Below are 57,671 nucleotides of genomic sequence, written 5' to 3'. Positions count from 1 at the left end.
GGCAACACCGCCAACGGCACCCCGGTCATCATCTACGACTGCTGGGGCGGACCGCCGCAGCAGTGGACCATCGGCTCCGACGGCACCATTCGGGCGTTCGGCAAATGCCTGGAAGTCGGCGGCGGCGTGAACGCCAGGGGCAACGGCGCCCATGTCAACCTCTGGGACTGCTGGGGCGGCGCCAACCAGAAATGGACCGTCAACGCCGACGGCACCATCCGCAACCCCAACTCCGGCCGCTGCCTGGAAGTGGCGGGCCAGGGGACCGCGAACGACACCCGCACCCAGATCTGGGACTGCTGGGGCGGCGAGAACATGAAGTGGAACATCCGGTGAGCCGGGCATCGCACGGGGCGGGCCGTGTCATGGCGGCCCGCCCCGCCCTGGCAGCCATCCTGGCGGGCGGGCTGCTCGCCACGGTCCTGGCCGGGACCGGACAGGCCGGGGACGCGGGAGACCGCAAGGCCGCACACACTGCCGCCGCCGCGCCGGAAGTCATCACCGTGGACACCGGCCGCCCGTCGGGGCCGCTGAAGAAGGCGGGTCTGGGCACCCTGTTCGGCGTGACGACGACTCCCGCGACCCCTGCCGCGCTCGCCGCCGGTTCGCAACTCCTGCTCTCCCAGCACCAGAGCATGGACGGCGACGTCTCCTATCCGAGCTCCACCGAGTCCGTGGCGGCGAAGCTGCGGGGCACCGGCGTGAAGATGGTCGGCCGGTACAACGACCTGATGGGCGGTTGGCCGTACGTCTGGAAGGGGTACGACGACTGGATGCGCAAGGTCGACAGCGCGACGCGGTCCATCCAGAAGTACAAGGACGTTCTGGATTCTGTGGCCCCGCTGAACGAGCCCGACAACAAGCTCGGACCGCACGCCGACAGCCCGTTCATGACGGATCCGCGCGTCCAGGGGGCCACCTACGACGCCAAGGTCAACTGGCTGTGGACGGAGACCGTCCGGCGGATCCGCACCATCGACCGCGATGTGCGGATCATGGGGCCCAACTACGAGCACTACAACCCCTGGGAAGCCCCGGACCGGCAGCCTCGGATGCGCGACTTCCTGGTCAACGCCAAGAACACAGGCACTCTGCCCGACATCATCGGATGGCACAGTCTCGGGCCGAGCCCCGGTGACGTACCCGAGACGCTGACCCGCTACTACCGGCCGCTGGAGCAGGAGCTCGGTATTTCCCCGCGTCCCGTGATGATCGAGGAGTACGGGCCGGGCAACGGCGAGTTCGAGGGCGTGCCCGGGACCATGATCAAACACTGGGCGGAGTTCGCCCGCTACGGGGTCGACTCGGCGGCGATGGGCATCTACACCAACCCCGGGCTGCTCGGGAACACGCTGCGCCGCACCTCCGAGGGGCTGAAGCCCAACGGCGGCTGGCATTTCATGAATTGGTTCAAGGAGATGCGCGGCAACCAGCTCTTCGTCAGCCGCTGGGACACCCGCCACTACCAGGCTTCGGACGGGGTGGCCTCCTGGGACCCCGCAGCGCGCACGGTCACCGTGCTGGCAGGAGGGGACGACGGCGACATCGACGTCCGGCTGCTGGGGCTGGCGGCCCGTGGCCTGGGCCCACAGGTCCGGGTCAGGGTCGAGTACACCCACTGGTCCACCGATCCCCTGGCCACCGACCGCCGGGCCGACCGGGCGGGCGACCCGCAGACCGGGGCGTACAACGTCTACGACAAGGTCCTCGGCCTCGACCAGGGCGGGAACCTGACCGTACCGATCCGGCAGATGGAACGGCTCAACGGCTACCGCATCACCGTCCAGCCGGCCGCCCCGCCCGCCGCGTATCCCAGCAAGTACGAGGCGGAGGACGGCCGGCAGTCCGGCACCGTCCCGCACACGGGCAGCGACACGGCACTCGCCTCCGGGCGCGGCTACATCGGCGGCATCGACCGGGCGGACAGCTCGGTCGCCTTCACGGTCCGGGCGGAGCGGGCAGGTATCCACCTGATGACGGTGCGGTACGCCAACGGCACCGCGGCCGGGGCGAGTCACGGCGTCCGGGTGGGTAGTGGGGCACAGGGTTCGGTGACCTACCCGCCCACCGGCGGCTGGGCGAACACGACGATGGGTACGGCGGTGAAGCGCGTGGTGCTGGCGGCGGGGGCGAACACCATCACCCTCGCCAGGGGAGCCGGCCACGCGGAGCTGGACTACATCGACGTGCGGCCGGACACTCATCGCTACGAAGCTGAGCTGGCCGAGATCAGTGACGCGGGCATTCGGCACTACCAGTGGAACGAGTTCCCCGACTACGTGGGCGGCATCGACAAGCCGACGAGCTCGGTGGAGTTCGCCGTGGACGCGCCGCGCGCCGGCGCGTACCTGGTCGACGTCGGATACGCCAACGGGATCGCGGGAAGCGCCGATCACGGGGTCAGTGTCAACGGCACGGCCACCGGGACCATCACCTACCCCTCCACCGGCGCCTGGCTGAGCGGGCCGCGACAGGACGCCGTGGTGGGGACGGCGACGGTCCGCGTCACGCTGCGCGAGGGCGTCAACCGGGTCCGGCTCACGAAGGGGCAGGGCTACGCCGAAGTCGACTGGCTGAGCCTGCGCCCCGACACGGCGGTGACTGCTGAGTGACGTGCCTGGGGGAGGCGGGTTGATGCGCACGCACACGACGCGGGCATCCTCCGTGGCGGCCTCGTCCGAGGTCGCGACGGAGGACGGACGGTCACCGAGTCCATCGCGCAGTGTCTCCCGGCCGGCTCGCTCACGTCATCGACCCTCGCCCGAGCTCACCCGTCATCGTTCCACCGTCAGGGACGAGGGTCGTTCCCACAACTCTCCGCGGCCCGCTCGGGCAGGGAAGTGTCGTAGCACCCGGTCGTGCCGGGCCCCCTGCCTCAGGCCCGCCCACGGACCCGCAGCGTCAGCGTCGCGAAGGGAGTGAGGGACCAGGTGCTTTTCGTCGTGCCCTGCCGCACCGCCTCCTGCCCGGTGGGTTCCTCGTCCAGCCGGACGGGGGTGAGGACAGTACCGGCGGGCGCGTGCACCCGGGCCTCGCACGCTTCGGACGTCGGGTTGGCCACGCGGAGGATCAGGCCGTCGCCGTCCTCGGCGGGTTTGAGCGCCGCCAGGAGTGCGCCGTCGACGCGTATCGTGCCGGGTGCCGGTCGGGCCGTGGTCCCCGGCCGGAGCTGGAAGGCGCGCAGGGGTGTGCGGAAGGCCGCCGCCCGGCGGGAGAGTCCGGTGTCGGTCGCGACGGGCTCGCCGAGTGCGAGCGCGAGATCGAAGGTCTGCGGACCCTGGCACTGCGCCTCCGGGGTTTCGAGCATCGGACCGGCGCCGGTGGTGCGGCTGCGCAGGTCGAAGCGGGAGAGCCAGCCGACGGACCGCAGCAGGGTCAGCACGATCTCCTGGTCGGCGCCGGTCGCCGTCTCCGGGCCGGCGAGCGCGCGCATCTCGGGCAGCCCGGGCGCGATGATCGCCGTACGGTCCTCTCCGCGCCCGACCGCGCCGATGCCCTGGACGGGGGCGGAGCCGCAGACGGCCTCGTGGCCGCGCTCGGTGGGCAGCGGACCGAGGTCGGGGCGTACGGGGCGCTCGATCAGGCTCCACTGTCCGTCGCCGGTCCAGGTGGCCGCACCGCGGGCGGTGGGGGCGTGGAAGCGCAGCCGGTGGTCGCGAGCGGTGTTGTCGAGGGCGATGTGCCAGCGCAGCAGTGAGTCACCGTGCCAGTGGGCGACCTCGATGCGGACCGGGACCGCCCTGATCCGCTCGCCGCGGCTCTTGCGGTCGGGAGTGATCTCGACCGGCAGGTCGAGTACGGCGTCGAGTTCCAGGATGGTGCGCACCGCCGACGTTCGGCTGCGGGAGGCGATCAGCCGGGGGATGATCACGGTGTCGGTCAGTGGCGCGTCGTAGTTGTAGGTGTCGCCGCTGTCGCCGCCGTCGGTGAGCAGGCCCAGGCCCGGCAGGACGGTGCCGTCGCCGCGGGTCAGGGTCAGTGAGGCGTCGTCGGCCGCGCTGAGGTGGCCGCCGCCGGGCGCGGGGATCGTGGCCGCGCCGTCCTCGGTACGGGCCGTGGTGTCGTGGGCCGGGGTGTCGCCGAGCCGCACGCGCAGGACGGTCCGGCCGAGGCCGGGCACGGTGGGGGCGTTCAGGAACAGGCGGTGGCGCAGGGCCGGACGTGAGTCGGGCAGGAGGTCGAGGTCGGCCTCGAAGGCGGTCTCGGTGCCGAGCGTCTCGGTCTCGAAGGGGACGGGTGTGCCGTCCGGGGCCGTGATCGCGACCGGGTGGCGGCCGGGTGCGGTGAGGATCTCGGCCGTGACGGGACCGGCGGCGTCGTCCGGGTGGGGATTGAGGACGGCGAGGTCGGTGTGGTCGCGGGCCGGGTCGCCGTAGACGCGGACGTCGAGTCCGCCGGCGAGGAGCGCTCGGCTGACGACATGTTCGCCGAGTTGGTGGACTCGCTCGAAGCGGACCGCGTTCTCGCGGTGCACCTCGTCCACGCTGCATCCGCACAGGGAGTCGTGCGGGGCGTTGCGTAGGAGCAGTTCCCAGGCGTGGTCGAGGTCGGCGCGCAGGGTGGGATCGTGCGGGGCGTGGAGGGCGAGTGCGGGCTCGGCCCAGCGCTCCAGGAGGTTCTGGGCCGAGGCGTTGGCCTGCTTGAGGTAGGTGCGGGCGGAGAGGGTGCCGGGGAGGATGAACGTCAGGTACCCCGCGGGTTCGCGGAGTTCGCCCTCGACGACCGGCAGGGGCTCACCGTGTGCCGCGCGGGCGTCCGCCGCCGCGCGAGCCACGCCGAAGAATTCCTCCAGGGTGCTCTCCCGAAGCGCGGCGCCGGTGGCCGCCGCCCCGTCCGCCGCCGCGCGGATGCGTTCCCTCGGTCCGGTGGGTGCGAGGTGGTCGCCCCCGTTCATCAGCAGCCACGGGCCCTCGGGCAGACGGGCGTGCTCGGCGGCGAGGAAGTCCTTGAGGCGCTCGGCCGCGGTCGAGGTGGCGGGGCCGTCGGCCCAGAGGACCTCCGCTCCGTGATAGCCCTGGTTGACGGCGAAGACCTCGGAGCCGTCGGGGGAACGCCAGCGGAAGCGCGCGACGCCGTCAGGGGCACCGCGCCAGACCAGGGCGGTGTCCATGCCGAAACCGCGCAGCAGCCGGGGCAGATCGGCGGGGTGCCCGAAGGCGTCCGGGGAGTAGCCGACGCCTGCCAGGGTGCCGGCACCGGGGGCCCAGCGCCGGGCCGTCAGCAGGTTGCGGATCAGGCTCTCGCCCGACACGAGTTGGTTGTCGGCCAGTACGTGCCAGGGGCCGAGGGTCAGCCGTCCGGCGCGCGCGTGGTCGCGCAGCCGCTCGGCCAGGTCGGGGCGGAGAGCTTCGACGTCGGCGAGGACGATCGTCTGACCGTCGAGGTGGAAGGACGTCATCCGGCCGTCGTCGAGCTCGGCGCAGACACGGCTCGCGAGCTCGACGAGACGGGCGCGGAAGGCTTCGAAGGGGCGGTACCACTCGCGGTCCCAGTGGACGTGGGTGACGACGTGACACGCGGGCGACGAGGCGGGCCTCGGCGCGGGGGCTTCCGGGGCGTTCGTGGGTGCGGGAGTGCCGGAGGTCGCGGTGCTCATACGGTGGGCTCCTCTGCGGTCCGGCGGGTGACCGGGGACGGTACGGATGGTGTGGGCGCGGTGGGACCGGACCCGGCTGACGGTTCCGGTGCGGCCGTCGCCCGAGGGCCTGCCACGCGAGGCAGCGCGGCGGCGAAGCGTTCGGTGATGGCCGTCGGGCGCGTGATCGCCCCGCCGACCACCACGGCGTGCGCGCCGAGCGCCAAGGCGCGGGCGGCTTCCGCCGGGGTGGCGATACGGCCCTCCGCGATGAGCGGTACGTCGAGAGCGGCGGCGAGCGAGGCGACGAGCGCGAAGTCGGGGCCGTCGGGCTGGGTGCTGCCCGCGGTGTACCCGGAGAGGGTGGTGGCGACGGCATCGGCGCCGGCCGCCGCGGCGGCCAGACCCTCCTCGTGCGTCGAGACGTCGGCGAGCACGCCGATCCCGAGCCGGTGCAGCGCCTCGATCGTGGTCGCCAGGCTCAGACCGTCCCGGCGGGGCCGCCCGGTGGCGTCGAGCGCCACGAGGTCCGCACCCGCGTCCGCGACGCGCTGGGCGTGGCCGAGCGTCGGGGTGATGTAGACGCCCTCGTCGCCGTCCTTCCAGAGCCCGATCAACGGCACGGTGACGGCCTGCCGCACGGCGGCGATGTCGTCGGGGCCGTTGATCCGGACGGCGGCCGCCCCGCCGGCCACCGCGGCCCGGGCCATCCGGGCCATGATGTCCGCACCGTGCAGGGGCTCGCCGGGCAGTGCCTGGCAGGAGACGATCAGCGATCCGGCCAGGCCGCGCAGAGCTGCGGCGGCCCCGGCGGGGCGGGGGGCGCGGGAGGTACGGGTGGGGGGCACCAGGTCCCTTTCGGTGGTATCGGTGGTCGCGGGTCCGGCGGCGGTCCCGGTCGTCGTCCCGCTCGCGGTGTCAGGCACGCGACGGGGGAGTGACGGGGTCGAGCGGATGAAGCGCGTCCTGGACCCGGCCGACCAGGCGGACGGCCAGGTCGCCCCAGCCGGGCGCCGGATCCGCCGGGTCGGGGTCGGGGAGCACGGTGCCGTCCGGGTCGCCGAGCAGGCGGACGGCGGCGCTGTGCAGCGCGTCCCGTTCCGCCTCGTCCGCCGGGTCCTGGGGCCGGACCTCCAGTTCGGCGTTCCTGCGCCCGGTGAGTGCCCCGGCCGCGGCGAGCAGCTGTACCGCCACGAATCCCGGATCGCCGGGCGTGACGTCGAGGGTCCAGGCGAGCGGAACACCATCGGAGGCCAACCGGGTCTGGAGCAGGGTGAGTTCTCGGCGATCGTCCACGACCCGGGCCGGGGTGAGGGAGCGCAGACAGGACTGGGCGGCCAGCGCGCCGGCCGCCTCGCCCACGGCCCATTCGCCGTGGTGCACGCGGTAGGCGGAGGCGGCGACCTGGGTGGCCGCCAGGTTCTTCGCGGCGGCCAGGAGGTTGTCGGGTTCGGCGGCGACCAGCGACGAGAGCGGCACCTGGAAGGGCGCTGTCGGTGCGTAGGCACTGGCGGGGTGACCGACCCTGCTGTGGAGGTCCATGTGGTACAGCGCGAGGCCGCCGGAGTCGGTGCGGTTGTCGGCGCGCGCCTGGCCGGGGACCGGTTCCAGGTCCTGTTGGCGGACAGGGGCCGCGGTCCGCAGCCGGCGTGACTCCCGGAGGTAGGGCTCCTCCGCGTAGCCGTCGGGAGTGCCCGCAATGCCGGGCGCGAGGGTCAGGCCGGGGTAGCCGTGGCCGCCGTCGTCGCGGGGGCACTCGGTGCGCAGCCAGTGCAGGAAGGCGGCGGAGAGGCGCTTGGCCTCCGCGTAGGCCGCTTCGGGGTGGTCGATGGAGGAGCGGTCGGCGTAGTCGTTGCCGGCCCAGTTGATGAGGGCCGCGTCCGGGCCGCCCAGAGCCGCGCCGTCGCGCAGCCGCCGGTAGGTCCAGAACGGCGGGTGGCCGTCGGGCCCGTCCTCGAACATCCGGTAGCGGTGGGTGCGGTCGTCCCAGCCGGCGATCTCCAGGGTGAACGGCTGGCGCTCACGCCACCGCTCGTACCCGTGAGGTGCGGGCTCTGCCCGCGGGGATGCCCCCGGGGTGTGCTCGACGACGAAGCCGACGGTGCAGGACTGCACCGCGCCGGGGTGCGGGCCGCCGGGCAGGGCCAGCGATTCGCCGTGAGCGTCGCGGCCCTCGGAGCCGGCCACCCACGGGGTGCCGGTCAGGGGAAGCAGGTCGCCGGCCTCGGTGGCGTCGCAGAACACCTCCGCGAACAGCTCCGTGGCGTGCGCTTCGTCGTCGGCGCTGAAGCGCACGGAGGTCAGCCGCGCGCCCTCGCGCCGTGCCGAGCGCGGGGTGAGGCCGGTGAGGATCGTCAGACGGCCGGACGCGACGTGCGGTGCGAGGAGTGTGCGCAGGGCGTGCTCGGCGGCGGCCGGTTCGAAGCACAGTCTGCTGACCCAGCCGCCGCCGGGGTTGGCCACGCCGTCGTAGTGGGCGCGCACCAGGTCGCGGAATGCGCGATAGGAGGCGGAGACGCCGCCGGTCTCGACGTGGGGGTGCTCGTCGAGGGCGGGGACGAGCTGGGTGGTTGCCTGGCCGCCGAGGCGGCGGTGGCGGGCCGCGAGGACGACACGGCGGCCGGAGCGGGCGGCGGCGAGGGCCGCGGCGACGGCGCCGAGGCCGGATCCGACGACGGCGACGTCGGTGTGGAGCGCGCGGGCGGCGGGGGCGGGATGGGTCACCGGGTCTCCTCGGCGGTCGGGTGGGGAGGGGCGGCGTCCGCCGGGGCGGGTCCGGTGCTGACGTCGAAGTCCGCCTCGAAGGTGCGCCGCCACGGCAGGCGCACCGAACCGGGGGTGATCCGGGCGTGGAAGCCGGGCAGTTCCTCGGCGCACCGCGTCAGGCCGGCGGCGAGCCGGTCCAGGAGCGGGTGGCCGTCAGGCACGTGGTCGTGCCGCCCGGGGACGCTGCCGAGCTCGGCGCGGATCTCGGCGCGAACGCGCGTCATGTACCCGAGGTCCTCGATGAACCGGTGGGCGAGCAGGTCGAGATGGGCGCTCTCGTCGAGGCGGTCCGCCCGGCGCGCGGCGACAGCGGTTACCGCGTGGGCGACGGCGGTGCCGAGGGTGTTCCCGGCGGTGTTCCAGCCGGCGTAGGACGTCAGCAGGTGGGCCAGGCCGGTGCCGAGCAGGGCGTCCGCCAGGAGCGGGTCGGCCCCGTTGGGCTGCGCGCAGTCGGCGACCGCGACGGCCCGCCCGGCGCGCAGGAGCGCCGCCGCGCGGTCGGCCAGTGACCCGGCGGTGCGCGCGGCCCTTTCGGAGCGATGGGTGAGCGGGCCGACCGCCCAGTCGCCGTCCCCGTCCGGGGTGTGCACCAGCAGGTACAGGTCGGGGTCGGGGCCCTCGTGGACGGTGGCCCCGCACGCCATGATCTGACCGGCGGCGGTCCGGCCGACGGGGATGTTCTCGTACGGGGCGGTTCGGGCGAGGCCGTCCGGGTCGACGGCTTCGATCCGCACGGTGACGGGCCCGCTGCCCAGCAGGCCCAGCAGCGTGCGGGCCACCAGCGTGGCGGTGGCCTCGTCGGCGCCGGGGCGCACGGACACCCGGTCCTCGACTTCGAGGCGGGTGCGCCAGAGCTGGAGCTGCTGGAGTTCGGCGGTGGAGACGGCCCGGGGGGCGGTGTCGTCGGCGCCGACGACCAGGCTGTCCAGGACGCCGGAGGCCGCGAGTTCCAGTGCGGTGAGGTTGAGGGCGTGGTTGCGCACCCGCCGACGGAGGAAGTCGGAGCGGACGGCCGGGGGCACGGCCTCGCGGGCGGCCGCCAGGTGCTCCGCGCGTCGCGCCCGCGGCTGTTCGCCGTGGTGCAACTCGGCGGAGAGGTGGTGGAGCGCGGGGCCGTGGGGGTCCCAGTACTCCGGCTCCTCCATCGCGTCGTCGGAGTCGGGGGTGCGGGTGATGAGGGTGACGGCGTGCACGGGAGTGCCCGAAGCGGCGATCCGGGCCAGGACCTGCCAGCGGGCGGCGACCTCCGCGACCGGGGACGGCTGGGTGCGCGACGCGATGAGACCGCCGTGGCCCAGCGTCTCCAGGCTGACCACGGCGGCGTCGGCGTCCCGCGCCGCGCCCGCCAGCCAGGTGCCGAGCGCGTCGGCGTCGCCCGGCTCGCGCAGCCGCGGCATGAGCTCGTCGGGCGGCAGCAGTGTCCCGGCCCCGGCCACGGCGGCGATCTGGTCGGGCAGCCGGGAGCAGGCGGGCCTCTCGTCGAGCGGCAGCAGGGCGATGCGCAGGGGCAGGCGCGCGGGGGCGGCGCTCACGGTTGTTCCCTCATCTTTCAGGTCGTACGGAGTGTCTGTCGGGTCGTACGGGTTCTTCTCGGGTCGTACGTCAGGTCGTGCGGGCCCGGCGCGCGGCGGGCCCGGCCGGGGGAGCGGGTCACCCGGCGGCCGCCCGGCTCACCGCGCCGAGGAGCACCGCGTCCGCGCCGAGGGCGGCTCGTACGACACGGGTCCCGCGCAGCAGCGGGAGGGCCCGGGCCGCGAGTTCGGCGCGCAGGGCGTCCTCGTACCACGGACCGGCGTCCAGGACGCCTCCGGAGAGCACCACCACGTCCGGGTCGAGGGTGTTCACCACCCCGGCCAGCGCTGCTCCCAGTGCCCCGCCTCCGCGTCGCAGGGCCGAGCGGGCCGACGCGTCCCCGTCGGCCGCGGCGGCGGCGACCGCGCGCAGGTCGCGGACGCCGGCGTGGGCGGGTTCGCGGCGGAGCAGTGCGGTCATGGCCGGACCGGAGGCGACGGCTTCCACGTGGCCCCATGCTCCGCACGGGCACCGGTGGCCCTCGGCCGCGGCGACCGGGACATGACCGACGTGCCCGGCCGCTCCGCGACTGCCGCGCACCACGGCCCCCTCGACCGCGATCGCGCCCCCGATGCCGGTTCCGGCCATCACCGCGACGGCACCCCGTGCGCCGAGGGCGGCACCGGCCGTCAACTCCCCGGCCAGGAAGGCCTGTACGTCACCCAGAAGCGACGCGGGAGCGCCGAGCGTGTCCTCCAGGAGCGCCGCCAGCGGGGTTCCGGCCCAGCCGGGCAGCGCCTCCGTGGCGGCGGCGATCGTACGGCCGTCCGGTGCCACGACTCCGGCCGTGCCGACGCCGATCGCGGTCAGCACGGTCCCGGCGGCAGCCGGCTCCGCCAGGACCCGCGCGGCCAGGTCCAGGACTCCGGCGACGACGGCCGCCGCGCCCGCCGCGGCCGGGGTGGCGGCCGTGGCGCGGGCGAGGATGGTGTCCCGCTCGTCGAAGACCGCGGCGGCGGTCTTGGTGCCGCCGATGTCGATCCCCAGCCGGACCGCGGGGCCGGGCGTCGTGGCCCCGGGCGAGGTGGTCGTGCGAGGCGTGCGGGTCGTCATCTCCGGCGCTCCCGGCTGATCGTGAGGCGGTAGTCGTAGCGGTCCGCGCGGTAGAGGCTGACGGCCCGCTCGACGGCCCGGCCCCGGATGTCCCGGGTGACCCGTTCCACCAGCAGGGCGGGGAACTGCGGCGGAACGTCGAGCAGCGCCGCCTCGCGCGGGCCCACCACGGTGGCCCGGATGGTCTGGTCGGCGGTCTCGGGCGCCGCGCCGGCCCGCTCCAGCCAGCCGTACAGGCTGTGGGGTTCCCCCTGGTCGACCAGGCCGGGGACCAGCGCCTCGGGCAGCCAGACGTTCTCCAGGCACATCGGCTCGCCGTCCGCCGTGCGCAGCCGCTCCAGGTGGACCACCGGCGAGCCGGGGGCCAGGAAGAGGTCGCGGGCGCAGTCGAGGTCCGCTTCGGTGCGCTCCAGGAGCAGCAGCCTGCTGTCGGGGACCATCCGCCGGCTGCGGATGTCCTCGGAGAACGAGGTGAGGTGGAGCGACTTGCTGATGGTGGCGGGGTCCGCGACGAACGTGCCCGCACCCTGCACGCGATAGACCCGGCCCTCCTGGGTGAGCCGCTCGACCGCGCGCCGCACCGTCATCCGGCTGACCGAGTAGCGCTGCATGAGATCGCGTTCACTGGGCAGCGCCTCGTGCGGGGCGAGACCGTCGTCGATCAGAGCCGTCAGGGCCGTGCGCAGCGCCTCGTGCTTCGGCTCACGCTCGACGGGTGCGCCGCTGTCCGGACCGCCGCTGCCGGCCTCGGTCCCGTTGCTCGTCTCCGTACCGCTGTTCATCCCTTGACCGCCCCTTCGCCCACGCCTCGGAAGAAGTACCGCTGCAGGGTGAAGAAGAGAACCAGCAGCGGGACCACCGCAATCATGGTGCCCGCGGCGACGACCCGCTGGTCGTTGGTGAACGTGCCGGACAGGTACTGGATGCCCACGGTCAGCGTGTAGTTGGCCGGGTCGGAGAGCACGATCAGCGGCCACAGGAAGTCGTCCCAGGCGAAAACGAAGCTGAAGATGGCGACGACGGCGATGGTGCCGCGTACGGAGGGCAGGGCGATGCGCGCGTAACGCTGCCACTCTCCCGCGCCGTCCAGGACGGCCGCCTCCTCGATCTCCCGCGGAAGGCCGAGGAAGGCGTTGCGGAAGAGGAGGATCGACAGGCCGGTGACGGCCAGCGGCAGCATCACGCCGAGGAGGGTGTCGTTGAGACGCAGCGAGCGCATCATCAGGAACTCGGAGACCATGATGCTCTCGAAGGGGATGATCATCGTCGCGAGGAAGATCCCGAAGGCGATCCGGCGGCCCCGGAACTCCATGCGGGCCAGGGCGTACCCGGCCAGCGATCCGAACAGGCAGTTCGTGGTGGCGCAGCCGACCGCCACCAGAAGGGAGTTGACGGCGTAACGGAAGACCGGGACCGTCTCCGCCGCGGAGACGTAGTGGTCCACGGTGGGGTCGCTCGGCAGCAGTTGGGGCGGGTAGCCGAAGACGCTCTCGCCGGCCCCCTTGAGCGAGGTGGACAACTGCCAGAGGAAGGGGCCGACCGTGATGACCAGGACCACGAGGAGCAGCAGATAGCGGACGCCGGTGCCGGACGCGGCCCGCAGGCGCAGCGAGCGCGGCCTCGGGGTGACCGGGGCGGGCGCGCGCCGCGGGGCCGGTGCGGCCGGGCGGGCGGTGTCCTTCGGCGGTGTCGTGGTGGGGGCGCTCATGCCTGGTGCTCCCGGGAGTTGAGGCGGGTGACGAAGGCGGACAGGCCGAGGGTGCCGAGGAACAGCGCCAGGCTCATGGCGGAGGCGTATCCGGCCTCGCCGCTCAGGCCGAGCCCCGCCTCCCGGATGGTGTAGACGAGGGTCCGGGCCTCGCCGCCGGGGCCGGCGCTGCCGTCGCTGAGGGTGTAGACCTCCGCGAAGACCTTGGCGGAGGCGATCGCGGAGAGGGTCGCGACGAGGACCATGGTCGGGCGCAGCAGCGGCACGGTGACGCTCATGAACCGCCGTACGGGGCCGGCTCCGTCGACCTCCGCCGCCTCCAGGAGGGAGCGCGGCACATTGGCCAGGGCGGCGAGGTAGACCACCATGTAGTAGCCCAGGCCCTTCCACACCGTCATGGCCATGGCGCTGAACAGCAGTAGCGTGGAGTCGGTGAGAAACGGCAGCGGCTCGGCGACCAGGTGCAGTCCGCGCAGGAGTGAGTTGACCAGGCCGTCGCTGGACAGCAGCCAGGACCAGATGAGTCCCGCCACCACCATCGAGGCGACGACTGGCGAGTAGAACACCGCGCGGAAGAAGCCGACGCCGGCGATCCTGCGCTGCACCAGAACGGCCACCAGGAGCGGCAGCACCACCATCAGCGGCACCACGACCACCACGTACAGGGCGGTGTTGCGCAGCGAGAGCCAGAACTCGGCGTCGCCGAGCAGCCGTTGGTAATTGGCCAGACCGGTGAAGTGCCCGCCGCCGAGCGTGCTGGCGTCGGTGAAGGACAGGACGACGGTGTTACCGAAGGGGATGATGAAGAACGTCACCGCGACGGTGAGCGCGGGGGCGAGGAACAGCCAGGGGGCGTACCAGCGTCGGCCGGTCACAGGTCCTCCACGAAGTGCGGGTGGTGCGGTGGCCGGCGGCAGGGGGTTGCTGCCCTGCCGCCGGAGCGGGCTCAACGGCGTCGGGCGGATCGGTGGGCGTCGGTCCAGGTCGGCCGGCCCGCGATCCGGTGTCGGTCCGCCTCGGTCAGCCGGTGATGGCGTTCGCAGCGTCGACGGCCTCGTCCAGCGCCTTCTGCGGGCTGAGCTTGCCCTGGAGGGCGAGCTGGACCTTGCCGATGACGGCCTTGGTGACGCGCTCGTCGTACTGGACGGGCACCAGGTTCTGGCCCTTGGCGATCTGCTCGGCGGAGATCTTCCGTGCCTGTGCCTCGGCGGACCCGTCGCCGGCTTCGGTGAAGTAGGGGTCCTTCAGCGCCTCGGAGACGCTCGGCAGCACAGTGACGATCTTGCTGAACGCGAGCTGGTTCTCGGCGTTGGCCATGTAGGAGGCGAAGGAGATCGCGGCGGCCTGGTTCTTGCTGGACTTGGGCACGAGCAGGCCCATGACCGACATGTTCGTCGCCCCGGACGCCCCGGTGATCTGCGGTCCTACGCCGGTCTGCTCGGCGACCTTCGGCGCGTTCTCCTTGATGATGGTCAGGAAGTTCGGGCCCGACGGCAGGACGCCGATGCGGCCGGCCTGGTACGCCTCGGTCGACTTGGTGTGATCCTGGGTGATCGAGTCCTTGGGGAAGACGCCCTTCTTGTAGGCGTCGGCCAGCTCGCCGAGGTAGGCGGCCGCCTCGGGGGTGTTGAAGGTCCACTTCTTGCCCGACTCGTCGAGCAGCGGCACCCCCTGCTTGGCGAGGTCCGTGATGAAGCGGTTCTCCAACGCGGGGTGCAGGCCGTAGGAAGCGCCCTTGCCCTTGGCGGACAGCTCGGCTCCGGACGCGAGAAGCTCCTCGAAGGTGGCGGGCGGCTTCGCCGGGTCGAGCCCGGCCTTCTCGAAGAGGCCCTTGTTGTACATGGTGACCTCGGAGGTGAGGTACCAGGGGATCCCGAAGGAGCCCTTCATACCCGGGACGGTGAAGGCGTCCCACGCGCCGGGCACGTAGTCGCCCTTGATGTCCTTCGCCGCGCTGTCCATGTCGACGAACATGCCCTTGGCCTCAAGTGCCTGGGCGAACTGCGGGTTGAGGTTGACCACGTCGGGGAGGGTGCCGGCGACCGCGTTGGCCGTCATCTTCTCCTGCGCCCCCGCGAAGGGGACGTCGACCCACTTGACGTCGACGTCCGGGTGCTTCTTCTCGTACGAGGCGATGACGCCCTCGATGTACTTCGTGAAGGTCGGCTTGAGCTGGAGCGTCTCGAAGGACACGGTCCCCTTGAGGGGGCCGTCCGCACCGTTCGCCTGCTGGGCGCCGGAGTTGCTGTCCGTGGAGCCGCCCAGGCCGCAGGCGGTGGTGAGGACTCCGAGGGCGATGGCGACGGATGCGAGACGGGTGCCTCTGCTGGAGGGCATGACGCTCCTAGGGACGATCCGGACACCGGCCGGAAGGGGAGGGGGCGTACGACGTGGGTCGCAGCTCGGTCAAGTGGTCCGTACCACTTGCGAGCTAGAGTTTGCTGAGCCTTCGCCGTCACGTCAACAGGTGTGCCGCATCTTTCTTCACGGGCTTGTGCGGACCCGCCCGTGCCGGCGCGCCCTCATCCAACGGGAATCGACGCCGCGGGTCTTGCCCTTTCCCTGTTGTGCGTGGGTTGATGTGCGCCGTCACCCAACGAAGGGACCACTGTGCGATGACTCTTCCTCCTGGCCGACGAAGCCTGTTGCTCGCTGTGCCCGCGGCTCTCGCCGCCACGCTCACGGCCCGTACCACTGCCCAAGCTCTGACCGCATCCGGTACGAACCACTTGCCGCAGATCTCCGCTGCGGGCACCACCATCGGCGAGAGCCAGTGGACTTCGGGCACCCCCACGGCCCCCGGACCCACCGTCGCCAAGGAGCTGCTGCGGCAACTGCCCGGCTCCATGGCGGGCCCGGAACTCGTCGTGTCCAACAACCCGGAGACCGTCACCGGACCCGGCTGGCTCATGCAGCACGCCCGCACCACCGGCAACCGCGGCGGCCGGGCCCGCGCCCTCTCCGGCACGTTCCCGCTGTACCTGTACCACCAGAACAGCACCGGCGGCACGGCGTATCTGCACGTCCTGGTCTCCAATCCCGGCAGCTCCGCCGTCACGGTGAGCGCACGGGGCTCGGCCTGGACGAACGCCGACAAACCGCTGGTCCAGGACCCCGCGCGGCGAGCCGGCACCGGCCCCTGCCACGCCGTCTCGGCCGACTGGGCCGCGGGCAGCCTGCGCACCTACCTCGCCCCGGCGTCCGTCGCCCCGAAGAAGGTGGTGCAGGTCGCCCGCATCCCGATGACCGGGTCGATCCTGGACGGGCTTTTCGAGATCACCGCGAGCGGCGGGGTCTACACGTACACCGTGATCACCATTGATGGCAGCCTCACCACGGCCGTCAACCTCTCCCAGACCGACAGCGCCGCCGCCCCCGGCAACATCATCGGACAGACGGAGACCACGTACGGTCGCGAGGCCGGCGTCTACGGCGGATCCCGCTGGACCACGGGCCGCACGACGATCGACGTCCCCGCCGCCGGAAAGCACCTGGGCCTGGCGCTGAACACCACCGTCCGCCAGGTCGCCGCCCTGGACCAGACGGCGCCGGCCACCGCGGCGCTCAGCGACTCCTCGCAGCGCAGTTGGGGCAACTACGGCGCCCGCTACGCCATCGAGCTGGCCCTGCGGAACCCGGGGACGCAGCCGCGCACCGCGCGCCTCGTCTTCGGCTCCAACGTCACCGGCTCCACCGACGTGCCCGGCAACACCTGGAACGGGGCGGCGGCCGTCTCGGTCGACGGCGCCGCGCCGCAGATCCGTACGGTCTACGTACGCCCCACCGTGCCCCGCGACACCATCGGGACGTACGCGCTGCCGGCCGGCGCCACCCGGACCGTCACCCTCGACTTCGTCGTCCCCGGTCTGATCACCGCGGGCTCGCAGTTGCTGCTGGAGAGCGTGACGGGCTGAGGGCGGCACAGCGGGTACCAGCCGTGTGACCTGGGCTGTCGACGCGTGAAGTAGGGTGGCGAGCCCTACGGAGGGGGCGTGTGCGTTGGCGGTTCGGGTCACCATGGCCGATGTGGCCCGTGCGGCCGGTGTGTCGTCGGCGACGGTGTCCTACGTCCTGTCCGGGAAGCGGCCCGTCGCGGAGGAGACCCGACGGGTGGTCGAGGCCGCCATCGCCGACCTGGGCTTCACCGTCAACACGATGGCACGCAGCCTGCGGACCGGCCGCTCCAGCATCGTCGCGCTGGTCGTACCCGATCTGTCGAACCCGTTCTACGCCCAGCTCGCGGCCGCCCTTCAGAAGGAGTTGCGGCCGCTCGGCCTGCACGTCATGGTCTGCGACACCCAGGCGGTCCGGGACGAGGAGCGGGCGTTCCTGCGGGAGGCCCTCCAGCAACGGTTCGCCGGGGTCGTGATCACGCCGTTCCGGCTGGTGGCGAAGGACTTCCTGCCGCTGTCGGCCGCCGGCATCCCGGTGGTCGTGAGCGCCGATCTGCCCTTCGGGGAGGCGGATCTGGTGACGCCGGACGCGCGGGCCGCCATGCGCCAGGCGCTGACGGAGGTCACGAGTGCCGGCCGCCGGCGCATCGCGATCATCGCCGGTCCCCGGGACGCCACCGGCGGCGACCCCCGGCTGGAGCTGCTGCGGGCCCTTGCCGTCCAACTCGGCACCGCCCTCCCCGGCCGCCTGGTCGTCCGTGGCGAGCACACCCGGGAAGCCGGGGCGGCGGGCTTCGAGCGGCTGATGCGGATGAAGTACCGGCCGGACGCGGTCTTCTGCGCGAACGACGTCGTCGCGATCGGCGCGATGGACAAGGCCGAGGAACTGGGGATCGGCATCCCGGGTGACGTCGCGCTCATCGGCCATGACGACGCCTCGTTCGCGTCGCTCGTCCGGCCCCGGCTGACGACGGTCAGGTACCCCGCCCCCGATGTGGGCAGGGCAGCGGCGCGGCTGCTCATCGAACGCCTCGAAGGGCGCGTGGTGAGGAAGACCGTCAAGGTCAAGGCGCAGTTCGTCCCGCGCGGAACGGTCTGACGGAGTCAACCCCGCCGCCGGCCTTCGAGCATAGGCGACACGTAATCGATTACGTCTTCTTCCTCACCGCCGAGTCAGAGGTGTCGTTCTCACTGTTCTTGCAGCTCAAGGGGGAGTTGGGGTCCTCGTGTCTCCGTTCGTGCGTATCACGAAACGGTCGCGGCGAGCAGGCAAGTTCGCCAGATCTGTTGACTTCTGTTGAACCTTGTTGTGAAGGTAGCCGCCGTCGCCTCACTCCGACGTGACGGCCCCGGCTCAAGGGAGAGCACCCTCATGGCACTTCGCACGCGCGGCTCGATCACCCCCGGCCCTTCGGCCGCCCGGCGCGGGTCCCTCGCCCGGCGCGGCCTGGTCGGGGGCCTGGTGCTCACCCTCACCGCGCTGACCGGGTGCGGTGGCGGCTCGGACGGCACGGCGGATTCGGCGGCCGGCTCGGCCTGCGAGAAGACCACGGGCAAGGTCACGCTCGACTACTGGTCCTGGGTGCCGGGCATGCAGAAGGCCGTCGACCTCTGGAACAGCGAGAACCCGGACGTCCAGGTCAAGCTCCGCACGACGCCGGCCGGCAACGCCGGCACGTACCAGAACATTTCCAACGCGCTGAAGGCTGAGAAAGCCCCCGACCTCGGGCAGATCGAGTACGACTCGCTCGCCAGCTTCCGCCTCAAGGGCGGGCTCAAGGACATAGCGAAGTGCGACGGAGTCAGCGACGCCCGGGCGAAGTTCGTCGACTGGACCTGGTCCCAGGTGGACTTCGGAGCCGGAGGCGAGGACGGAGTGTGGGCGGTGCCGCAGGACACCGGCCCGATGGCGCTCTTCTACCGCAAGGACGTCTTCGACCAGCTCGGTCTTGCCGCGCCGACGACCTGGGAGGAGTACGAGGCCGCCGCCCGGAAGATCAAGGCCGCGAAGAAGGGGCAGTACATCACCCACTTCTCCCAGACCGACCCGAACTGGTTCACCGGGCTGCTGTGGCAGAACAAGGCCCCCATGTTCGAGCGCGACGGCGACAGCTGGCAGGTCACCGTGGACCGGCCCGAGAGCCGCCAGGTGGCCGACTACTGGCAGCGCCTCATCGATGACGAGCTCGTCGCCACCGACCTCCAGGGCTTCTCCCCGGCCCTGTACAAGTCGTGGAACGACGGCGAGGTCGTCAGCTGGATCAGCGCGGCCTGGGGGTACAGCACCATCCGCGACAACGCGAAGTCCACCTCCGGCAAGTGGGCCGTCGCCCCGATGCCGCAGTGGGAGAAGGGCCAGCAGCAGGCGGGCAACTGGGGCGGCTCGACCACCGCCGTTCTCGCCGGCAGCGAGCACCCGGCCGAGGCGGCGAAGTTCGCACTGTGGCTCAACACCGACGCGGAGGCGCTGGAGATCCTCAACCGGGAGGGCGGCCTCTACCCTGCCGCCGAGGCCGGCCTGGAACTGCCCGCCCTGCAGCAGCCCGTCGACTTCTACGGGAAGCAGAAGGTCTTCGACGTCTTCGCCGAGGCGTCGGCCAACGTGGACACCGATTTCACGTGGGGCCCGACCATGACCGACACCTACCGCTTCCTCAGCGACGGCACGGCGAAGGCCACCGGCGGCGGCAGCACGCTGGGCGAGGTGCTGAAGGAGACCGGCTCCCAGAGCGCGGAGTCGCTGCGCAAGCAGTCGCTCGACGTGACGGACTGACCCTCCGGCCGGTCTTCCCCCGCCCCTGCCCCTCCGGTTGGGCTCGACCCGAAAGTCACCCGTGACGACCACCCGTACCCCCGTGGCGGCGCCCACCCGCCGCCGCACCCTCGCCCCCTTCGCCTTCCTCGCCCCCTTCCTGATCCCCTTCGTGCTGTTCACCCTCGTGCCCGTCGGCTACGCCTTCTGGCAGAGCCTGCACAGGACCGAGCGCACGGGCGGCACCTTCGGCCGCACCGAGACCGTGTTCGCCGGGTTCCAGCAGTACGCCGACGTGGTGTCCGAGCCGTTCTTCGCGGACAGCCTGCTGCGCGTGGCGCTCTTCGCCCTGGTGCAGATCCCCGTGATGCTCGCGCTCGCGCTGGCACTCGCGCTCCTGCTCGACTCGGCGGTGGCCCGCCTCAAGCGGTTCTTCCGGCTGGTCTACTTCGTGCCGTACGGCATCCCCGGTGTCGTCGCCGCCCTGATGTGGGCGTTCCTCTACGACCCGCGGCTGTCCCCGGTCGTCGACCTGCTCCGCTCGGTGAACGTGGACGTCGACCTGCTCGGCCCCGACGCCATCCTGTGGTCGATCGGCAACGTCGTCACCTGGACCTACACCGGGTACAACATGCTGATCATGTACGCGGCGCTCCAGGCCGTGCCCGCCGACCTCAGCGAGGCAGCCCGCGTCGACGGAGCCGGTCCGTGGACGATCGCGCTGCGCATCAAGGTGCCGGTGATCCGCCCGGCGATCGTGCTGACCGGCGTCTTCTCCCTGATCGGCACCTTCCAACTGTTCACCGAACCGCAGGTGTTCCGCGCCATCTCCACCAGCGTCACCAGCACCTACACCCCGAACCTCGCCGCCTACTCGCTCGCCGCGGGCGACCGCTACAGCGAGGCTGCCGCGCTGTCGGTGCTGCTCGCGGTCGCGACGTTCGCGCTGTCCTTCCTGTTCCTCCGCCTCACTGCCAGGAGGCAGGGATGACCCTCCTCACCCGCACCGAGGGCGCACACGCACCCGCGCCCGGCCGTCCCCGGCGCGGCCCCGGCCTCTCGGCCGTGCCGGTGTTCGTGTTCATGGCATTGGTCGCCGGCTACATGCTGCTGCCCGTCTACTGGCTGCTCGTCTCCGCGACCAAGAGCCAGGGCGACCTGGTCAGCACGCCCGGCCTGCTCCCCGCTGACTGGCACCTGGGCGAGAACCTCACCGCGCTCTTCAGCCAGCAGGACGGCGTCTACCTCCGCTGGCTCGGCAACAGCCTGGCCTATGCCGGAGCCGGCGCGGCGGTGGGCACGCTGCTCGCCGCCATGGCCGGATACGCCCTGACCGTCTACGCGTTCAAGGGCCGCGAGGCGGTGTTCTCGGTGATCCTGGGCGGCGTCCTGGTGCCCGCCACCGCCCTCGCCCTGCCGTTGTTCCTGCTGTTCGCCGAGGTGGACGCCACCAACACCTTCTGGTCGGTGTTCCTGCCCAGCATCGTCAGCCCCTTCGGCGTCTACCTGTCCCGCATCTTCGCCGCCGCCTCCATACCCGTCGAGGTCATCGAGGCGGCCCGGATCGACGGGGCGGGGGAGTGGACCATCTTCCGCACTGTCGCCCTGCGGATGATGTCCCCGGCCCTCGTGACGGTCTTCCTCTTCCAGTTCGTCGTCATCTGGAACAACTTCCTCCTCCCCCTGATCATGCTGCAGGACGAGCGGCTCTACCCCGTCACCCTGGGCCTGTTCACCTGGCAGTCGCAGACCAGCCGGGCGCCGGAGCTCCAGACCCTGACCCTGGTCGGCGCGCTCGTCTCGGTGGTGCCCATCGTGATCACCTTCCTCATGCTCCAGCGCTACTGGCGCGCGGGCCTGGCCGCCGGGGCGGTGAAGTCGTGACGGACGCCCTGCACACGCTGACACAACGGCTCGGCGGAATCGCCTACGGAGGCGACTACAACCCGGAGCAGTGGCCTGCGGACGTCTGGCCCGAGGACATACGCCTCATGCGCGAGGCGGGCGTCAACCTCGTCACCGTAGGAGTGTTCTCCTGGTCCCGCCTCGAACCCCGCCCGGGCACGTACGACTGGTCCCTGCTCGACACGGTCCTCGACCTGCTGCACGCCGCCGGTATCGCCGTCGACCTCGCCACCCCCACCGCCGCCCCTCCGCCCTGGTTCAGCCGGGCCCACCCCGCCTCGCTCCCGCAGAACGCCTCCGGCACCCGGCTCACCCACGGCAGCCGGCAGGCGTTCTGCCCGAGCAGCCCCGACTACGCGCGGGCCGCCGACGCCCTGGTGACGGCGCTGGCCAACCGGTACGCCACCCATCCGGCCGTCGTCATGTGGCACGTGCACAACGAGTGGGGCAACCACAACGCCCTCTGTTACTGCGACACCAGCGGTGCCGCCTTCCGTACCTGGCTGCGCGACCGGTACACCACCCTGGACCGGCTCAACGACGCCTGGGGGACCGACTTCTGGGGACAGCGGTACGGCGACTGGGCGGAGATCGACCCGCCCCGCGAGACCACCGCCTTCCGCAACCCCGGCCAGGAACTCGACTACCGGCGCTTCTCCTCCGACGCCCTGCTCGCCCGGCACCGCGCGGAGAGCGCGCTGCTGCGCGGCCTCGCCCCCGGTACACCGATCACGACCAACCTCCTGGGCACCCTGGAGAAGAAGGTCGACGGGCACGCCTTCGCCCGGCACTGCGACATCGTCTCCGTCGACCACTACCTCGTCGCGGCCGATCCCGGCAACCACGTCGACCTGGCGCTCAACGCCGACCTGGCCCGCGGCATGGCCGGCGGCCGGCCATGGCTGCTGATGGAGCACTCAACCTCGGCGGTCAACTGGCAGCCCGTCAACGTGCCCAAGGCACCCGGGGAGATGCGCCGCAACAGCCTCACCCACCTGGCCCGGGGCGCCGACGCCATCATGTTCTTCCAGTGGCGCCAGTCCCGGGCGGGCGCGGAGAAATGGCACTCGGCCATGCTTCCGCACGGCGGCACCGCCACCCGCAACTGGGGCGAGGTCACCGCGCTGGGCGCCGAGCTCGCCGCCCTGTCCGAGGTGCGCGGCACCCGGGTGCGGGCGGAGGTGGCGCTGCTCTTCGACTGGCCCGCCTGGTGGGCCCTGGAACTGGAGGCCCGCCCCTCGGAGGGCCTGCGCCACCTGGACCTGGTCAGGAGCTGGTACGGCGCACTGTGGGACCTCGGCATCACCTGCGACCTCGTGGCCCCCGACGCGGACCTGACGCCGTACCGAGTGGTCCTCGCGCCCAGTCTCTACCTGGTGACCGACGCGGACGCCGAGGCCCTGCACGCCTTCGTCCGAGGCGGCGGCCACGCGGTGCTCGGTCCCTTCAGCGGGGCGGTCGACGCCCATGACCGGGTGCGGACCGGCGGCCATCCCGGTGCGTTCCGCGACCTCCTCGGACTCGTCGTCGACGAGTACGTCCCCCTTCGGGAGGGCGAATCGGCGCTGCTGTCCGACGGCTCCCGCGCGCCGCTGTGGACCGAGCGGGTCGAGGCGCGCGGCTGCGCGGCCTGGCTGCGGTTCGCGGACGGCCCCGAAGGCGGCCCCGCCCGCGGCGGCCCGGCCGTGACCCGGCACGCCCACGGCGACGGCACCAGTTGGTACGTGGCGGCGGCCCTGCCCGCGCGCTCCCTGCGCGACCTGCTCGGCGCCGTCTGCGAGGAGGCCGGGGCCGCCCCGGCGGCAGCCGTCCCCCCGGGGGTCGAGGCCGTGCGCCGCGGCGCGGGCGACCGCTCGTACCTCTTCCTCGTCAACCACACGGACGGGGAGGCGTCCGTTCCCGTCGACGGGCACACCCTGCTCGACGGTTCGGCGCTTCCGGGGTACGTGAGCGTCCCGGCGGGGGAGGTCGTCGTAGTGCGAGAAGCCCCGCGGACCACACACCAGGAGACAAGCCGCTGATGCCGCTGATCGAGATCGACCGCCCGTCCGGAACCGTGCTCCTGCACGCCGCGGCCACCTGCTACGCCCTGCGGGTCGACCCGGCCGCCGGAACCGTGCGCACGGTGCACTGGGGAGGACCCGTGACTCCGGCGGACGTCCGCGAGGCCCAGGAGCCGGAGGCCGCGCCGGACAGCTTCTCCGCGCCGCTGGACGGTACGGAGGAGCTGGCCGTCGACGGCCAGGTGCGGTTCGCGCCGCCCGCCCTCGACGTGCGCTACGCGGACGGCACGAGCGCCGTCGAGCCCGTCGTGGACGGTTACGACGTCCGGGAGGAGGGGGACAGCGCGGAACTGTCCGTCAGCCTCCACGACACCGGTCGTCCGCTCGGTTGGCGGCTGCACTACCGGGTCCGCCGGGACTGCCCGGTGATCGAGCGCTGGACGGTGCTCCGGCACACCGGGGAGCGCGGTCAGCCACCGCTGACACTGCTGCGGCACTCGGCAGCACAGTGGAATCTGCCCGTGCTGCCGGAGTACCGGATGAGCGCGGTGCACGGCCGGTGGGCGGGCGAGTTCCAGCTGCGGCGTACCCCGCTCGCCGTCGGCGAGACCACCCTCACCAGCAGGCGCGGTCACACCGGCCACCAGAGCAACCCCTGGATCGCGCTCGACGCCTCGGACGCGACCGAGGAGGCCGGCGAGGTGTGGACGGTCGCTCTCGCCACGTCGGGCAGTTGGCGCATGACGACGGTGCGTTCCGCGGAGGGCCGGTGCAGTGTGCTGGGCGGCAGCGGCCACGAGGGCGTGGAGATCACTCTCGCGGCGGGCGAGAGCTGGACGACCCCGGTGAGTACGGGCCTCTACACGCCCGGCGGATTCGGCGGTGCGTCCCGGGCCCACCACTCCTACGTACGGGACCATGTCCTGCCCGCCCCCGGCGAACCGAGGCCGGTGCTCTGCAACTCCTGGGAGGCGACCGCCTTCGACGTCACCTTCGACGGACAGCGGGAACTGGCCGACCTGGCCGCGCGCATCGGCGCCGAACTGTTCGTCGTGGACGACGGCTGGTTCGGGGCCCGGAGCTGCGACCGCGCGGGACTCGGCGACTGGACCCCGCGGCAGACCGCCTTCCCCGAGGGCCTGCGCCCGCTCGCCGACCACGTCCACGGACTCGGCATGCGGTTCGGGCTGTGGGTGGAGCCGGAGATGGTCAACCCCGACAGCGAGCTGTTCCGCGAACGGCCGGACTGGGTGCTGCACCTGCCCGACCGCACCGCCCACCCGCTGCGGAACCAGCTGGTGCTCGACTTCTCGCGGCCCGAGGTCACCGACTGGGCCCTCGACTGGCTGCTGCGCACGGTCGACGATTTCGCCGTGGACTTCCTCAAGTGGGACTTCAACCGGTCGTTCACGGAGGCGGGTTCCGCCGGCCACCGTCCCGACGCCCGCCGGGTCTTCGTCGAGCACGCCCTCGGCGTCCACCGCGTCCTGGACGAGCTGCGCGCCGCCCGGCCGACCCTGCGGATCGAGGCGTGCTCGGGCGGCGGCGGGCGGGTCGACCTGGCGAGCCTGGCCCGTACCGACCAGGCATGGGTCTCGGACAACACGGACGCGGTGGACCGCCTCGCCATCCAGCACGGCTTCTCGCAGGTCTTTCCGGCCCAGGTGATGGGCGCCTGGGTCACCGACAGCCCCAACCCCTTCACCCGTCGGGCGGTGCCCCTGCGCTTCCGCTTCCACAGCGCGATGGCCGGGGTCCTCGGCGTCGGCGGCGACCTGACCCGCTGGTCGGCGGCGGACCTCGACGAGGCGGCGGCGTACGTCGCCCGGTACAAGGAGGCGCGGGCCACGATCCAGACGGGGGACCAATACCGCCTGGGCACCCCTGCGGACCCCTCGCACGCCGTGCAGTACGTGGCGCGCGACGGCGCGGAGTCGGTGGTCCTGCAGTGGCGGGCGGGACCGGCGGAACGAGCGCGGGCCCCCCGGCTCCGGCTGCGCGGTCTCGATCCGCGGGCGGTGTACCGGGTGGACGACGACAGCGGGACGCCGGCAGCCGGGACGGTACGCAGTGGCGCCGCGCTGGCCTCGCACGGCGTGCCCGGGGAGCTGCCGCCCGGCGATCACGCGAGCCGGATGCTGACGCTGCGCCGGAAGAGCTGAGCGGGCGGTGGACGCGGGGCGCGGCGGTGGCCGACACCGCCGCGCCCCGTTCGGTGCGTCCCTCAGCCGCAGTCGGTGACCGGCGTCCCGCTGTAGAGGTCGCGATCGGGGACGCCGCTGACGATGCTGCGCAGGTAGTAGCCGCAGGTGGGGCGGTTCTTGAAGTCGTAGGACTGGCCGGGGCGCAGCCGCCAGATCTTGTAGTCGTAGTAGGTGAGGTAGCGGTCGGGGTCGGCACGCTCGGGGCGGTGGTCGCCCAGGACGACGAAGGTGTCGGCGCCGGCGACGACGGCTCTGCCGTTCTTGTCGATGAAGAGGGATCCGCCGTCGTCGACACCGACGCCCCACGAGGCTCCGCCCGTGGTGAGTCCGTCCTCGATCGCGCGGGCGACGAAGGCCATGGTGCGGCCCATGCGGTCGCGGGTGACGAAGTGCGAGTCGTTGACGGTGTCGGCGTAGTTCGGCCAGACGAACATGCCGGTGGTGAAGGTGATCGCCGGATCGTAGGGGTCGTAGAGCGCCTCCTCGGAGGTGACGCTGCCGTCGCAGGCGTCGTAGACGACCGCGCTGTTGATGTGGTGACCCGCGCTGCCCCCGCCCGTGCCGCCGCCCTTGGCGACGACGGACTTCACCGAGTTCTGGAGCGTGGTGCCCTTCCAGTCGGCGTAGTCGCACTGGTCGCCGCCGGCGAAGTAGACGAACTCGGCATTGCGGATGTCGGTGTTGGCCGCGCCGTTGTTGCCGTCGCTGCGGCTGGTGAGGGTCCAGGTGGTGCAGGAGTTCACGCCCGCGAGGCCCATGACCGCGTCGCACTCGGGGGTCGCGCTGCCGGAGGCGGGCGCGGAACCGGCGAGGACGACGACGTCGAGGGCGCCCGTGCCGCCGCGGATTGCGTCGATGGCTCTGGTCATGGTCGCCGGAACGACCGCCCCGGAGCCGTTCATGGTGTACGCGGGGCCGGACCAACTGCCGCGGCTGACATCCAAGGTGCTGCCCAGCCGGATGCGCTGGGCGGCGGCGTGGGCGGGTTCCGCGGTGATGACGGCGGGGGCCAGCAGGGCCAGGAACGCGGCCAGGCAGGTCGCCGGCCGCAGGGGGTTACGGAGCACGGAGCTCTCCTGGGGACGGAGGAGTGGGCTACCGACGCGGAGTCGGTAGTGATGGAAAGTACAGATGTGAAGCACGGTCCGCCACATGTAACGCAACAACGATCCCGCGGACCGCGCACGCGTGGTGAAATTCGGGCGAAAAACGGTCCTGACAGGGGTCGCGCGGCACGGTCGGTGCAGCGCCGCGGCACATCAAGAAGAAGTAACGCTCGTTACATCTATGCAGAGAGAGTCTAGTTGTGTAATTTCTGGGGCGAGCCGTGCGAGGAAGTCACCGCCGGCCGGAAAACCTCCGGAAGGGAACGACATGAAGTACGCCCACGTCGCCGGTCGTGCTGTGACCGCCGCCGCACTGACCACCACCGTCCTGCTGGTGCTCACGGGTTGCGGAGAGAGCGGCGACAGTGCCGCCGCGGCCAAGGCTCCCGCGTCGCTCGAGGTCGCGGGGGCGACCGTAAAGAAGGACGCGAAGCTGCACGCATCACTGCCCGACGCCGTGAAGAAGTCCGGCACGGTACGAGTGGCCACCGACGTGCCCTACGCGCCCTTCGAGATGTTCGTGACCGAGGGGGAGAAGGAACTCACCGGCCTCGACTACGACCTCGGCCAGGCGATCGGTGCCCGACTCGGGGTGAAGTTCGCGTTCACCCCGCAGAAGTTCGACGGCATCGTGCCCGCCATCCAGGCCGGCAAGTTCGATGTGGCGATGTCCGCGATGACGGACAACAAGGAGCGGCAGGCGGTCGTCGACTTCGTCGACTACTCCGTCTCCGGCTCCGGGATCATGGTCGTCAAGGGCAACCCCGAGAAGATCACCACGCTCGACGACCTGTGCGGCAAGAAGGTCGCCGTCCAGGCCGCCACCAACCAGCTGGACCTCCTCAAGGAGCACCAGGGGTCGTGCAAGAAGGCCGGTGACGGCGAGATCGGCATCGCGACGTTCCCCAAGGACTCCGACGCCCAGCTCGCCCTGCGCGCGAACAAGGTCGTCGCCCAGGTGCTGACCAAGCCGGCGGCCGGATGGACCGCCAAGACCGCGGACGGCGGCCAGGCCTTCGAGGTCGCCGACGACCCGGCCGCGACCGGCGGCTACAACGCCTCACCGAACGGCATAGCCGTCTCCAAGAAGCTGCCCGAGCTGACGGACGCGATCCAGAAGGCGCTCCAGTCGCTGATCGACGACGGCACCGCCACCAAGATCTTCGAGAAGTACGGCGTCGCCTCGATCGCGGTCAAGGAAGCCACCCGGAACGCTGCGGTCGACTGAGATGACCACCACACTCGACACCCGGCCCGCCCCGGTCGAACAGGACCTGACCGTCGTCCCCGTACGCCACTACGGCCGCTGGGTCGCCGCCCTGGTCTCGGTGCTCTCGCTGGCGGGGCTGACCGGTTCGCTGGCCACCAACGCCAATCTCCGCTGGGACATCATCGGCGACTACCTCTTCGCCGGCCTGATCTTCGACGGGCTGGTCACCACCCTGTGGCTGACCGTCGCGGCCATGGCCCTCGGGCTCACCCTGGGCACCGTCATCGCCGTCATGCGCCTGTCATCCAACCCGGTGCTCTACGGCCTCTCCTCGCTGTTCGTCTGGGCCTTCCGCGGCACCCCGCTCCTCGTCCAGATCATCTTCTGGGGGTATGCGGGCGCCCTCTACAAGAACGTGCTCATCGGTATCCCCTTCACCGACATCACCTTCTTCCAGGCCGACACCAACTCCCTGCTCACCCCGGCCGTCGCGGCCCTGCTCGCGCTGGGACTCAACGAGGCCGCGTATGCCTCGGAGATCGTCCGGGCCGGGATCCAGTCCGTCGACAGCGGGCAGGCCGAGGCCGCGCACTCGCTGGGCATGCGGCCTGCCCTGACGATGCGCAGGATCGTTCTCCCGCAGGCCATGCGGGTGATCATCCCGCCCATGGGCAACGAGACCATCAACATGCTCAAGATGACCGCGCTCGTCTCGGTCATCGCCGCGCACGACCTGATGTCGAACATCCAGGAGGTGTACGCGCAGAACTACCAGGTCATCCCCATGCTCGTGGTCGCCTCGCTCTGGTACCTGGCGCTGGTCAGCCTGCTCAGTATTCCGCAGGCCTGGCTGGAGCGCCGCTACGGCCGGGGCACCGCACACGGAGGCCACACCTCCCCCCTGCGGCGGATGTTCACCGGATTCACCCGCGCGACCGCGCCGAAGACCGGAAAGGAAGAGGGCCGTTGACCGCGCCCATGGTGCACGCCCAAGGTGTGCGCAAACACTTCGGGAAGCTCGAGGTCCTCAAGGGCATCGACCTCACCGTCGAACGCGGACAGGTGTGCTGCCTGCTCGGCCCCTCGGGCTCCGGCAAGTCCACCTTCCTGCGGTGCATCAACCACCTGGAGAAGATCGACGGCGGCACGCTCGCCGTCGACGGGGAACTCGTCGGCTACCTGCGGCGCGGCTCCCGGCTCCACGAACTGCGGGAGAAGGAGATCGCCGCCCACCGCCGTGACATCGGCATGGTCTTCCAGCGGTTCAACCTCTTCCCGCACCTGACCGCCGAACAGAACATCATGGAGGCACCCGTCCGCGTCGGCGGCGCGAGCACCGCCGACGCCCGCGCGGATGCCCGGCGGCTGCTGGAGCAGGTCGGGCTGGCGGACCGGGCCGACCACTATCCCGCCCAGCTCTCCGGCGGACAGCAGCAGCGCGTCGCCATCGCCCGCGCGCTGGCCATGAAGCCGAAGCTGATGCTCTTCGACGAGCCGACCTCCGCGCTCGACCCCGAGCTCGTCGGCGACGTCCTGGACGTCATGCGGCAGCTGGCGGCCGACGGCATGACCATGGTCGTCGTCACCCATGAGATCGGGTTCGCCCGCGAGGTCGGCGACACGGCCGTATTCATGGACGACGGCGTGGTGGTCGAGGCCGGGGACCCCCGGCACGTGCTCGTCGAACCGGAGCAGGAGCGCACCCGCGCCTTCCTGTCCAAGGTCCTGTGACCGCGCCCACCCGACAGCGTCCGCGCGCCCAGGATCTGCTGCCCTACGCCGAGGCCCGCCTGGACGGGTTCCTCTCCGACCTTGCCGGACTCGTGGCGATCGACTCCGGTTCCTACAGCCCCGCCGGGGTGAACAGGGTCGCCGACTGGACCGCCGCCCGGCTGTCCACCCTCGGCTTCGCCGTCGAGCGGGTCACCCCCGGCGGGGCGAGCGGGGAGCGCACCGGGGACGTCCTGATCGGCCGCAGGACCGGCCGGCTCGCGGCCCGTGACGGTGGGCGGCGCGTCCTGCTCGCCGCCCACATGGACACCGTCTTCGCCGACGGCACCGCCGCCGCCCGCCCCTTCACCCTTCAAGGGAGGCTCGCGCACGGCCCCGGCGTCAGTGACGACAAGGGCGGTCTGCTCGCCGGCCTCACCGCCCTGGACATCCTCTGCACGGCGGGCGTCGAGGAGTACGCCGAGATCGTCTTCCTCGCCACCCCCGACGAGGAGATCGGCTCCCCGGCCAGCCGCCCCGTCACCGAACGGGCCGCCCAGGGAGCGCACTTCGCGCTCGCCCTGGAGTGCGCCCGGGAGAACGGCGACCTGGTCATCGCCCGCAAGGGAGTCTCGGACTTCCTCCTCACGATCACGGGACGCGCCGCCCACTCCGGCATCGAACCCGAGCGCGGCGCGAACGCCGCCCTCACCGCCGCGCACCTCGTCGTCGCACTCCAGGCGCTGAACGGCCGGTGGGAGGACGTGACCGTCAACGTGGGCGTGGTGCGGGCGGGAACGCGTACCAACATCGTCTGCCCCGCTGCGGAACTGCGCGTCGAAATCCGCTCGGCCACCACGGCCGGGATGGTACGGGCGCGGACCGCCATCGAGGAGGCCGCCGCCCGGCCCCAGGTGCCCGGCACCTCCGTGGTGGTGGAACAGCTCGACCTCTGCCCGCCGATGGAAGGCACCGACATCGCGCACCGCATGATGGCCCGTGCCCGCTCGCTGGGCGAGGAGCTCGGTCTCACGCTGGGAGCGGCCACGACCGGCGGGGTGGGGGACGCCAACATCATCGCGGGCGTCGGCGTGCCCGTCCTCGACGGCCTCGGACCGGTCGGCGGGGCCGACCACACCCCCGAGGAATGGCTCGACACAGCGACCGTACCCGAGCGGGTCGCCCTGCTCGCGGCGCTCGTCGCCACGCTGGGCGATGCCCGGCACGCGTGACGCCCCGGCGGCAGCGCCCCTCGTGCGAGGCCGCCGCCGACGGTACGGCACCGGCGCCCCGCTGCCCGCCCGCTCAGCACCACCCGTTCCGTCGCTCGCCATCACTTCCCCTCGTCACCTCGCCTTCAGGAGGTTCCATGCGCACCCCGTTCCGCTCCCGACGTACCGTTCTGACCGGCGGCGCAGCCGCGCTCGTGCTCACCCTGGCCATCAGCCCGACCGCCGGCGCCGACACCGACCATGCCTCGCGGCAGGGCGGTTCACTGGTACTGGTAGGCGGCGGCCTCAAGGACGACAACACCCAGGTCTACGGTGAGATCATCGAGCGAGCCGGCGGCTCCCGGGCCCGTATCGGCGTGATCACCGCATCCTCGGTGCCCGCCCGCCAGGACCCGTACGCCGACGACCCCGACAGGTGCAGCAACTCCGAGTGCAACGGGGCCTACTACTCGGCCCTGTTCAAGCGGCACGGCGCAGCCGACGCCCAGTGGATCCCCATCGACCTGGACCACATCGCGAACGCCGACTCGGACGCCGTGGTCCGCCAGGTCAACTCCATGAGCGGATTCTTCTTCGGCGGCGGAGACCAGTCCCGCTACCTCACCACCCTCCTGAACGGGACCGCGCACACCGACTCCAAGGTGCTGGCGGCCATCCGGTCCAAGCTGGCGGCCGGAGGCGTCGTGGCAGGCTCCAGCGCCGGGGCGCAGATCGCCGCGGGCGCTGACATGGTGACGGGCGGCGAGTCCTACGAGGGACTGCGGGACGGCAGCAGCCCGGGCTACTTCGAGGACGCGACCCGCCTCGGGTACGAGCCGAAGGGCGGATTCGGCTTCCTCCGGTCCGGGCTGATCGACACCCACACCGGGGCATACGGCCGCGAGGGCCGGGTGATGCGGCTGGCCGCCGACACCGGGCACGACCGGGTGTACGCGCTGGAGGAGAACACCGCGCTCCTGGTGGAGCACCCCGGCGGACCCCGCGAACGCGTGCGGGTGCTGGGACCGCGCGGAGTCGCCGTGTTCGACCTGCGGCGGGCCCGCGCGCACGAGGGGCCGAAGGCGGCCGGAGGAGGCACGGGAAGCAAGGGCGGTACCTGGTCGCTGAGCGGAGTGCGCTACGACTACCTGACCGACGGGGACCGCTACGACCCCCGGCTCCGGCTTACGCTCCCGGCGTCCGGGAAGCGCCCCCTGGCACCACGCTCGGCCACCCCCGTGCCCGCCAACACCGACGTCTTCTACTCCGTGGCCAACCCCGCGGGCGTCCCCTACTCCTTCCTGACCACCGCCCGCGCCCTGGCCGCCACCCGCGCCCAGCGCACGGCCGAGGCCACGACCCATGAGGACGGGCCGCGTTTCACGGTCACCTTCGCCAAGGCGCCGGGGTTCTCCGCGTGGAGCGGCGACGGCACCACCCCTCAGACCCTGACTGGTCTGAGCATCCGTGTGGCCGGCCGGTAGCAGCCACGCATCCTTCCCCGCGGGACCGGTCGCCGCCGGCGACCGGTCCCGCCAGTAGGCTCCCGGAGAGCCCGCACACCTCAGAAGGGAGCCGGACGCGATGGCCTCGACCACGCTCGCCGACGACATCCGGCAGAAGCTGGGCACGCTGAGCCCGGCCGAACGCAAGGTCGCCCGGGTGCTCCTGGCGGGCTACCCGGCGGCCGGATTCGAGACGGTCGCCGTGCTCGCCGAGCGTTCCGCCGTCAGCGCGCCCACGGTGATCCGCTTTGTCAACCGGCTCGGCTACCAGGGCTTCCCCGACTTCCAGGCCGCCCTGCGCGACGAACTCGAAGCGCGCAACGCCTCCCCTCTCTCGCTCTACGAATCGGCCGCCTTCGGCCGGAGCAGAACGGATCAGGGCGAGGGCGCGGGCACGCCGGACGACAGCACCCGCGGGGGCGCCGGCCCGGACTCGGCGCTTCTGCGGCACGGCAGCCAGGTCTTCACCGACGCCGTGACCGCCACCCTCGCCGAGCTGCCCCCGCACGACTTCGAGCACGCGGTACGGCTCCTCTCGGACCGGAAGCGCCGGATCACCCTGGCCGGTGGCCGCTTCACCCACCTGCTCGCCCAGTACCTCGGCCTGCACCTGATGCAGTTGCGGGACGACGTACGGTTCCTGCCCGACCGTGACGTCGAACGCACCGCGGTCCTTGCCGCGCTCACCCGGCGCGACGTGCTGGTGGTCTTCGACTACCGCCGCTACGAGAGCGACAAGACCACCATGGCGGCCCTCGTCCAGGAACAGGGCGGCAAGGTAGTCCTGTTCACCGACACCTGGCTTTCTCCCGCGGCACCGCACGCCGAGGTCGTGCTGCCCAGCCGGGTCACGGCGCCCTCTCCCTACGACAGCCTCGTGCCGACCCTCGCCGTGCTGGAGACCGTCGTAGCGGGTGTCATGACGGCGCTGGGCGACGAAGCCCGCAGGCGGATGCAGCACGGCGAGGACATCGCGCGGCGGGCAGGGCTCTACTGACATACCCTCAGCCGTGTCGCGTATCGCGTCGCTCATGGCGTGGGCTCCGGCGCGATCTCCTTGATGAGGCCCTCGACGAGGGTCTTGATCTCGTCACGGATCGGGCGGACGGCGGCGACGCCCCGGCCTGCGGGGTCCTCCAGCTTCCAGTCGAGGTAGCGCTTGCCGGGAAAGACAGGACAGGTGTCGCCGCAGCCCATGGTGATGCAGACGTCGGACTCCTTGACGGCGTCGACGGTCAGGATCTTCGGGGTCTCGGCGGAGATGTCGATGCCGACCTCGGTCATCGCCTCGACCGCGGCGGGGTTGACGGCGTCGCCCGGGTTCGAGCCCGCGGAGCGGACCTCGACGCGGTCCCCGGCCAGGTGGGACAGCCAGGCGGCGGCCATCTGGGAGCGGCCGGCGTTGTGGACACAGACGAACAGGACGGACGGCTTGTCGGCCATGGTGATCGTTCTCTCCTGTCGCGGCGGAGAGGGCTCCGCCAATGGATTCACCCCCCGTTGATATCAGCGGGGGGTGATGTGAAAGTATCAGCGCATGCTGACTTCAGTCGACACTGATGTAATTCGGGTTCTGGGTGACCCGCTGCGCATGCAGGTGGTCACCCTGCTGGCCCGGGAGACGCTCTGCATGTCGCACCTGGTCGAGGAGACCGGTGCCAAGCAGACGAACCTGTCCAACCACATGAAGGTCCTGCGCGAGGCCGGACTGGTGGAGACCGAGCCGTGCGGCAGGTTCACCTACTTCAAACTGCGCCCCGAGGTCCTGGCCTCGGTGTCCGTACAGTTTGCCGAGCTCGCCGAGTCCGCCCGTAGTGCCGTCGAGATCAAGAGGGCCTGTCCGTGACCTCCACCGAGCCCACCGCCCGCACCACCCCGCACGCCGGGGTCGACGACTCGATCGTGCGAAGGCTCTCCACCCTCGACCGCTACCTCGCGGTGTGGATCCTGCTTGCCATGGCCGTCGGCCTGGGCCTGGGCCGCCTCGTCCCGGGCATGAACGACGCGCTCGCGAAGATCGAGGTCGGAGGGATCTCCCTGCCGATCGCCCTGGGCCTGCTGGTCATGATGTACCCGGTGCTGGCCAAGGTCCGCTACGACCGGCTCGACACGGTCACCGGCGACCGCAAGCTGATGGTGTCCTCGCTGGTCATCAACTGGGTCGTCGGCCCGGCGGTGATGTTCGCCCTGGCGTGGATCTTCCTTCCGGACCTGCCGGAGTACCGCACCGGCCTGATCGTCGTGGGCCTGGCCCGGTGCATCGCGATGGTCATCATCTGGAACGACCTCGCCTGCGGCGACCGCGAGGCCGCCGCCGTCCTCGTCGCCCTCAACTCCGTCTTCCAGGTACTGGTCTTCGGCGTGCTGGGCTGGTTCTACCTCGACCTGCTGCCCCGGTGGCTCGGCCTCGGCGACGGACAGGGACTGGACGTCCCCGTCTGGCACATCGCCCTGAACGTCGTCGTCTTCCTCGGGGTGCCCCTGCTCGCCGGATTCCTCACCCGCCGCATCGGTGAGAAGAAGATGGGCCGCGAATCCTACGAGGAGAGGTTCCTGCCGAAGATCGGCCCCTGGGCCCTGTACGGACTGCTGTTCACGATCATCATCCTGTTCGCCCTGCAGGGAAGGACGATCACCTCGCAGCCGCTGGACGTCGTACGGATCGCTCTGCCGCTTCTCGTCTACTTCGCGATCATGTTCTTCGGGACTTTCCTCCTCGGGAAGAGCCTCGGACTTGCCTACGACCGCACGAGCACCCTCGCCTTCACCGCGGCCGGCAACAACTTCGAACTGGCCATCGCCGTCGCCATCGCGACGTTCGGCGTCACCTCCGGCCAGGCGCTGTCGGGCGTCGTCGGCCCGCTGATCGAGGTACCCGTCCTCATCGGCCTCGTCTACGTCGCGCTCGCCTGGCGCAAGAGGTTCGCCCCCGACGCCGTCACCACGCCAGGGAGGGGCGACTGAGGCACTGCCTGGAATGCCACGCCGAAGGAAGCGGCAACCATGCCGTCGGCGTGTGCCCCGGCTCCGGAGCGGCCACGTGTACGACCGTGCCGACGGCTCGGCCATGGCCGACCGGCTCACTTCGCTCCAGGCGTACCTGGCGGGGCCGGAGTTCAGCGGCCGGCGGCCGGGCGCAGGTCGAGCAGGGCGGACATGGCGGCCACGACGGAGGGTGCGACCTGGTAGTAGACCCAGGTCCCGCGCCGCTCCGAGGTCAGGAGGCCGGCCTCACGGAGCTTCTTCAGGTGATGGGAGACGGTCGGCTGGGAGACGCCGACGTCCTGGATGTCGCACACGCACGCTTCTCCTCCCGGATGCGAGGCGACCTTGGAGAACAGGCGCAGCCGCACCGGGTCGGAGAGCGCCTTGAACATCGCGGCCATTCGCTCCGCGTCCGGCACGGACAGTTCCCCGGCGGTGATGGGCGGGCAGCACGGCACGAGCGCTTCCGGGCCCCGGACCGGCAACGAGACAACCTCAGACTTCGACATGCGTCTATGTTGACGCTCATCGATACCAGTGGCAAGCTCCGGATATAGACAGCAATCGAAACAGAGGCCGGATCCGCCGTCTCTTCCCGGAGGACATCACCGCCATGACCACCACCACCGAGGGCCTGCCGGTCGTCGTGATCGGCGCGGGCCCGGCCGGCCTTGCCGCCGCCGCCCACCTCACCGAGCGCGGCCTCCTCCCGCTCGTTCTGGAAGCCGGCCCCGCCGCCGCGAGCGCCGTACGGGACTGGGCGCACGTACGCCTCTTCTCCACCTGGAGCGAACTGGTCGACCCAGCCGCCGAGAAGCTGCTGGCCCCCACCGGCTGGACCCGCCCCGACCCGGCCACGTATCCCTCCGGCGGGGACTGGGCCGCGCACTACCTGCAGCCGCTCGCCGACGCGCTCGGCGACCGGGTCCGGCTCGGTGCCCGGGTCACCGGCGTCTCGCGCACCGGCCGCGACCGGATCATCGACGCCGACCGCGACCAGCAGCCCTTCGTCGTCCACATCACCCACGCCGACGGCCGCGAGGAGCGGGTCTTCGCCCGCGCCGTCATCGACGCCTCCGGCACCTGGACCACCCCGAGCCCGGCCGGCGCTTCCGGCCTGCCCGCCCTCGGCGAGAAGGCCGCCGCCGACCGGGTCACCTACCGTGTCCCCGACCTCAAGGACCCGGCCGTCCGCCCCCGCTACGCAGGGGGCCGGACCGCCGTCATCGGCTCCGGGGCCTCCGCGTTCACCGCTCTCGCCTCCCTCGCCGACCTCGCCACGTCCGAAGACGGCGCGGGCACGAAGGCGGTATGGGTCCTGCGCCGGAGCATCTCCGGCTCCACCTTCGGCGGCGGCGGCGCCGACCAGCTCCCCGCCCGCGGAGCCCTCGGTCTCGCGGCGAAGGCCGCCGTCGACGAGGGGCACGCCGACGCGGTCACCGGATTCCGCACCGAGGCGATCGAACGCGACACCGACGGCCGCCTGGTCCTGGTGGGCGAAGACGGACGCCGACTGGACCCGGTCGACGAAGTCATCGTGCTGACCGGCCTCCGCCCCGACCTCGGCTTCCTCGACGAGCTCCGCCTCGGCCTCGACGAACGGCTCCAGGCCCCCACCGGGCTCGCCCCGCTGATCGACCCCAACCAGCACTCCTGCGGCACCGTCTACCCGCACGGCCACCGCGAGCTCTCCCACCCGGAGAAGGGCGTTTACCTGGTGGGCATGAAGTCCTACGGCCGCGCCCCGACCTTCCTCGCCATGACCGGCTACGAGCAGGTCCGCTCCGTCGCCGCCGCCCTCGCCGGAGACCTCGAAGCCGCCGACCGCGTCGAACTCGCCCTCCCCGAAACCGGGGTCTGCGGCGGGGCCGGCCTCTTCGACGACCCGGCCGCCGCGCCGACCGACGCCGGAGGCTGCTGCTCGCCCCCCGAACCCGCCCTGATCCAGCTCGGTGCCGGAGCACCGGCCGCTGGCGCTCCCGTGGACGAAGCACCGGCGGGGGGTTGCTGCGGCTCGTGACCGACCTCAACACCCCGGACAAGGGCGGGCACGCGCCCCTTCCGGATGCTCGCAACCACCCTGATCCCGTCCGCCTTCACCGTCTCCGCCGCCGTGATCGCCTTCACGGTTGGCCACTACGGCTCTCCGTCACAGGTGGCTGAGTACCGCATCTGTCCGATGAGCACGGGACCTGCCGTCCCGCGCATCCAAGTGGGCGGACGGGACCCGTCGCCCACCCCTGCCGACAGCCGCGCGCCCTCGGCACGGCGTGTTCAAGTCCGTCGCCTATCGTGCGCACGAGACGCGGGCCCGCAGGTCCGCGCCTGTAGCCGAGGGAGCAGCGACGTTGAACAACGCATCCAAGCCCGTCCCGGGGGTTCCGAACGAACTCCAGCGGCGGCTTGGGGTTCCGGACGCGGTGATGATCGGGCTGGGGTCAATGATCGGCGCCGGAATCTTCGCCTCCCTGGCCCCGGCCGCCCGCGCGGCCGGCTCCGGCCTGCTGCTCGGCCTTGCTCTGGCTGCCCTCGTGGCCTACTGCAACGCCACCTCCTCCGCCCGACTCGCCGCCCTCTACCCGGCCTCGGGCGGAACGTACGTCTACGGACGTGCACGGCTGGGCGAGTTCTGGGGTTACCTGGCCGGCTGGGCGTTCGTGGTGGGCAAGACAGCCTCCTGCGCGGCCATGGCCCTGACCGTCGGCTCCTACATCTGGCCAAGCCAGGCCCACGCGGTCGCGGTAGCCGCCGTAGTGGCGCTGACCGCGGTGAACTACGCGGGCGTCCAGAAGTCCGCCCTGCTCACCCGCATCATCGTCGCCGTCGTCCTCGGAGTGCTCGCCGCTGTCGTGGCTGCCTCCCTCTCCTCCGGAGCCGTGGACGCAGCTCGCTTGGACATCGGCTCGGACGCGACAGTCGGGGGCGTGCTCCAAGCGGCCGGGCTACTGTTCTTCGCGTTCGCCGGCTACGCCCGCATCGCGACCCTCGGCGAAGAGGTCCGCGACCCGGCCCGCACCATCCCGCGTGCCATCCCGATCGCCCTCAGCATCACCCTCGTCGTGTACACCCTCGTCGCCGTGTCCCTCCTGCTGGTCCTGGGCCCGTACGGCCTCGCCGCCGCCGGGGCACCGCTGACGGAGGCCGCGCGCGCCGCCGGCGCCGACTGGCTGGTCCCCGTCGTACGCGTCGGTGCCGCCCTCGCTGCCCTCGGCTCTCTGCTCGCCCTCATCCTCGGCGTCTCCCGCACCACCCTGGCCATGGCCCGCGACCACCACCTTCCCCACGCCCTGGCCGCCGTGCACCCGAAGTTCAAGGTCCCCCACCGCGCCGAACTCCTCGTCGGCGCCGTCATCGCCCTCGCGGCCGCGACCACAGACGTACGCGGAGCGATCGGGTTCTCCTCGTTCGGTGTCCTGGCCTACTACGCCATCGCCAACGCCTCCGCCTTGACCCTGACGCCGGCAGAAGGCCGCCCTGCCCGGATCGTCCCCCTCCTCGGCCTCACCGGCTGCATCGTCCTGGCCTTCGCGCTCCCGCTGCCCTCCGTGATCACCGGAGCCGCCGTCATCTTCGTCGGCGCCGCCTTCTATGGGGCGCGCCGCGTTCTCACCGACTCCACCCAGCGACAACACCCCCGCTGAAATCCTGGATTCCTGACCCCGCCGCGTCGACGCCCCGGCAAGGCGTAGCCGTTCGGCACGGCTGCGAGGATCGCGTTCGCGTGACCCGCCGATGACCAGGGGGCGGGACCGTACACGGCGCACACGGGCCGCGTACGGTCCCGCGCGCCGGGCCGCGTACGGTCCCGCGCGCCGGGCCGCGTACGGCCGCCCCGCCCCCTACGGCGCGCGGCCTCCGCCGCCCACGGCTACGCTCGCCGCATGGGAGAGAGCGGAGAGCACGAGACCGCCGAGCCGGCCGCGGACCGGGGAGCCCCCGACGACGACCACGCCCGGCTCGCCGCGATCGTCGACGACTGGGCCGCCGCGATCGTCTCGAACGACGCGGCACGGATCGCCGACTTCACGGCCGACGAATGGGTCATCGTCTCCGAGTCCGGCATCACGGACCGGGAGGCGTTCCTCGCCTACGTCACGTCCGGCGACCTGACCCACTCGGCGATGGAAGCCGTCACCCCGCCGAGGATCCGGGTCCACGGGGACACCGCGACGGTCACCGTCCGGATCACGAACACGGCCCACTACGGAGGCCGCCGCTTCGACGCCGACGAATGGACCACGGACGTCTTCGTCCGGCGGGACGGCCGCTGGCGGTGCGTGCTCAGCCACATCACGCCCGTCGCCGCCCCGACGGACCCGCCGCCCGACGCATGAGCGGGACGACCGAGAGCCCGACGGACGACACCGCCCAGCGCAGGAAACGCCTCGGCTACCCGGCCGCCGCGGCCGTCTTCGCCATCGGAATGGCGGGCACCACGCTGCCCACCCCGCTCTACGGGCTCTACCGGGAACAGCTCGGCTTCTCCGAGCTGATGGTGACGGTGGTCTTCGCCGTCTACGCCCTCGGCGTGATCGCCACCCTGCTGCTCGCCGGGAACGTCTCCGACGAGGCGGGGCGGCGGCCCGTGCTCCTGGCAGCCCTGGGATTCTCGGCGGCCAGCGCGTTCTGCTTCCTCTACGAGGGCGGGCTGCCCGCCCTGTTCGCCGGCCGGCTCCTCTCCGGGTTCGCCGCCGGACTGCTGAGCGGCGCCGCGACGGTCACGGTGATGGAGCTGGCCCCGCCCGGACGCGCGGCACGGGCCGGACTGGCCGCGACCGCCGCGAACATGGGCGGCCTGGGGTGCGGCCCGCTCCTGTCGGGACTGCTCGCCGAATACGCCCCCGAGCCCCTGCGGCTCCCGTTCGTCGTGCACCTGGCGCTGATCGCCGTGGCCGCCGTGCTGACCTGCTTCCTGCCGGAGACGGTCACCTCCCGCGTCCGCGGTTTCCGGCTGCGGCCCCAGGGGATCGCCGTCCCGCCCGCGATGCGCGGCGTGTTCACCACCTCGGCGCTGGCCGCCTTCGCCGGGTTCTCCCTGCTGGGCCTCTTCACGGCGGTCGCCCCCGCGTTCGTCGCCGAGACGCTCGACGTGCACAACCTGGCCCTGACCGGGCTCGTCGTCTTCTCCGTCTTCCTCGCCTCGACCGCCGGGCAGGCGCTCATGGGGCGGGTCGGCGAGCGCCGCGCCCTGCCGGGCGGCTGCTTCGTCCTGGTCGCCGGACTTCTGCTGGTGGGCGCCTCGCTGCTGTTCGCCTCCCTGCCCCTGCTGGTCGCCGGGGCGCTGTGCGGCGGCCTGGGCCAGGGGCTGGCGTTCCGCGGCGCGGTGACGGCGATCAGCGCCGCGGCACCGCCCGAGCACCGGGCCGCGACCGTCTCCGCGTTCTTCGTCATCGCCTACCTGGGCATCTCCCTGCCCGTCGTCGGCGTCGGCGCCCTCACCCTCGGCATCGGACTCAGGAACGCCGGACTGACCTTTTCCGGCTGTGTGCTGGCGCTCGCCCTGGGCGTCGGCCTGTACCTGTCGCGCCGACCTCCCGCGCCCCGCTGACCCGGGGCCCGGCCATCGCCGGCAGAGGCGAAAACCCTTGTCGTACCCGCCGATCATGGTGCGAGACTGGCCCGGTGGACACAGCGACGCGCTTGAGGCAGACGGTCATCTCCTGGGCCGCGGGCGACGAGGACACGCCGGCGCCCGCCGAGGCCGGGGCCGCCCGCGACCTGGCGGCCGGCCTGGGCCTGCGTACGGTGGTGCTCGTCGAGGGCGTCAGCGACCGGGCGGCGGTCGAGGCGCTCGCCGAACGCCAGGGGCGCACCCTGACCGCCGAGGGCGTCGTGGTCGTGCCGCTCGGGGGCGCCACCAGCATCACCCGCTTCCTGCGCCTCCTCGGGCCTGACGTCCTCGACGTCCGGCCCGCCGGTCTCTGCGACGCCGCGGAACAGCGCTTCTTCCTCCAGGGCCTGGAGCGGACCGGATTCGGCACCGCTCTCGCCCCCGAGGACCTGGAAACGCTGGGCTTCTTCACCTGCCACGCCGACCTGGAGGACGAGCTGATCCGGGCGCTCGGCGCCGACGGCGTCCAGCAGGTCATCGACGACCAGGGCGACCTGCGCACCTTCCGGATCTTCCAACGGCAGCCCGCCCAGCGGGAGCGGCCCGTCGAGGCGCAGCTGCGGCGCTTCATGGGAACCATCGGCGGCCGCAAGGAGCACTACGCCCGCGCGCTGGCCGAGGCCCTGGACCTCACCCGCCTGCCCCGCCCGCTGCACGGACTCCTCGCCCACCTCTGACCACCGGGGCCATGCCCCCCGCCCGCACCCGGTCTCAGCGGGCGGCGAGACTGGAGCGCCGCACCACCAGCTCCGGCTGCAGCACCACCCGGCGGTGCTCGTGCGCCCCCGCCGACGCCCCCGCCCCCGTCTCCTCCAGGAGCAGCCCGGCCGCCAGCGCCCCCATCGTCGCCGCCGGCTGCCGTACGGAGGTCAGCGGCACGGCCGCCGCCGCCGCGAACTCGATGTCGTCATAACCCACCAGGGCCAGATCACCGGGAACGGAGACCCCGGCGGCGAACAGCGACTGCAGTACGCCGAGGGCGAGCAGGTCGTTGGCGCAGAACACGGCGGTCGGGCGGTCGGAGAGCCCGAGGAGCCGGGCCCCCGCGTCCCGGCCCGCCGTCACGTCGAGCCGTTCCGTGGGCAGCTCCCGCAGGGCCTCCGGGCCGAGCCCCGCCTCCGCGAGCGCGGCGAGCGCCCCCGTACGGCGGTCCCGGACCTGGTTGAAGCCGGGCGGCCCGCTCACGTACGCGATGGAGCGGTGCCCGGCGTCCAGCAGATGCCGCACCGCCAGCGCCCCGCCCGCCACGTCGTCGACCGACACCGAGCACTCCGTGGTGCCCTCGGCGACCCGGTCGACGAGGACGAACGGGATGTCGTGCCGCCGGAACGCCTCGATGTTGCGCCCGGTCGCGTCGGCGGGGGTGAGGAGCACACCCCGGACCCGCTGCTCCGCGAAGAGCGCCAGATACTCCGCCTCCTCGCCGGGGCTCTGCGCGCTGTTGCAGACCATGACGCCGAGCCCCGCCTCACGAGCGGCCCGCTCAGCGCCGCGCGCCACGTCCACGAAGAACGGGTTGCCCATGTCGAGGACCAGCAGCCCCATGATCCGGCTGCGCCCCGCCCGCAACTGCCGCGCCGACTCGCTGCGGACGTAACCGAGACGGTCGATCGCGGACAGGACGCGGGCCCGGGTGTCGGGACCGACCGTGTCCGGGCGGTTGATGACGTTGGAGACCGTGCCCACCGATACTCCGGCGACCCGGGCCACGTCCTTGATACCCACCGACTGGGCCATCAGGCGGAGACCTCCAGAGGGGCGAGGGACGCGGGACGAACCCTCAGCCTATCCGCGTGCATCAGAAGTCGAAGTCGTCGATGTTGTCCTTGTCGAACACCGTCGGCTTGCCGAGGTCGACCACCCCGTCCTTCCCGATCGTGTACGTCCCCAGCTCGCCCGCCTCGAAGGTCTGTCCCTCCGTGCCGGTGATCTGCCCGGACGCCAGGGCGACCGAGACGTGGCCGGCCAGCTCGCCGAGTTTCGCCGGATCCCACAGCTCGAACGCCTCGACCGTGCCGTTCTTCACGTACGAGCGCAGGTCGTTGGGGGTGCCGAGGCCGGACAGCTTCACCTTGCCCCGGTACTTCGACCCCGACAGGTACTGCGCCGCCGCCTTGATGCCGACCGTGGTCGGCGAGACGATGCCGGCGAGCTTCGGGTACTCCTGGAGCAGCCCCTGCGTCTGCTGGAAGGACTGCTGGGCGTCGTCGTTGCCGTACGCCACCTTCACCAGCTTGATGTCCTTGTACTTCGGGTCCTTCAGCTCGTCCTTCATGTAGTCGATCCACAGGTTCTGGTTCGTCGCGGTCTGGGCGGCGGACAGGACCGCGATCTCGCCCTGGTAGCCGATCTGTTCGGCGAGCAGCTGGACCTGGGTGCGGCCCAGGTCCTCCGCCCCCGCCTGGGACACGAACACGTTGCGGCAGTCGGTGGTGGTGTCGGAGTCGTACGTCACGACCTTGACGCCGTTCCTCATGGCCTGCTTGAGCGCGGTGCACAGCGCCCCCGGGTCCTGCGCGGACACGGCGATCGCGTCCACCTGCTGCTGGGTGAGGGTGTTGACGTAGGAGACCTGCCCCGAGGTGTCGGTGGCGCTGGTCGGGCCGACCTCCTTGAACGTGGACCCCAGCGCCTCGACGGCCTTCTGCCCGCCCTTGTCGGCGGTGGTGAAGTAGGGGTTGTTGACCTGCTTGGGCAGAAAGCCGATGGTCAGGCCCTTCTTGGTGGGCGCGTCCGGGTCCGCCTCGCCGGCCGAGGCGGCCGATCCGCCCTCCTTCTTCACATCGCTCTTGGTGGTACCCCCGCAGGCGGTGACGGCGAGCGCGAGGGAGGTGACGGCCGCGAGGGCCGCACAGCTGCGGCGGATCGATGACGTACGCATGGCAGGGTCCTTTGCGGAAGAAGGGCGGGTTACGGTGCCGGGCACGTGGTTAAGGAGTCGGGGCCGAGGCGGCCCGTCGGCCCGCCCGCGCGACGGAGAGCTGCCGCCCGACGCGCGGGCCGAGCACGGAGAGGACGAGCAGCACGCCGGTGACGACGATCTGCGACTGCGCGGAGACGTCCCCCAGGCTCATCACGTTCTGCAGCGCGCCGAGCAGGAACACGCCGGCGATCGCGCCGCCGAGCGTGCCCTTGCCGCCGTCGAAGTCGATGCCGCCGAGCAACACGGCGGCCACGACAGACAGTTCGAGTCCGGTGGCGTTGTCGAAGCGGGCGCTGGCGTAGTGCAGCGCCCAGAACACGCCGGTGAGAGAGGCCATCAGGCCGGTCACGGTGAACAGGATCAGCTTCTGCCTCTTCACCCGCACGCCCGCGAACCTGGCCGCCTCCTCGTTGGCCCCCGTCGCGAACAGGGAACGCCCGAACGGCGTCGCGTGCAGGGCGAGTACGGCGACGGCGAGCAGCGCCAGGAACGGCAGCAGGGCGTACGGGACGAACGTGTCGCCGATCCGTCCGGCGGCGAAGCCCAGGTAGGGAGACGGGAAGTCGGTGACGGCGTCCGAGCCCAGCACGATCTGCGCGATGCCGCGGTAGGCGGCCAGCGTTCCGATGGTGACCGCCAGCGACGGCAGTCCGAGCCGGGTGACGAGCAGCCCGTTGACCAGCCCGCAGACCACGCCGAGCAGCAGGCAGAGCGGGATGATCGCCTCGATCGGCAGCCCCTGGTTCCACAGCGCCCCCATCACCGCACCCGAGAGGCCGGCTGTGGACGCCACCGACAGGTCGATCTCGCCGGAGACCACCAACAGGGTCATCGGCAGCGCGATCAGCGCGATGGGCAGGGTGTTGCCGATCAGGAACGACAGGTTGAGCGCGTTGCCGAAACCGTCGACGAAGCCGAAGGACAGCAGCAGCACCACGATGAGGAGGGCGCCGACGACCGTGTCCCAGCGGACGGCGCGCGCGAGTGCGGAGTCAGCCATGGCGGGCGTTCCTCTTCTTCAGGGCGGACGCCACACGCAGGGCCACGATCCGGTCGACCGCGATGGCGAGGATGAGCAGGAATCCGTTGATCGCGAGCACCCACACGGAGCTGACGCCGAGCGCGGGCAGCACGCTGTTGACCGAGGTCAGCAGCAGCGCGCCGAGCGCCGCGCCGTAGACCGTCCCGGAGCCCCCGGTGAAGATCACACCGCCGACCACGACCGCGCTGACCACGGTGAGTTCGTAGCCCGTGCCGGTGCCCGAGTCGACGTTCCCGAAGCGCGCCAGATACAGCGCGCCGGCGAGACCGGCCAGCGCCCCGCAGAAGGTGTAGGCGAGCAGGATCCGCCGGCGCACGGGTATCCCGGCCAACCGCGCGGCCTCCGGGTTCGAGCCCAGCGCGTACAGCTCGCGCCCGCTGCCGAAGTGCTTGAGGTAATACGCCGTCGACACCAGCAGAGCGAGCGCGATCATCGCCGGCCAGGGCACCGCCGAGAGTCCGCCGGAGCCGAAGTCCACGAAGCCGTCCGGGAGATCGGCCGCGGTGATCTGCCGTGAGCCGACCCAGATGGAGTCGATGCCCCGGATGATGTAGAGCGTGCCGAGGGTCACGACCAGGGCGGGCACCTGGCCGAGGCTCACGAGCAGCCCGTTCAGCAGCCCGAAGCCCACGCCGAGCAGCACGGCCAGGGCCACGGCCACCACCGGGTGCCCGCCGCCCTGGAGATACGTACCGGCGGCGAAGGCGCTGATCCCGAGCGTCGAGCCGACCGACAGGTCGACGTTGCGCGTGATGACGACCAGCGACTGGCCGGTGGCGACCAGCACCAGGATGGTGGCGTTCAGCAACAGGTCCTTGATGCCCTGCTCGGAGAGGAACGCGCTGTTGCCGAGCTGGGTGAGGACCAGCATCACCAACAGCACGAGCAGGATCGCCAGTTCACGCATCCTGAAGACGCGGTCCACCAGCCGGGTGCTGCTGGAGGCGGGTATCGGCGCGACGGGCGCCGGTTCGGTCGTCGTCACCGTCATGCGGCGGCCCTCCCGGTGGCTGCGGCCATCACGGTCTCCTCGGTGGCGTCGGAACGGGCGATCTCGGCGGTCAGGCGGCCCTCGTGCATCACCAGCACCCGGTCGGCCATGCCGAGGATCTCGGGCAGGTCGGAGGAGATCATCAGCACCGCCACCCCGTCGGCCGCCAGCGTGCTCAGCAGCCGGTGCACCTCCGCCTTGGTGCCGACGTCGATCCCGCGCGTCGGCTCGTCGACGATCAGCACGGCAGGTTTGGTGGCCAGCCACTTGGCCAGCACCACCTTCTGCTGGTTGCCGCCGGACAGGGTGGACACGGCATCCGCGATGCGGGCGTACTTCACCTGGAGCCGGACCGCCCAGTCGAGCGAGCGGCTGCGCTCCGCGCCCCGGTCCATCAGCCCCGCCCTCCTGGTGGCGCGCAGCCCGGTCAGCCCGATGTTCCGCTCGATGGACATGCCCATCACCAGGCCCTGGGCCCGCCGGTCCTCGGGGACCAGGGCGAGGCCCGCGGCCATGGCGGTGGACGGGGCGCCGTTGACGAGCGCCTGCCCGGCCACCTCGACCTCGCCCGCGTCCCACCGGTCGACGCCGAAGACCGCCCGCGCCACCTCCGTACGTCCGGCGCCGACCAGACCCGCCATGCCGACGATCTCGCCGCACCGCACATCGAAGGAGACGTCGGTGAACACGCCCTCGCGGGTGAGCCGTCGGACGCTGAGGGCGACCTCGCCGGTCTCGACGTCCTGCTTCGGGTACAGCTCGTCCAGGTCCCGGCCGACCATCCGCCGGACCAGGTCCTCCTCCGTCATCCCGGCCAGCGGTTCACTGGCGATCAGCGCCCCGTCCCGCAGGGTAGTGACGCGTTCGCAGATGCGGAAGATCTCCTCCAGCCGGTGCGAGATGAACAGCACGGCGGCCCCCTGCTCGCGCAGCGCCCGGACCACGCCGAACAGCCGCGCCACCTCGCTGCCGGTCAGGGCGGCCGTCGGCTCGTCCATGATCAGGACGCGGGCGTCGAAGGAGAGGGCCTTGGCGATCTCGACGATCTGCTGGTCCGCGATCGACAGGCCGCGCGCCGGACGGTCGGGGTCGAGTTCGACGCCGAGCCGGTGCATCAGGGCGGCCGTGGCGTTCCGGGTGGCCCGGTGGTCGATCCGGCCGAGCGCCCGCCGCGGCTGACGGCCCATGAAGATGTTCTCGGTGATCGACAGGTCGGGGAAGAGCGTGGGCTCCTGGTAGATCACGGCGATACCGGCGTCGCGGGCGTCGGCGGGGCTGTGGAAGGCGGCCGGCTCGCCGTCCAGCAGGAGCTGACCGGCGTCGGGCCGGTGCACTCCGGCGAGGGTCTTGATCAGGGTCGACTTGCCCGCGCCGTTCTCGCCGGCGATGGCGTGCACCTCGCCGGGGAACAGGTCGAGGGACACGTCCCGCAGGGCGCGCACGGCGCCGAAGGACTTGGAGACGTCCCTCAGGGCCAGCACGGGGGCCGGATCCTTGGCGGACCGGTGGGTCATCGGTGGCTCCTCGACGATGCGGAGGGCGTCCTCGCGGCATCGTGAAAGGTTTCAAATGAGTTGCCGGGACGTTAGGCAGGTCCCTCGGGGCGCGTCAATGGGGCTGAACGCAAATTCTCAACTGCCCCTTGCATTCATAGGGTTCTGCGGCGCCAGGTCTGCGGGAAGGGTTGACAGTCCCCGGGGGCGCTCCTACCTTCAAGCCGCGTGAATCGTTTCAGATTCTTTCGCGTTCACACCGACGTCACAGGAGCGACGAAGTGACCGAGCACGCCACGGTGAAGGCCGCCCTCATGTCCCAGGCCATCGAGACGCCCTCCTGGGCGTACGGGAATTCGGGGACCCGCTTCAAGGTCTTCGCCCGGCCCGGCGTGCCCCGCACCCCCCAGGAGAAGCTGGACGACGCGGCGAAGGTGCACGAGTTCACCGGAGCCGCACCCACCGTCGCCCTCCATATTCCCTGGGACACGGTCGACGACTACGCGGCCCTCGCCGAGCACGCCCGCGACCGGGGCCTGGCCCTCGGGGCCGTCAACGCCAACACCTTCCAGGACGACGCCTACCGCCTCGGCAGCGTCTGCCACCCGGACCCCGCCGTCCGCCGCAAGGCCCTTGACCACCTCCTGGCCTGCGTCGACATCATGGACGCGACGGGATCGAGAGACCTCAAGCTGTGGTTCGCGGACGGCACGAACTACCCCGGCCAGGACGACATCCACGAGCGGCAGGACCGGCTCGCCGAGGCGCTGGCCGCCGTGTACGAACGGCTCGGCGACGAGCAGCGCATGCTCCTGGAGTACAAGCTGTTCGAGCCCGCCTTCTACACGACGGACGTCCCCGACTGGGGGACCGCCTACGCCCACTGCCTCAAGCTGGGGCCGAAGGCGCAGGTCGTCGTGGACACCGGGCACCACGCGCCCGGCACCAACATCGAGTTCATCGTCGCGACCCTGCTGCGCGAGGGCCGGCTCGGGGGCTTCGACTTCAACTCCCGCTTCTACGCCGACGACGACCTGATGGTCGGGGCGGCCGACCCCTTCCAGCTCTTCCGTGTCATGTGCGAGGTCGTCCGCGGCGGCGGGCTCACCGCCGATGTCGCCTTCATGCTCGACCAGTGCCACAACATCGAGGAGAAGATCCCCGCGATCATCCGCTCGGTGATGAACGTCCAGGAAGCCACCGCGAAGGCGCTCCTCGTGGACCGCGAGGCCCTGGCCGCCGCCCAGCGCACCGGCGACGTCCTGGAGGCCAACGCCGTCCTCATGGACGCCTACAACACCGACGTACGCCCCCTGCTCGCCGAGGTCCGCGAGGAACAGGGCCTCGACGGCGACCCGATGGCCGCCTACCGGCGCTCCGGCTGGGCGACGAAGACCGCCGAGGAGCGGATCGGCGGCCGGCAGGCGGGCTGGGGAGCGTAGATCCTCCCGGCCCCCCTCCGGGTGCCGACCCGCCGCACCCCGTAGCGCCGCCCGCCGTCCCCGAACCCCCTCTCCGCCGCCCCTTCGCGAAGGACACCGAGGAACCCATGGCACTCCACCCCGAAGCCGCAGCGCTTCTGGCCCGCTCCCACCGGCTCGGCTCCGACCCCCGCAACACGAACTACGCGGGCGGCAACGCCTCCGCCAAGGGCGTCACGCCCGACCCGGTCACCGGCGACGACGTCGAGCTGATGTGGGTCAAGGGCTCCGGCGGCGACCTCGGCACCCTCACCGCCGACGGCCTCGCCGTACTCCGCCTCGACCGGCTGCGCGCACTGCGCGGCGTCTACGCGGGGGAGGAGCGCGAGGACGAGATGGTCGCCGCGTTCGACTACTGCCTGCACGGCAAGGGCGGCGCTGCCCCCTCCATCGACACGGCCATGCACGGTCTTGTCGACGCCCCGCACGTCGACCACCTGCACCCCGACTCCGGGATCGCCCTCGCGTGCGCCGCCGACGGGGAGAAGCTGACCGCCGACTGCTTCGGCGACACCGTCGCCTGGGTCCCCTGGCGACGCCCCGGGTTCCAACTCGGCCTGGACATCGCCGCGGTGAAGGAGGCGAATCCGCAGGCCATCGGCTGCGTCCTGGGCGGCCACGGCATCACCGCCTGGGGCGGAACGTCCGAGGAGTGCGAGGCCAACGCGCTCCGCATCATCCGCACCGCCGAGACGTTCCTGACCGAGCGCGGCAGGCCCGAGCCGTTCGGACCGGTGATCGAGGGGTACGAGGCGCTGACCGAGGACCGGCGGCGCGCGCGGGCCGCCGCCCTCGCCCCGTACGTACGGGCCCTCGCCTCCCGGGACCGCCCCCAGGTGGGGCACTTCGACGACTCCGCAGCGGTGCTGGACTTCCTCGCCCGCACCGAGCACCCGAGGCTCGCCGCCCTGGGCACCTCCTGCCCGGACCACTTCCTGCGCACCAAGGTCAGGCCCCTGGTGCTCGATCTCCCGCCCACCGCCGAACCGGCCCGCGCCGTCGAGCGGTTGGGCGAGCTGCACACCGCCTACCGGGAGGAGTACGCCGCCTACTACGAGCGCCACGCCGAGCCCGGATCGCCCCCGATGCGGGGCGCGGACCCGGCGATCGTGCTGATCCCGGGGGTGGGGATGTTCAGCTTCGGCAAGGACAAGCAGACCGCTCGTGTGGCAGGGGAGTTCTACCTCAACGCCGTCAACGTGATGCGCGGCGCGGAGGCCGTCTCCGCCTATGCCCCGATCGAGGAGTCGGAGAAGTTCCGCATCGAGTACTGGGCCCTGGAGGAGGCCAAGCTCCGGCGCATGCCGAAGCCGAAGCCGCTGGCCACCCGGGTCGCCCTGGTGACCGGCGCGGGCAGCGGCATCGGCAGGGCCATCGCCCGCCGCCTCGTCGCGGAGGGCGCCTGCGTGGTCGTCGCGGATCTGGACGCGGAGCGCGGGGCCGCCTTGGCCGAGGAACTGGGCGGTCCCGACCGGGCGGTGGCCGTCACGGTCGACGTCACCGACGAGGAGCAGGTGGCCACCGCCTTCGCGGCGGCGGCACTCGCCTTCGGTGGCGTCGACCTGGTGGTCAACAACGCGGGCATCTCCATCTCCAAGCCCCTGGCCGAGACCACGGTCCGGGACTGGGACCTCCAGCACGCCATCATGGCCCGGGGCTCCTTCCTCGTCGCCCGCGAGGCGGCCCGCGTCATGCGGGCCCAGGGCTTCGGCGGCGACCTCGTCTACATCGCCTCGAAGAACGCCGTCTTCGCCGGCCCGAACAACGTGGCGTACTCCGCCGCCAAGGCCGACCAGGCCCACCAAGTGCGCCTGCTGGCAGCAGAGCTGGGCGAGGACGGCATTCGCGTCAACGGGGTCAACCCGGACGGCGTGGTCCGCGGCTCCGGCATCTTCGCCGGTGGCTGGGGCGCCCAGCGCGCCGCGACCTACGGCATCGAGGAGGAGAAGCTCGGCGAGTTCTACGCCCAACGCACCCTGCTCAAGCGCGAAGTGCTGCCCGAGCACGTCGCCAACGCCGTCTTCGCCCTCACCGGCGGCGAGTTGACCCACACCACCGGCCTGCACATCCCGGTCGACGCCGGGGTCGCCGGAGCCTTCCTGCGATGAGCGCCGCCGGTACGAAGACCTTCGCGGCCGTCGACCTCGGCGCGTCCAGCGGGCGGGTCATGACCGGCCGCGTCGGCCCGGACACCCTGCACCTCACCGAGGCCCATCGCTTCGCCAACCGGCCCGTACGCCTGCCCGAAGGCCTGCGCTGGGACATCCTCGGCCTGTACGGGGGTCTCCTGGACGGGCTGCGCGCTGCGGGCCCGGTCGACTCCGTCGGCATCGACAGCTGGGCCGTGGACTACGGCCTCCTCGACGCCGACGGCGCCCTGCTCGGCAACCCCGTCCACTACCGGGACGCCCGCACCGAGGGGGTGCCCGAGCAGGTGTGGGCCACGGTCCCGCCCGGCGACCTCTACCGCGCCACCGGCATCCAGTACGCCCCGTTCAACACGCTCTACCAACTCGTGGCCGCTCGCAAAACCCCGCAGCTGTGCTCCGCCGCACGGCTGTTGCTGATCCCCGACCTGATCGCGTACTGGCTCACGGGGGAGCAGGGCACCGAGCTCACCAACGCCTCCACCACCCAGCTCATCGACCCGCGCACCGGCGACTGGAACCACGACCTGGCCGACCGTCTCGGTATCGACCTCGCTCTCTTCGCCCCGTTGCGCCGCCCCGGCGACCCGGCGGGCGAGCTGCTGCCCGCGGTCCAGGAGCAGACCGGGCTGCCGGGCCCCGTACCCGTGACGGCCGTCGGCTCGCACGACACCGCCTCGGCGGTCGCCGCCGTCCCGGCCGGGCGGGGAGAGCGGTTCGCCTACCTCTGCACCGGAACCTGGTCCCTCGCCGGCCTCGAACTCGACGCCCCCGTCACCACGGAGGCGAGCCGCGCCGCGAATTTCACCAACGAGCTGGGCATCGACGGCACCGTGCGGTTCCTGCGCAACATCATGGGCTTGTGGCTGCTCCAGGAGTGCATGCGCACCTGGGGCCGGGAGGACGTCGCCCCGCTGCTCGCCGAGGCCGCCCGCGCGCCCGCCCTGCGCTCCGTGGTGGACGCCGCCGCACCGGAATTCCTCGCCCCCGGAGACATGCCCGAACGCATCGCGGCCGCCTGCCGGGCGACCGGCGGGCCGGTGCCCCGGAGCCCGGGGGAGATCACGCGCTGCATCCTCGACTCGCTGGCCCTCGCCCACCGGCGGGCTGTCCATGAGGCGCGGCGCTTGGCCGACCGCGCGGTCGACGTGGTGCACATCGTCGGAGGTGGAGCGCGCAACGCCCTGCTCTGCCAACTCACGGCCGACGCCTGCGGTCTGCCGGTGGTCGCGGGCCCCGCGGAAGCGGCCGCGCTCGGCAACGTCCTCGTCCAGGCGCGGGCCCACGGCCTGCCCGGCGACCTCGTCTCGGCGCGTGAACTCATCGTCCGCACACAGTCCTTGACCCGCTACGAGCCGTCGGGTGACCCGGCGGCCTGGGAGGCGGCGGCGCGCCGCACCGAAGGCGCGCACCCCCTTTGTTCCTGACCCGTTCCATCCTCTGTCCCCTCGCCGAATCGGAGCCGAGTGTGATCAGCCGACGACGACTGCTCAGCACGACCGCCACCGCCCTGGGAACCACCCTCATCGCCGGAGCCATCCCACCCGCACAGGCCGCGGAGCGCGGCGCGGAAGGAGCCAAGGGCCTCCGGGTGGGCGGCGCGACCGCCGAGTACGTGAAGAACCCGCTCGGCCTCGGCGCCGCCCGCCCGCGCCTGGGCTGGCCGCTCACCGCCACCGCGCCGGGCCGCACGCAGAGCGCCTACCAGATCCGCGTCGCGCTGAGCGAACGCGCTCTGGAGCGGCCCGACGTGTGGGACAGCGGCAAGGTCGAGTCCGCCGACTCGGCACAAGTCATCTATGGTGGACCGGAGTTGCGGTCCCGTACCCGCTACCACTGGACCGTGCGGGTCTGGGACGACCGGGGTCAGGTCTCCGGCTGGTCCGAACCCGCCTGGTGGGAGACCGGCCTCACCGAGGCCTCGGACTGGTCCGCCGACTGGGTCGGGGCGCCCGCCTCCCTCGTCGGCGCCCCCGCCCTGGACGAGGCCTCCTGGATCTGGTTCCCCGAGGGCGACCCGGCGACCAGCGCTCCCGCCGCGACCCGTTGGTTCCGGGGCGCGTTCGACGTACCGGAGGGTGTGACGCGGGCCCGCCTCGTGCTCACCGCCGACGACGGGTACGTCGCCCATCTGGACGGTACGGAGGTGACGCGGGCCGAACCGGACGAGGTCGCCAGGGCCTGGAGCCGTCCCTCGGTCACCGAGGTGACCGAACGGCTCGCCCCCGGCCGCCACGTCCTCGCCGTCGCCGCGACCAACGAGGTCACCGGCCCCGCCGGACTGCTCGGGGTCCTGGAGCTGACCACCGCCGACGGTGTGCGCACCATCGCCACCGGCGAGGGCTGGAAGGCCGCCGATGCCGAACCCGCCGGTGAATGGCGGGCGTTGGACTACGACGACGGCGCCTGGCCCGCCGCGAAGGTCCTCGCCGCGTGGGGTTCCGGCCCTTGGGGAGAGGTCGCCCCCGCCTACGCCCCCGTCGTCCAACTGCGCCACGAGTTCCGGCTCCGCCGCAAGCCCGTCGAGCGGGCCCGGCTCTACTCCACGGCCCTCGGCCTGTACGAAGCCCACCTCAACGGCAAGCGTGTCGGCACCGACCGCCTCGCGCCCGGCTGGACGGACTACGCCCAGCGGATCCAGTACCAGACGCACGACGTCACCGAGTTGCTCACCTCCGGGGCCAACACGCTCGGCGTGGAGCTGGCGACGGGCTGGTACGCGGGCAACGTCGGCATGTTCGGCCCGCATCAGTACGGCGAACACCCGGCGTTCCTGGGTCAGTTGGAGGTGACCTACCGGGACGGCACGACCGAGCGCGTGCTGTCCGGCACCGACTGGCGGGCCGCCACCGGCCCCATCACCCTGGCGGACCTCCTCACCGGCGAGACCTACGACGCCCGCCTGGAGACCGACGGCTGGCTGCGCACCGGATTCGACGACGCCGCCTGGGCGAAGGCCGTGCCCGCCGAGGAGGAGGTCACCGCCGAACTGGTCGCCGAGCCCGACGGGCCCTGCCGCGTCATCCAGGAGCTGAAGGCCAGGAAGGTCACCGAACCCCGGCCCGGCGTCTTCGTCTTCGACCTCGGCCAGAACATGGTCGGCACCCCCCGCCTGCGCGTCACCGGCCGCGCCGGCACCACCGTGCGCCTGCGCCACGCCGAGGTACTGAACCCCGACGGCACCGTCTACACCACCAACCTGCGCACCGCCGCCGCCACCGACCACTACACCCTCAAGGGCGGCGGCCGCGAGACGTACGAGCCGCGCTTCACCTTCCACGGCTTCCGCTACGTCGAGGTGACCGGCTATCCCGGCACGCCGCCCCTCGACGCCGTCGTCGGGCGGGTGATCCACACCGACGCGCCCCTCACCATGGAGTTCGAGACGAACGTCCCGATGCTCAACCAGCTCCACAGCAACATCACCTGGGGCCTGCGCGGCAACTTCCTCTCCATCCCCACCGACACCCCCGCCCGCGACGAACGCCTCGGCTGGACCGGCGACATCAACGTGTTCGCGCCCACCGCCGCGTACGCGATGGAGTCGGCGCGCTTTCTCGGCAAGTGGCTGAGCGACCTCCAGGACGACCAGACCTCCGACGGCGCGTTCACGGACGTCGCGCCGCACGTCGAGGGCCTCGGCGCGGGCTCGGCCGGCTGGGGCGACGCGGGCGTCACCGTCCCCTGGGCCCTCTACCAGGCGTACGGCGACACCCAGGTACTGGAGGGGGCCTGGCCCTCGATGCTGAAGTGGCTCGACCACCTGGACGAGAACAGCACCGGACGACTGCGGCCCGCCACCGGCTACGGCGACTGGCTCAACATCGCCGACGACACCCCCAAGGACGTCATCGCCACCGCCTACTACGCCCACAGCGCCGACCTCGTGGCCCGCACCGCCCGGGTCCTGGGCAAGGACCCGGCACCGTACACCGCACTCTTCGCGGAGATCCGCGAGGCCTTCCGCACCGCGTACGTCACCGGCGGCGGCCGGGTGAAGGGCGACACCCAAACGGCCTACGTCCTTGCGCTCTCCATGGACCTCCTGAGCGCGGCGGAACGCGCGACCGCCGCGGACCGCCTCGTCGCCCTCATCGAGGCCAAGGACTGGCATCTGTCCACGGGCTTCCTCGGTACCCCGCGCCTGCTCCCCGTCCTCACCGACACCGGGCACACGGACGTGGCGTACCGCCTGCTGCTCCAGCGGACCTTCCCCAGCTGGGGGTACCAGATCGACCGCGGGGCCACGACCATGTGGGAGCGCTGGGACTCCATCAAGCCGGACGGAAGCTTCCAGGACGCCGGGATGAACTCCTTCAACCACTACGCGTACGGCTCGGTGGGGGAGTGGATGTACGCGCACATCGCGGGCATCGCCCCCGCGGCCCCCGGCTTCCGCGAGGTCACCGTGCGACCCCGCCCCGGCGGCGGCATCACCCGCGCCCGGGGCCGCTTCGCCTCCCTCCACGGTCCGGTCACCACCGACTGGAAGGCGGAGAAGGGCCGCTTCCACCTGACGGTGGGCCTGCCCGTGAACACCACAGCCGAGGTGTGGGTTCCGGCCGGCCGGGCCGAGGAGGTCACGCACACCGGCGCCCGCTTCCTGCGGATGGAGGACGGCTGCGCGGTCTTCGCCGTCGGCTCGGGGAACCACCGCTTCGCGGTCTGAGCCCGCCCGGACGAGGCGGTACGCCGTACCGGCGGTCACGCACCGCCGGTACGGCGCCCGTCAGCCCTCGCGCCGGGACCGCCAGAGCAGCCAGATGAAGTACGGGGCGCCGATCACCGCCGTGAGCAGCCCGACCGGGATCTGCGCCGGGGCGATGATCGTCCGGCCGACCGTGTCGGACACGACCACCAGCAGCGCCCCGAGCAGCGCGCTCACCGGTATGACCCGCGTGTGCCGGCGGCCCACCAGGGCGCGTGCTGCGTGCGGGGCGACCAGGCCGACGAACCCGATGACGCCGACCGCCGCCACCGCTCCCGCCGTCAGGAGGACGGCGAGGCTCAGCAGACCCAGCCGGGTGGCCCCGATCCGCACACCGAGCAGGGCGGGCGTCTCGGTGTCCAGCCCGATCAGGTCCAGTTCGCGGCGCATCACCGCGAGGACGGGCAGCGCGACGACCAGCCCCACCAGCACCGGAATCAGCTCGGGGAACGTCCGCCCGTACGTCGATCCGCCGAGCCAGGCCAGCGCCTTCGTCTCGTTGTACGGGTCGGTGAGCACGATCAGCAGACTCACGAACGCGCCCGCTCCCGCCTGGACCCCGATGCCGATGAGCACCAGACGGTTCTGCTCCAGACCTCGGCGTGCGGCCAGACCGAACACCAGCGCGGCGGCCGTCGCGGCACCGGCCAGCGCCGAGCCGCCGATCAGCCAGAAACTCGCCAGCGGCACGACGGTGAGGACGGTGACCGCCCCGACCCCCGCTCCGCTGACGACGCCGAGGACGCCCGGCTCCGCGAGCGGGTTGCGCGAGACCGCCTGGACGACGGCTCCCGCGACCGCCAGCGCCGCACCGGCCAGCAGGGCGGCGGCGACCCGGGGGACCCGCGTGTCCAGGACGTGACTGACGAACTGCCCCGACCGGCCGGCCAGCCAGTTGCCCACATCGCCCAGGAGCAGCGTCGCGTCGCCGAAGAGCGTCGCCGCCACCACCGCGCCGAGCAGCCCCACGACCGTCGCCACCAAAGTGAGGACGAACGCGCGCCGGCTGCGCAGCCTGGCGAACGCCGTGGAGCCGCTGTCCGTGCCCATGTCGCGCGACCGGTAGGCCAGGAAGACCAGCACGAGCGCACCGAAGGAGGTGGTGACGATGCCGGTGGGCACCTCGGCCCCCGCCTGGGCGCCGAACACCGCGCGCAGGAGCACATCCGCGCCGAGCACCACGAGCACGCCCGCGAGCGCCGACGCGGGGATGAACGCGTGGTGCCGGACCAGCCCCGGGATCCAGGTGCTGAGCAGCCGGACCACCGCGGGCGCGCACAGGCCGACGAAGCCGACCGGCCCCGCGACCGCCACCGACACCGCCGCCAGCAGCACCGCGAGGATCACGGCGATGCTGCGCGTCAGCCGGGGGCTCACCCCCACGACCGCCGCACCGTCGTCGCCGAGGGCGAGGATGTCGAGGCGCCGGCCCAGCAGCATCAGCCCGGCGAACGCCACGAGCGCGACCGGGGCGAGCCGGTCGATGGACTGCATGCCGATCTGGGCGAGCGAACCCTCGCCCCACGCGAACAGCCCGGTCGTCTGCTGGGAGCGCAGGAGCAGCAGCGTCCCGCTCAGCCCGGACAGCGCGAGGGTGAGCGCGGATCCCGCCAGCACCAGCCGGATGGGCCCGGCCCCCGCCCGGGACAGGCCGAGGACGACGGCCGCCGCCAGCAGCCCGCCGAGAAACGCCGTGGCCCCGGCCGGCAGCGCGGGCAGCGAGATGCCGAACGCGGCGACGGTGACCACCGCGAGATACGCGCCCGCGTTCACGGCGAGCGTGTCCGGGGAGGCCAGCATGTTGCGCGACACCGACTGGAGTGCCGCGCCCGCCGCGCCGAGCGCGCACCCGACCAGGAGGCCCGCGGCGAGCCGGGGCAGTCGGGAGTCGAGGACCACGGCGGCCGTCTGCTCGTCGGCGGTCCGGTCCGAGGCGGCCCCCGTGGCCAGTTGCCACAGCGTGTGCAGATCCACGGCGGCGGTGCCCTGGCCCACGTGCACGACGGCGAGGGCGGCCAGGGCGACGGTCCCCGCGAGCGCGAGGAGGAACATCCGGCCGCGGCGGGCCGGTGGGCCGGCCGGCCCGGGGGACACGGCCCCCGCCCGCCCCGCCCCGC

Annotated in this window: 44 protein-coding genes (1 of these 44 running past the window's edge); 26 read left to right on the top strand and 18 right to left on the bottom strand. The window is 72.2% G+C overall.

Going from position 1 to position 57,671, the window contains the following annotated elements:
• On the top strand, positions 1–336 hold the 3' portion of the coding sequence (locus tag ACFWRV_RS18695; protein WP_384335820.1) for an RICIN domain-containing protein. 858 nt of this gene lie to the left of the window's left edge; 336 of the gene's 1,194 nt are visible here — the last part of the coding sequence; the start codon falls outside the window, past its left edge; it ends in the stop codon at positions 334–336.
• Positions 333–2,612 carry a CBM35 domain-containing protein gene (locus ACFWRV_RS18690; protein WP_384335817.1) on the top strand — a complete coding sequence of 760 codons (2,280 nt, stop codon included), beginning with the start codon at positions 333–335 and terminating at the stop codon, positions 2,610–2,612. The genes ACFWRV_RS18695 and ACFWRV_RS18690 overlap by 4 nt, the downstream gene beginning before the upstream one ends.
• A gap of 263 nt (positions 2,613–2,875) precedes the next feature.
• Here the strand turns inward: ACFWRV_RS18690 and ACFWRV_RS18685 are convergent, their stop codons facing one another.
• The 9 genes from ACFWRV_RS18685 to ACFWRV_RS18645 form a co-directional block, all read right to left on the bottom strand.
• Entirely contained in the window at positions 2,876–5,596 is a 2,721-nt protein-coding gene (locus ACFWRV_RS18685) for a glycosyl hydrolase-related protein (RefSeq protein ID WP_384335814.1), read from the bottom strand.
• Positions 5,593–6,501, bottom strand: coding sequence for an N-acetylmannosamine-6-phosphate 2-epimerase (locus tag ACFWRV_RS18680; RefSeq protein ID WP_384335811.1), 909 nt, complete (start codon positions 6,499–6,501; stop codon positions 5,593–5,595). The genes ACFWRV_RS18685 and ACFWRV_RS18680 overlap by 4 nt, the downstream gene beginning before the upstream one ends.
• Positions 6,494–8,299: an FAD-dependent oxidoreductase gene (locus ACFWRV_RS18675; protein ID WP_384335808.1), complete on the bottom strand. Its 1,806-nt coding sequence runs from the start codon at positions 8,297–8,299 to the stop codon at positions 6,494–6,496. The genes ACFWRV_RS18680 and ACFWRV_RS18675 overlap by 8 nt, the downstream gene beginning before the upstream one ends.
• Positions 8,296–9,873 carry a DUF4127 family protein gene (locus ACFWRV_RS18670; RefSeq protein ID WP_384335805.1) on the bottom strand — a complete coding sequence of 526 codons (1,578 nt, stop codon included), beginning with the start codon at positions 9,871–9,873 and terminating at the stop codon, positions 8,296–8,298. Before ACFWRV_RS18670 ends, ACFWRV_RS18675 begins: the two co-directional genes overlap by 4 nt.
• A gap of 118 nt (positions 9,874–9,991) precedes the next feature.
• Positions 9,992–10,966 (bottom strand): ROK family protein, encoded by a 975-nt coding sequence (locus ACFWRV_RS18665; RefSeq protein ID WP_384335802.1) that lies wholly within the window; start codon positions 10,964–10,966, stop codon positions 9,992–9,994.
• Entirely contained in the window at positions 10,963–11,748 is a 786-nt protein-coding gene (locus ACFWRV_RS18660) for a GntR family transcriptional regulator (protein WP_384335799.1), read from the bottom strand. Before ACFWRV_RS18660 ends, ACFWRV_RS18665 begins: the two co-directional genes overlap by 4 nt.
• Positions 11,745–12,674, bottom strand: a complete 930-nt coding sequence (locus ACFWRV_RS18655) for a carbohydrate ABC transporter permease (protein WP_384335796.1) — start codon at positions 12,672–12,674, stop codon at positions 11,745–11,747. Before ACFWRV_RS18655 ends, ACFWRV_RS18660 begins: the two co-directional genes overlap by 4 nt.
• Positions 12,671–13,549, bottom strand: coding sequence for a carbohydrate ABC transporter permease (locus tag ACFWRV_RS18650; RefSeq protein WP_384335793.1), 879 nt, complete (start codon positions 13,547–13,549; stop codon positions 12,671–12,673). Before ACFWRV_RS18650 ends, ACFWRV_RS18655 begins: the two co-directional genes overlap by 4 nt.
• Positions 13,550–13,694: 145 nt before the next feature.
• Complete coding sequence (locus tag ACFWRV_RS18645; protein WP_384335790.1) at positions 13,695–15,011, bottom strand: ABC transporter substrate-binding protein; 1,317 nt, start codon at positions 15,009–15,011, stop codon at positions 13,695–13,697.
• A gap of 392 nt (positions 15,012–15,403) precedes the next feature.
• Here ACFWRV_RS18645 and ACFWRV_RS18640 point away from each other — a divergent pair, with 392 nt between their 5' ends.
• The 7 genes from ACFWRV_RS18640 (at position 15,404) to ACFWRV_RS18610 (ending at position 25,389) form a co-directional block, all read left to right on the top strand.
• Positions 15,404–16,588 carry a DUF3370 family protein gene (locus ACFWRV_RS18640; RefSeq protein WP_384335787.1) on the top strand — a complete coding sequence of 395 codons (1,185 nt, stop codon included), beginning with the start codon at positions 15,404–15,406 and terminating at the stop codon, positions 16,586–16,588.
• Positions 16,589–16,673: 85 nt separating this feature from the next.
• Positions 16,674–17,666, top strand: a complete 993-nt coding sequence (locus ACFWRV_RS18635) for a LacI family DNA-binding transcriptional regulator (RefSeq protein WP_384335784.1) — start codon at positions 16,674–16,676, stop codon at positions 17,664–17,666.
• 273 nt (positions 17,667–17,939) lie between these two features.
• A complete protein-coding gene (locus ACFWRV_RS18630) occupies positions 17,940–19,340 on the top strand; it encodes an ABC transporter substrate-binding protein (RefSeq protein WP_384335781.1) in 1,401 nt (466 codons plus the stop codon).
• Between the two features lie 61 nt (positions 19,341–19,401).
• Entirely contained in the window at positions 19,402–20,310 is a 909-nt protein-coding gene (locus tag ACFWRV_RS18625) for a carbohydrate ABC transporter permease (protein ID WP_384335778.1), read from the top strand.
• Positions 20,307–21,203 carry a carbohydrate ABC transporter permease gene (locus ACFWRV_RS18620; RefSeq protein WP_384335775.1) on the top strand — a complete coding sequence of 299 codons (897 nt, stop codon included), beginning with the start codon at positions 20,307–20,309 and terminating at the stop codon, positions 21,201–21,203. The genes ACFWRV_RS18625 and ACFWRV_RS18620 overlap by 4 nt, the downstream gene beginning before the upstream one ends.
• Positions 21,200–23,245, top strand: coding sequence for a beta-galactosidase (locus tag ACFWRV_RS18615; RefSeq protein ID WP_384335772.1), 2,046 nt, complete (start codon positions 21,200–21,202; stop codon positions 23,243–23,245). The genes ACFWRV_RS18620 and ACFWRV_RS18615 overlap by 4 nt, the downstream gene beginning before the upstream one ends.
• Entirely contained in the window at positions 23,245–25,389 is a 2,145-nt protein-coding gene (locus ACFWRV_RS18610) for an alpha-galactosidase (protein ID WP_384335769.1), read from the top strand. Before ACFWRV_RS18615 ends, ACFWRV_RS18610 begins: the two co-directional genes overlap by 1 nt.
• Before the next feature lie 62 nt (positions 25,390–25,451).
• Here the strand turns inward: ACFWRV_RS18610 and ACFWRV_RS18605 are convergent, their stop codons facing one another.
• Complete coding sequence (locus tag ACFWRV_RS18605; RefSeq protein ID WP_384335766.1) at positions 25,452–26,498, bottom strand: hypothetical protein; 1,047 nt, start codon at positions 26,496–26,498, stop codon at positions 25,452–25,454.
• A gap of 307 nt (positions 26,499–26,805) precedes the next feature.
• On the opposite strand from ACFWRV_RS18605, the gene ACFWRV_RS18600 reads away from it, so the two are divergent.
• From ACFWRV_RS18600 to ACFWRV_RS18575, 6 genes are all read left to right on the top strand, one after another.
• Complete coding sequence (locus ACFWRV_RS18600) at positions 26,806–27,765, top strand: ABC transporter substrate-binding protein (RefSeq protein ID WP_384335763.1); 960 nt, start codon at positions 26,806–26,808, stop codon at positions 27,763–27,765.
• Position 27,766: 1 nt separating this feature from the next.
• A complete protein-coding gene (locus ACFWRV_RS18595; RefSeq protein ID WP_384335760.1) occupies positions 27,767–28,717 on the top strand; it encodes an amino acid ABC transporter permease in 951 nt (316 codons plus the stop codon).
• 8 nt (positions 28,718–28,725) lie between these two features.
• Entirely contained in the window at positions 28,726–29,478 is a 753-nt protein-coding gene (locus tag ACFWRV_RS18590; protein ID WP_384335900.1) for an amino acid ABC transporter ATP-binding protein, read from the top strand.
• Positions 29,475–30,689 carry a M20 family metallopeptidase gene (locus ACFWRV_RS18585; protein WP_384335757.1) on the top strand — a complete coding sequence of 405 codons (1,215 nt, stop codon included), beginning with the start codon at positions 29,475–29,477 and terminating at the stop codon, positions 30,687–30,689. Before ACFWRV_RS18590 ends, ACFWRV_RS18585 begins: the two co-directional genes overlap by 4 nt.
• Positions 30,690–30,826: 137 nt before the next feature.
• Positions 30,827–32,152, top strand: a complete 1,326-nt coding sequence (locus tag ACFWRV_RS18580; protein WP_384335754.1) for a cyanophycinase — start codon at positions 30,827–30,829, stop codon at positions 32,150–32,152.
• Between the two features lie 100 nt (positions 32,153–32,252).
• A complete protein-coding gene (locus tag ACFWRV_RS18575; RefSeq protein ID WP_384335751.1) occupies positions 32,253–33,170 on the top strand; it encodes a MurR/RpiR family transcriptional regulator in 918 nt (305 codons plus the stop codon).
• 32 nt (positions 33,171–33,202) lie between these two features.
• Here ACFWRV_RS18575 and ACFWRV_RS18570 read toward each other — a convergent pair whose 3' ends face one another.
• On the bottom strand, positions 33,203–33,616 hold the full coding sequence (locus ACFWRV_RS18570; RefSeq protein WP_384335748.1) for an arsenate reductase ArsC: 414 nt from the start codon (positions 33,614–33,616) through the stop codon (positions 33,203–33,205).
• 94 nt (positions 33,617–33,710) lie between these two features.
• On the opposite strand from ACFWRV_RS18570, the gene ACFWRV_RS18565 reads away from it, so the two are divergent.
• Both ACFWRV_RS18565 and arsB read left to right on the top strand, forming a co-directional pair.
• Entirely contained in the window at positions 33,711–34,019 is a 309-nt protein-coding gene (locus ACFWRV_RS18565; protein WP_384335745.1) for an ArsR/SmtB family transcription factor, read from the top strand.
• On the top strand, positions 34,016–35,137 hold the full coding sequence (arsB, locus tag ACFWRV_RS18560) for an ACR3 family arsenite efflux transporter (protein ID WP_384335742.1): 1,122 nt from the start codon (positions 34,016–34,018) through the stop codon (positions 35,135–35,137). Before ACFWRV_RS18565 ends, arsB begins: the two co-directional genes overlap by 4 nt.
• Before the next feature lie 152 nt (positions 35,138–35,289).
• Here the strand turns inward: arsB and ACFWRV_RS18555 are convergent, their stop codons facing one another.
• Positions 35,290–35,667, bottom strand: coding sequence for an ArsR/SmtB family transcription factor (locus ACFWRV_RS18555; RefSeq protein WP_384335739.1), 378 nt, complete (start codon positions 35,665–35,667; stop codon positions 35,290–35,292).
• A gap of 104 nt (positions 35,668–35,771) precedes the next feature.
• Here ACFWRV_RS18555 and ACFWRV_RS18550 point away from each other — a divergent pair, with 104 nt between their 5' ends.
• The 5 genes from ACFWRV_RS18550 (at position 35,772) to ACFWRV_RS18530 (ending at position 41,446) form a co-directional block, all read left to right on the top strand.
• On the top strand, positions 35,772–37,178 hold the full coding sequence (locus ACFWRV_RS18550; RefSeq protein ID WP_384335736.1) for an NAD(P)-binding domain-containing protein: 1,407 nt from the start codon (positions 35,772–35,774) through the stop codon (positions 37,176–37,178).
• Between the two features lie 328 nt (positions 37,179–37,506).
• Positions 37,507–38,799 carry an APC family permease gene (locus ACFWRV_RS18545; RefSeq protein ID WP_384335733.1) on the top strand — a complete coding sequence of 431 codons (1,293 nt, stop codon included), beginning with the start codon at positions 37,507–37,509 and terminating at the stop codon, positions 38,797–38,799.
• A 240-nt stretch (positions 38,800–39,039) separates the two neighbouring features.
• Positions 39,040–39,492: a nuclear transport factor 2 family protein gene (locus ACFWRV_RS18540; protein ID WP_384335730.1), complete on the top strand. Its 453-nt coding sequence runs from the start codon at positions 39,040–39,042 to the stop codon at positions 39,490–39,492.
• Positions 39,489–40,706, top strand: coding sequence for an MFS transporter (locus ACFWRV_RS18535; RefSeq protein ID WP_384335727.1), 1,218 nt, complete (start codon positions 39,489–39,491; stop codon positions 40,704–40,706). The genes ACFWRV_RS18540 and ACFWRV_RS18535 overlap by 4 nt, the downstream gene beginning before the upstream one ends.
• Positions 40,707–40,780: 74 nt before the next feature.
• Positions 40,781–41,446, top strand: coding sequence for a TOPRIM nucleotidyl transferase/hydrolase domain-containing protein (locus tag ACFWRV_RS18530; RefSeq protein WP_384335724.1), 666 nt, complete (start codon positions 40,781–40,783; stop codon positions 41,444–41,446).
• Positions 41,447–41,480: 34 nt separating this feature from the next.
• On the opposite strand, the gene ACFWRV_RS18525 is transcribed toward ACFWRV_RS18530, so the two are convergent.
• The 5 genes from ACFWRV_RS18525 to ACFWRV_RS18505 all read right to left on the bottom strand — a co-directional run bounded on the left by ACFWRV_RS18525 (position 41,481) and on the right by ACFWRV_RS18505 (position 47,239).
• Complete coding sequence (locus tag ACFWRV_RS18525; RefSeq protein WP_384335721.1) at positions 41,481–42,506, bottom strand: LacI family DNA-binding transcriptional regulator; 1,026 nt, start codon at positions 42,504–42,506, stop codon at positions 41,481–41,483.
• Between the two features lie 61 nt (positions 42,507–42,567).
• Complete coding sequence (gene rhaS / locus ACFWRV_RS18520) at positions 42,568–43,650, bottom strand: rhamnose ABC transporter substrate-binding protein (protein ID WP_384335718.1); 1,083 nt, start codon at positions 43,648–43,650, stop codon at positions 42,568–42,570.
• 49 nt (positions 43,651–43,699) lie between these two features.
• On the bottom strand, positions 43,700–44,692 hold the full coding sequence (locus ACFWRV_RS18515) for an ABC transporter permease (protein ID WP_384335715.1): 993 nt from the start codon (positions 44,690–44,692) through the stop codon (positions 43,700–43,702).
• The gene (locus ACFWRV_RS18510) at positions 44,685–45,725 is read right to left on the bottom strand and encodes an ABC transporter permease (protein WP_384335711.1); all 1,041 of its coding nucleotides are present in this window, start codon (positions 45,723–45,725) and stop codon (positions 44,685–44,687) included. Before ACFWRV_RS18510 ends, ACFWRV_RS18515 begins: the two co-directional genes overlap by 8 nt.
• A complete protein-coding gene (locus ACFWRV_RS18505; protein WP_384335708.1) occupies positions 45,722–47,239 on the bottom strand; it encodes a sugar ABC transporter ATP-binding protein in 1,518 nt (505 codons plus the stop codon). The genes ACFWRV_RS18510 and ACFWRV_RS18505 overlap by 4 nt, the downstream gene beginning before the upstream one ends.
• 260 nt (positions 47,240–47,499) lie before the next feature.
• On the opposite strand from ACFWRV_RS18505, the gene rhaI reads away from it, so the two are divergent.
• The 4 genes from rhaI to ACFWRV_RS18485 all read left to right on the top strand — a co-directional run bounded on the left by rhaI (position 47,500) and on the right by ACFWRV_RS18485 (position 55,515).
• Entirely contained in the window at positions 47,500–48,660 is a 1,161-nt protein-coding gene (rhaI, locus tag ACFWRV_RS18500; protein WP_384335705.1) for an L-rhamnose isomerase, read from the top strand.
• A 107-nt stretch (positions 48,661–48,767) separates the two neighbouring features.
• Complete coding sequence (locus tag ACFWRV_RS18495) at positions 48,768–50,807, top strand: bifunctional aldolase/short-chain dehydrogenase (RefSeq protein ID WP_384335702.1); 2,040 nt, start codon at positions 48,768–48,770, stop codon at positions 50,805–50,807.
• The gene (locus ACFWRV_RS18490; RefSeq protein WP_384335699.1) at positions 50,804–52,273 is read left to right on the top strand and encodes a rhamnulokinase family protein; all 1,470 of its coding nucleotides are present in this window, start codon (positions 50,804–50,806) and stop codon (positions 52,271–52,273) included. The genes ACFWRV_RS18495 and ACFWRV_RS18490 overlap by 4 nt, the downstream gene beginning before the upstream one ends.
• Positions 52,274–52,314: 41 nt before the next feature.
• Positions 52,315–55,515 (top strand): alpha-L-rhamnosidase, encoded by a 3,201-nt coding sequence (locus tag ACFWRV_RS18485; protein ID WP_384335696.1) that lies wholly within the window; start codon positions 52,315–52,317, stop codon positions 55,513–55,515.
• 60 nt (positions 55,516–55,575) lie between these two features.
• Here ACFWRV_RS18485 and ACFWRV_RS18480 read toward each other — a convergent pair.
• On the bottom strand, positions 55,576–57,671 hold a 2,096-nt coding region (locus ACFWRV_RS18480; RefSeq protein WP_384335692.1), incomplete at its 5' end, for an iron ABC transporter permease.

Source organism: Streptomyces sp. NPDC058576, assembly GCF_042718715.1.
Taxonomy (GTDB): domain Bacteria; phylum Actinomycetota; class Actinomycetes; order Streptomycetales; family Streptomycetaceae; genus Streptomyces.
This window is presented reverse-complemented; position numbering and strand designations above follow the sequence as displayed.

Coding starts and splice junctions, on each gene's coding strand:
- ACFWRV_RS18515 (WP_384335715.1), bottom strand. CDS start 44,692: ATGGCTGACTCCGCACTCGCGCGCGCCGTCCGCTGGGACACGGTCGTC.
- ACFWRV_RS18540 (WP_384335730.1), top strand. CDS start 39,040: ATGGGAGAGAGCGGAGAGCACGAGACCGCCGAGCCGGCCGCGGACCGG.
- ACFWRV_RS18490 (WP_384335699.1), top strand. CDS start 50,804: ATGAGCGCCGCCGGTACGAAGACCTTCGCGGCCGTCGACCTCGGCGCG.
- ACFWRV_RS18655 (WP_384335796.1), bottom strand. CDS start 12,674: ATGAGCGCCCCCACCACGACACCGCCGAAGGACACCGCCCGCCCGGCC.
- ACFWRV_RS18525 (WP_384335721.1), bottom strand. CDS start 42,506: ATGGCCCAGTCGGTGGGTATCAAGGACGTGGCCCGGGTCGCCGGAGTA.
- rhaS (WP_384335718.1), bottom strand. CDS start 43,650: ATGCGTACGTCATCGATCCGCCGCAGCTGTGCGGCCCTCGCGGCCGTC.
- ACFWRV_RS18510 (WP_384335711.1), bottom strand. CDS start 45,725: ATGACGGTGACGACGACCGAACCGGCGCCCGTCGCGCCGATACCCGCC.
- ACFWRV_RS18555 (WP_384335739.1), bottom strand. CDS start 35,667: ATGTCGAAGTCTGAGGTTGTCTCGTTGCCGGTCCGGGGCCCGGAAGCG.
- ACFWRV_RS18610 (WP_384335769.1), top strand. CDS start 23,245: ATGCCGCTGATCGAGATCGACCGCCCGTCCGGAACCGTGCTCCTGCAC.
- ACFWRV_RS18565 (WP_384335745.1), top strand. CDS start 33,711: ATGCTGACTTCAGTCGACACTGATGTAATTCGGGTTCTGGGTGACCCG.
- ACFWRV_RS18505 (WP_384335708.1), bottom strand. CDS start 47,239: ATGACCCACCGGTCCGCCAAGGATCCGGCCCCCGTGCTGGCCCTGAGG.
- ACFWRV_RS18535 (WP_384335727.1), top strand. CDS start 39,489: ATGAGCGGGACGACCGAGAGCCCGACGGACGACACCGCCCAGCGCAGG.
- ACFWRV_RS18580 (WP_384335754.1), top strand. CDS start 30,827: ATGCGCACCCCGTTCCGCTCCCGACGTACCGTTCTGACCGGCGGCGCA.
- ACFWRV_RS18570 (WP_384335748.1), bottom strand. CDS start 33,616: ATGGCCGACAAGCCGTCCGTCCTGTTCGTCTGTGTCCACAACGCCGGC.
- ACFWRV_RS18665 (WP_384335802.1), bottom strand. CDS start 10,966: ATGACGACCCGCACGCCTCGCACGACCACCTCGCCCGGGGCCACGACG.
- ACFWRV_RS18630 (WP_384335781.1), top strand. CDS start 17,940: ATGGCACTTCGCACGCGCGGCTCGATCACCCCCGGCCCTTCGGCCGCC.
- ACFWRV_RS18620 (WP_384335775.1), top strand. CDS start 20,307: ATGACCCTCCTCACCCGCACCGAGGGCGCACACGCACCCGCGCCCGGC.
- ACFWRV_RS18575 (WP_384335751.1), top strand. CDS start 32,253: ATGGCCTCGACCACGCTCGCCGACGACATCCGGCAGAAGCTGGGCACG.
- ACFWRV_RS18495 (WP_384335702.1), top strand. CDS start 48,768: ATGGCACTCCACCCCGAAGCCGCAGCGCTTCTGGCCCGCTCCCACCGG.
- ACFWRV_RS18550 (WP_384335736.1), top strand. CDS start 35,772: ATGACCACCACCACCGAGGGCCTGCCGGTCGTCGTGATCGGCGCGGGC.
- ACFWRV_RS18600 (WP_384335763.1), top strand. CDS start 26,806: ATGAAGTACGCCCACGTCGCCGGTCGTGCTGTGACCGCCGCCGCACTG.
- ACFWRV_RS18590 (WP_384335900.1), top strand. CDS start 28,726: ATGGTGCACGCCCAAGGTGTGCGCAAACACTTCGGGAAGCTCGAGGTC.
- ACFWRV_RS18660 (WP_384335799.1), bottom strand. CDS start 11,748: ATGAACAGCGGTACGGAGACGAGCAACGGGACCGAGGCCGGCAGCGGC.
- ACFWRV_RS18645 (WP_384335790.1), bottom strand. CDS start 15,011: ATGCCCTCCAGCAGAGGCACCCGTCTCGCATCCGTCGCCATCGCCCTC.
- ACFWRV_RS18685 (WP_384335814.1), bottom strand. CDS start 5,596: ATGAGCACCGCGACCTCCGGCACTCCCGCACCCACGAACGCCCCGGAA.
- ACFWRV_RS18595 (WP_384335760.1), top strand. CDS start 27,767: ATGACCACCACACTCGACACCCGGCCCGCCCCGGTCGAACAGGACCTG.